Consider the following 57,106-nt stretch of genomic DNA (forward strand, 5'->3'; position numbering starts at 1 on the left):
ACCGGAGGGAGAGCGGGGATTGCACCTCCCGGGTGGTGTTCGCCGATTTCGGGGTCAGCCGGGCGCTGCCCGCCTTTGCCAAGACCACGGTGGAGTTGCCGCCGGGCAGCGCGGGGGAGTACGGCTTCAGCTGCGGGATGAACATGGTGCACGGCCGCCTGATCGTCGAACCCGGCTCTGGCGACGGTCACGATGTCGCCGCGATCACCACACCTACGTTGGCCGAACCGCCTTCGCAGGATGTCGAGGCGACGGAGCGGCGTGCCGAGATCGCCGACCTGTCGCGCCGGGTCCTGGTCGGGGCTGTGCTGACCCTGCCTGTGGCGTTCACCGTCATGGCGCATGAGCTCTTCGGCGCGGGATGGATCCCGGAGTTCCTGCTCAACCACTGGGTGCAGCTCGCGCTGATCGCGCCGGTGATGTTCTATACGGGCTGGCCGATCCACCGCGTGGGCTGGCTCGCTCTGCGGCACCGCTCGGCGGACATGAACAGCCTGATCACGCTGGGTACGAGTGCCGCCTTCTGCTACAGCCTGCTGGCCACGGTCGCGCCAGGCTTGCTGCCGGAGGGGGTTCGTGACGTCTATTACGAGGCCGTCGGGGTCATCCTGACGCTGATCCTGCTCGGCCGTCTGCTGGAGGTGCGGGCCAAGGCAGGCACCGGCGAGGCCATCCGCAAGCTGATCGGCCTGCAGGCCAGGACCGCCCGGGTTCAGCGCGACGGTGCGGAGATCGAGATTCCCATCGCGGACGTCGTGCCGGGCGATGAGGTGGTCGTACGGCCGGGCGAGAAGGTTCCGGTCGACGGGGTCGTCGTGAAGGGGCGTTCGACGCTGGATGAGTCGATGGTGACCGGCGAGTCGATCCCGGTGGACAAGGGCCCGGGCGATGACGTGGTGGGCGCGACGGTCAACCAGACGGGATCGTTCACGTTCAGGGCCGAGAAAGTGGGCGCGGAAACGGCGCTGGCTCAGATCATCCGTCTCGTCCAGGCCGCCCAAGCATCCCGTGCGCCGATCCAGCGGCTGGCCGACCTGGTGTCCGGCTATTTCGTCCCGGCGGTCATCGCCATCGCGATCGTGACTTTCGCCGTGTGGTTCGTCGCCGGACCGGCTCCGGCGTTGACACTGGCATTGGTGGCGGCGGTAGCCGTACTGATCATCGCCTGTCCGTGCGCGCTCGGGCTGGCCACCCCGCTTTCGATCATGGTGGGCACCGGCAAGGGGGCTCAGTCCGGCATCCTGATCCGCGACGCCGAAGCCCTGGAAACCGCGTGCAAGCTCGACACGATCGTCCTGGACAAGACCGGCACCATCACTCGTGGCAAGCCGGCGCTCACGGACGTCGTTCCGTACGGTGACTGGGCGGCCGATGAGGTGCTACGCCTGGCCGCCTGTGCCGAACGTTCCTCCGAGCACCCCCTGGGCCAGGCCGTGGTCGAGGGCGCGACCGGGCGCGGACTGATCCTCACCGAGCCGTCGGAGTTCGAATCGGTCACCGGGCAGGGCATCGCGGCGACCGTCGAGGGGCGTCGTGTGCTGGTCGGCGGTAAGCGTCTGCTCGGCGACACCTCGGCGCTTGAGGAAGAGGCCGATCGCCTGGCCCGGGCGGGCCGTACCCCGATCATGGTCGCCGTGGACGAGGAGCCCGCTGGGGTGATCGCGGTGGCCGACACCGTCAAGGACGACTCTCGCCAGGCCGTCGCGGCTCTGCGGCGGCTGGGACTTCAGGTGGTGATGATCACTGGGGACAACCGGCGGACGGCCGAGGCCATCGCCCGCCAGGTCGGCATCACCCGGGTGCTGGCCGAGGTGTTGCCCGCGCACAAGTCTGCCGAGATCGCCCGCCTGCAGGGAGAAGGGGCGAGGGTCGGCATGGTCGGAGACGGCATCAACGACGCGCCCGCGCTGGCCCAGGCCGATGTCGGCTTCGCCATCGGCACCGGCACCGACGTGGCGATCGAGGCCTCCGACATCACGTTGATCTCCGGCGCGCTCGGCGGAGTGGTCACCGCGGTACGGCTGTCGCGGACCACGATGCGCAACATCCGACAGAACCTGTTCCTGGCGTTCGTCTACAACGTGGTCGGCATCCCGGTCGCGGCGGGGGTGCTCTACCCCTTCCTCGGTATTCGGCTCAGCCCGGTCTTCGCCGCCGCCGCGATGGCACTGTCGTCGCTGTCGGTGGTGGGCAATGCCAACCGGCTGCGCCGCTTTACCCCGCCGGCGTTGCCCCCGGCGCCGCCGGTCCCGCCCGATCAGCACGTCATCGTCGAAACGGGAGCCGAGTTCGCCGCCGTCACCGACCCGGTTTCGCGGGATGGTGGTCGATTCCAGGTCCAACCGAAAGACCGGCAACACCAGGCATGAGTCGATGACCTGAACGCGCGGCTCGGGTGGATCATGTGCCGCTCTCGCCGTGTCCGATCCGGACGATCATCGTGATCGCGGCCGGCACCAGCCACACCGTGAGCGCGGGGTAGAGTGCCGTGGCCAACCACCCTCCGGCCGCGAGCGGCCCACTGCCGGTGACGATGCTCGCCGACAACAGCGCGTGGGCGGCCGCGGCCAACGCTGCCAGCCACCCCAGCCACGAGGGGAAGGCGTGCGTGCGCAACGACACCATGGCGACCGCCGCCAGCATGACCGCCAGCGGGACGTTGGCCAGGATGAACACCGCGTCCATGATCGATATCAGGGCCGGTGGCACCTGGCCGCCATGCGGGGCGCCGGCCAGGCCGACCTGGAAGGCCTGTGCGAGGAGGTTCATCGCCGCTTGGGCGACAGCGGCGCCGAAGGCGAGCGTGGACAAGCGTTGCGTTCCGCCTTCCGCCCTGGCCAGGAAGGCACGCAGGCTGCCTGCGAACCACAGCAGAGCCGCGGCGCCGGCCGTGAACAACAGGCTCTGGGTCAGCTGGGCCTGGCCGTTGCGCAGGTAGAAGTCGGTGATCTCGTTGCCGGGGGCGTTTGGGCGTACGCCGCCCCGTTCGAAGATGAGGGCCGCAGCGCCGACGGCGACGCTGACCAGTCCGCTGGCGGCGCCCCACCGCTCCCATGTCGTATCGCCCACGTGTCAGCCTCCCCGCTCAGGTCAGGCGCTTGGTGGCGAAGGCGAAGATGCGTCGCTCGCCGTCAGCACTCCGCACCGCGACGTCGGGCACGTGCTTCGCCTCGCCCCCGCAGGATGAGCCGCAACGCCCGATCCGGCAAGAGGAGGGTGCCGCCGGGGCGGCATTGGCTCGGAGGGGGATGTCTATGGGGGCGGCGACACAGCGGACGTTATGCCGGAGCGGGAGCGTCCTTGGCGCGCACCACCGTCACCGTGCAACGCGCGTGGTGCAAGACGCCTCGGCTGACCGAGCCAAGAACGATCGATCCGACCGCGCTCCTGCCATGCGAGCCGACGACCAGCAGGTCGGCCCGGTCGCCGGCGGCGGCGAGCGCATTGACGGGGTGGGCACACCGGACGTCCACGATCACCTTGACCCGCGGGTATCTCTCCCGCCACGAGGCGAGTTGTTCCTCGGCGACGTGGTGCTGGGCCTCGCGCAACGCTTCGAAGTCGCAGGAGAAGCCGGCGGCCAGAGCGAACGGCAGCGCCCAGGCGTACACCGCCCGCAAGGTGCTTCCACGCAGTTCGGCCTGCCGGAAGGCATAGGCCAGAGCGGGCTCGCACGTAGGGGAGCCATCGAGGCCGACGACGATCTCACCGTGGGTCACAGCGGCCCTTGGCCGGACGACGACCACCGGAACCGGCACCTGGCCCGCGACGTTCATGCCGATCGAGCCGAGTACAGCCCCGGCGAAGCCACCCAGCCCTCTACTACCGACCACCAGTTCGGTCGCGTCGCCGGCCTGCTCGCGAAGGACAGCCGCCGGTGCTCCCGTCATCACTTCGGTGCTCACCTCGACGGTGGGCTGGCGTTCGCGCGCGATCTCCTCGGCTTGCGCCAGGGCTTTCCGCGCGTTCTCGATCAGCGCGTCGTCCCACTCAGGCGCGGGAATCTGCGGTACCTGGTACGGCCAGGTTTCCACCACACAGATGGTACGCAGCGGCACACGCATCCGAAAGGCGTCGTCGGCCGCCCACGCCACGGCGTCGAATCCGGGCACCGAACCATCGACACCCACCACGATCAGATCAGACATCGCACATTTCCCCTTTTCCATTTCAGCCCCTTGGCGGCTAACCGGGCAGGGCCAGAAGTCCCAAAACTTGGAGATGATCGGCGGGCCGGGAAACCAGCGGCCTAGCCACCGGAAGCCGCTCCGCGGAGCCGGCTTGACGGTGTCGGCAGCCGGCCCGTTGGGGCACTCCCTGGCAGACATTCGCCCATGCGGTGACCGGCTATTGGCCTTCTAAGGGGCATTACCCAAGGTGACGGGCATGACGCGGGGGAGATAGTGATGGCCCGGCTGGGCGACGTCCTGGCACGGTTCCGTCCCTTTGGTGTGCCCGGTGCCGCAGCCGCTCTTGGTGTCCCGGTCGATTACGCGGCTGACCAGGCCGAGGAGTTGGCCCCGGTCTTCTCGGCTCTAGCCGATGTCCAGGCCGACTGCATGAACGAGCGATGGCGCGCCCAGCGCCTGGCGGACCAGGCACAGGAAGGCGCCCGCGTCCGGGCTGCGGCGATCGTCTCGGCGGCCCGTGCGGAGGCGGAGGCGGAGCGCGTACGGTCGTCGGCGGCAGCCCGGCAGCGCGACGATCAGGCGAGTGCCGCCCTCCTGCGTGAGGCCGCGCTCGCCGCCGACGGTGTCCGCAGGCGTTCTGCCCGCACCGCACATCGAGTCGGTAAGGCGTGTCAGCCAGCAGAGCCCGCTACCCAGGAGGCGGTCATGACGGGTCCTCGGCCAGAGACCTGAGAGCCTGGCGGAAGCCCAGTGGGGGTGCTGGCAACTCTGCAGTGGCATCTGCGTGTCCTGGCCGGCTGGCTGCCCCTTGATGGAGGACAGCTGGTGCGCCTGTTGGCCCGCTGGTTCGAGCTCGCCAATGCGGACGAGTTGATGTGTCGACTCGCGGGAGGCGAGGCAGAACCCGAGTTCACTTTGGGGTCTGTCGGGACGGCCTGGTCGCGGTTGCGGTTGTGCGGGTCGCTCTCCGAGATCCGGGCGGTGCTGACCACATCTCCGTGGGGAGACCCGGGCGGCGGCAGCCGTCGCGAGATCCAGTTGGGCATGCGCCTGGCCTGGGCCGAGCGGATGGCTGAGACCGTCGTGCCAGCCAGGCCCTGGGCGCTGGGCGCGACCGCCCTGCTGATCGCGCAGACGCGCTTGGTGGAAGGCCGGCCATTGTCCGGTGGGGCACGGGCTCGCTGTCGGCTGCTCGTCGGAGACGGTGTGCTCGATGCGTCCTCGCGGCGGACGCGCGGCGGGTGCGCGCCGCTCTGGAACTGGCCGCGCGGAGGTGCGACAGCGATGTGCTCACCGGGGGTCTGGTGCCATGACCTGGCGAGAGGCACTACAGCCGGGCGTGTCCAGTAACAGTAAACGGTGTAACTCGATCTTGAATTAGTTCCATCGGGTGGTCGCCGGTCGAGCGCGTCACGATGGGTGCGCAGCAGGTCGATCGCGCGCTTCTCGGCTTGGCCGAGCAGGCTCTCGAAGGGAATGAGATGGACGGGCCTTCGGTGGCGCGGGCGAAACCTTCTGCCCTGGTGCGGCGGAGGTGGGAATGGTCCAGTGATGGTGGTGTGGAATGGGATGACCACATCAGAGCCAACAGTGACCTGCAGGTGTTGTCGCGCCCCGAGTGGCTGGCGACTGTCTCGTTGCGAGGCCACGACTCATCGACCGGCCCACCTCGACCTCGTGCGCGCTGGAGTCGCGGCATGTGGGCGTCGCATCGTCGGGATGGGTAACGCGGTCGGCGCTGGCAGGTGGGGTGACCCGCGGGCTGGTCTGATCAAGGAGCGGCTGTGGGTCGGCTGCTGGTGGTCGGCTATGGCCTGGCGGGCGCCGTCTTGGCTTCGCGTGGCAAGGAGGTGCTTGCGACGGTGAAGCGGCTGGCTCTGCGGTGGATGCGGTGAGCGTGCGGCGGTTCGCGGTGGCGCGCCACCGGTGGGGTGCTGAGGTAGAACCAGTGCTTTCCGAGCTCGATGAGGCCCAGGTAGATGATCACCATGGTGACCAGGGTGAGAAAGAACAGACCGGGCAGGGGCTGGAAGCCGAGGGTGTTGGCGAGCGGGGTGGAGGGCAGCAGGGCGCCGACGCTGACGACGCCGAGGGCGGCCAGCAGCAGGGGGAGGCTGGGGTGGCTGCGGAAGAACGGGATGCGGCGGGTACGGATGGCGAAGATCACCAGGGTTTGGGTGGCCAGGGATTCGACGAACCAGCCGCTGCGGAACAGCGGAGGGCCGGCGTGGAAGACCTGCAGCATGATGGCGAAGGTGGCGAAGTCGAACAGGGAGCTGATCGGGCCGAAGAACAGCATGAAGCGGCGGATCAGCTGGACGTCCCAGCGGGAGGGGCGGGCCAGTTGCTCAGGGTCGGCGTTGTCGGTGGGGATGGCCAGCTGGCTGGTGTCGTACAGCAGGTTGTTGAGCAGGATCTGTGAGGGCAGCATGGGCAGGAAACCCAGCAGGAGTGAGGCGCCCGCCGCGCTGAACATGTTGCCGAAGTTGCTGGAGGTGCCCATGAGGACGTACTTCATGGTGTTGGCGAAGATCCGGCGTCCTTGCACGACGCCGTCGGCGAGGATGGCGAGGTCTTTTTCCAGCAGGAGCACGTCGGCGGCGTCTTTGGCGACGTCGGTGGCCGAGTCGACCGAGATGCCCACGTCGGCGGCGTGCAGGGCGATGGCGTCGTTGACGCCGTCGCCGAGAAAGGCCACGTCCAGGCCGCTTCGGCGCTGCAGGCGCACGATGCGGGCCTTGTGTTCCGGGCTGATCCGGGCGAAGACGGTGGTCTTGTCGATCAGCTCGGCCAGGCGGGTGTCGGCGGCGGCGTCGACGTCGGCTCCGGTGAGGACTCGTGCGGTGGGCAGGCCGAGGTCGGCGCAGACTTTCGCGGCCACGGCCGGGTTGTCGCCGGTGAGAACTTTGACGGTGATGCCGAGCTCGGCAAGGCGTCGCAGGGCATCGCCGGCGCCGGCCTTGGGCGGATCGAGGAACACCAGCAGGCCGCGGAAGGTCAGATCGCGTTCGTCGGCGGGCGTCAGCGTCGCCGCACCGGGGGCCTCTCGGGTGGCCACGGCGACCACCCGGTTGCCGGCGGCGAATTCCGCTTCCAGCGCGGCGGCCGCCTGTGCGGGGACGTCGGCGCACCGGGCCAGGACGGCTTCTGGCGCGCCCTTGCTGATGATCAGGCGGTGGCCGTCGTCACGTTCGACCAGGACCGAGACGGTCCGCCGCTCGTGGTCGAAGGGGACAACGGCCAGCCGACGGTAGCGGCGCAGCTGCTCGTGCAAGGTGGCAGCGGCGGGCGAGTTCCACAGGGCCAGATCCAGGGGGTTGCCGCCGATCACCCGTCCGCCACCGGGGTCGCCGCCGGAGTCGACGATGGCCTCGTCGCACAGCAGGCCGAACTTCAGCGGCTCCTCGCCAACGTGCCCGGCCGCGTCCAGGGCGCGCATGAAGCTGATGCGGCCCTCGGTGAGGGTGCCCGTCTTGTCGGTGAACAGCACCTCCACGTCACCCAGATCCTCGATGCACACCAGGCGCTTGACGAGTACCTTGTGTCGGGCGAGCCGTCGGCTGCCGGCGGCCAGGCTGGTGGAGACGACCGCCGGCAGCAGCTGCGGGGAGATGCCCACCGCGATCGCCAGAGAGAACAGCAGCGCGTCGACGATCGGCCGATGCAAGATCACGTTGATGATGAAGATCGTGGTGGTGAGTACGGCGGCGACCCGCACCAGCAGCATGGAGAAGCGGCGCAGCCCCTTCTGGAACTCGGTTTCGGGATGACGCTCACCAAGAGCGAGTGCGATCTTGCCGAATTCGGCGCGGCCCCCGGTTGCTACCACGAGGCCGGTGCCCGAACCCTCGCGCACAACGGTGCCCATCAGCGCGATGCAGGTCAGCTCGGCGAGGGCGGTGTTCGCGCCGGTCGGCTCCGTGGCCTTGGCCGTCGGCAGAGATTCGCCCGTCAGCGCCGACTCCTCGCATTCCAGGCCGGTCACCGAGATCAACCGCAGGTCGGCCGGTACGATCTCGCCCAGCCGTAGTTCGACGACATCGCCGGGGACCAGCTCGGTCACTGCCACCGAGCTGGGGTGGCCGTCGCGCCGGACCACGCAGCGATGCTCGACCTGGGAGTGCAGCGCTTCGGCGGCCTTTTCCGCGCGGAACTCGTTGACGAAGCCCAGCCCGACCGAGGCCGCCAGGATCGCCCCGATGATCAGCGCGTCTTTCGGCTCACCGAGGAAGAAAGAGGCGACAGCGGTCACGGCCAGCAAGATCAGCAGCGGTGAGCGCAACTGACGGGCCAGCACCGCCGGCCACCGCGCCCGGTGCGAGCGCACCGCGTTGGGCCCCAGCATTGCCAGCCGATCCAGCGCCTGTCCCGTCGTCAGCCCCGCACGCCCGCTGCCCAGCCGAGCCAGCACCTCCTCGGCCGGCAGCGCCGCCGCGTCGGCGACGTCCAGCCAGACCACGTCGCCTGGGCGGGTCGTCGCGACCATCGTCCGCCCCCTTGCTTCCCCGCGGCTGTTCTTCCCATAAATCCTGAGCGGTCACCCGCGGGTGCGTTAGGGGCCAAAGTCCCGAGCGTCGGGACTGCGACCCTGAGCCCTTGACGGCTTTCCGTGTCATCGCAAGCCCACTGCCACACGACGCACACCGATGCGGGTCTGTGGACACCTGGAAGAACCACACAGCTGAGGCGATTCCGCTGACGTGAGCCTTTAGCTCCACCGTCTACGAGCGCTCCGCCGTTCGGCTTCTTCCTGCCGGGCGGGCTTTCGGCCGGAGCGGTCACCTGGCCGGCATTGTCGCCACCCCTCCTGGGCCACCAAAGCGAGCACGACCGTACGGAGCCGATCCGCCGCAGCGAGACCCATAGCCTGCAGCCAGGTACTTCCGCCTGGTCCGGGTTCGGGTCGAATCCGGTGAGCCTAGGCAAGCCCGTCCCGACTACTCCCGGGCTCAGGCTTCCCGGTCCTCGACCAGGCCGACGGCGAAGGGAAACGACTCCAAGAACTCCCGCCTCCCCGAGTTCGGCTCTGCTTCCGCCAGGTCCGTGAGCACTTGTAGAAACCGGCCGCGCTGGTCGGCCGGCAACTGCAGCAGCACCCAGCCCACACTCTCCATCATCTTCACCGCGGAGTCGGGATCCACCTCATCGTCCCCGCAGCCCTCGAGGAACCAGACGACGTCGACGACCAGTCCGGCAAGAACAGGCACCAGCGGGTCCACGTCAGTCATCCGGGCAACCTATCCGAACCCCACGGCAGCAAGAACACCGCCTCGGCCGGCGCAGACTCCTCGCCGACCGCGACCAGGAAAGAGCACGATCTTCATGAATGACGGCCCACCGCGAAGGCCCAACGCTGGGATCCCGCCGAAATCGTGCGGGCCCTGCTGGCCGAGGAAGCCATAGGTCGGGACGCGGCCAACCGCCGCACCCGACGCGCCCGCGCGGCTTTCCCCACCGGCAAGACCTTCCACATCTGGCACGAGGAGGCCTCCTCGATCCCGGTTCCGACGCAGTCCGCCTGCGGACCCTGGAGTGAGTCGGCAGGCGCGAGAATCTCTGCGTGGTCGGCCCCTCGGGCACCGGACCGGCACCCCCACCAACCCTCCCCGCCGCTCCGGGAGCCCTGAAAGAGGCCAGGCATCCGTCCCAGACCGGTAGACCCGACAGACCAAGGTCCTGCCGATAGGGGCCATTTGGCTCTGCTCCGGCAAGATGTCGCCGGGGGACCATGGCTGAGTGAAGCAGACACTTCCGCTGGGCAGAGTGGCAGGCATCCCGCTGCGTGCGCACTGGTCGGCGCTCGGCATCGCGGCGCTCATCGTGCTGCTGCTCGGCACCACCGTGCTGCCGCAGGCTGTGCCGGGATACGGCCAGAGGCAGTACTGGCTGGTAGCCGTGGTTACGGGCATGTTGTTCATGGCTTCGCTGCTGACCCACGAGGCGGCTCACGCGCTGATCGCCCGCTGGCGAGGGCTCAGGGTTGGCTCGGTCACGCTGTGGGTCCTTGGTGGCTACACCGAGTTGGAAGAAGAGGCGAAAAGTCCACAGATCGAGTTGGCGACGGCGACGGCGGGCCCGCTGGCCAGCCTAGGCATCGCCGCTGTGACCTTCCTCGCCTACCTCTTCCTGCCCAGACCGGCTCTGGTCTCGTCCGCCGCCGCGTGGCTGTTCACCATGAACCTAATGCTCGGCCTGTTCAACCTGCTCCCTGGCGCCCCTCTGGACGGCGGGCGCGTGCTGCACGCGCTGCTGTGGCGGCGGTTCGGCGACGCCACCCGAGCGGATCGAGCGGCAGCAGGAGCAGGACAGACCCTCGGTACGACGCTTATCTCGGTCGGTCTCCTCGGTGCGTTCCTCTGGAGCTGGCTGGGCGGCCTGTGGCTCGCCTTCCTTGGCTGGTACATCGCCACAAGCGCACGCCAGGAGCTTGCCATCAAGATCGCCCGTGCGGGGTTGCGCGGCCTGCTGGTGGGTGAGGTGATGACCCCGGCGCCGGACGTGGCGCCTGCCTGGATGAACGTCGAACAACTCGTCGAGAAGGTCGTGTTGAACTCCCGCCAGACGGTCTTCCCAGTGGTGACCTTCACCGGCGCTCCAGCTGGCTTCGTCTCGCTGGACACCCTGGCGGCGGTGCCCCCGGAACACCGGAACTCCACGCGGGTGGAGACGCTCACAACCAGGCAGCCGCCGGTGCGTACCCTCGCGCCGGACGAGGAGGCCACCCTGCTACTGGAGCAGGCCGTGCAAGGGCAGCCGATCGCCGCCCTTGTCGTCGACGGCGACCGCTTGGTCGGCATGGTGACCGGCGCCGACCTGGGCCGAGCCCTGGGACAGGCGCGGCTGCGGACCAGCGCGGACGCGACCAGCTGATTCGTTCGGAGGTCGGTAGCGAGCGTTATCAGACCGGAGCTCCGCAGGGTTGCGGCAACTGGCCCCCGATGTAGAGATCCGGTCGCTGCTGGAAAGGGCCCCTCCCGCGGTGCTGGCGCAGGCCGAGGCCGAACTCGTCGTGCTCGGATCACGAGGACAGGGGCTCCGCGTGTGCGTCTACGCAAACCTGTACCGTTTGAGAACTCGCGCGAATGGGTGACAAGCCTTGATCAAATGAGGGTGAGGTCTTGTAGCCGGCGTCGGTGTCTGAGGCATTCGTCGCCGAAATCGACCTGCCGGGCGTCCAGAAGGACGACATCGATGTCGAGATGAACGACCGGGAACTGGTGGTGACCGGAGAGATCAAGGAAAGGAAACGGCTGGCCGCCAGCACCGCCGCATGCGGCGCAGCGGGCGCTTCGAGCTCCCACGTCATCACGAGCTCCTCCCACCCTCCGTCCCCTGCACCGGAGGTCTTCCTAGAGAGCTTCAAAGGTTGACGTTATGTAGTTGTATCGTCACGGCTGGGGTGACATGTGGGCGGTCGCCGTTCATACCGGAGACATGAGATATCCCGACAGTGGCGGGCTGACCGCGCAGGCGCGGGCCCGCCGGGAGCAGGTGCGGTTCGCGGCCGGGGAGATGTTCGCCGCCGGGGCGAGTGACCGGCAGGTCGCCGAACACTTCCGGGTCAGCCTGATGTCGGCCAACCGCTGGCACCGGGCCTTTGACCAAGGCGGGATGGACGCGCTGGCCTCCAAGGGGCCGGGCGGGGAGAAGTGCAAACTGACCGGCCCACAGGTGGAGGCCTTGGCGGCGGCGCTGGAACAAGGGCCTGCCGCGCACGGCTGGGCCGAGGACCAATGCTGGACCCTGGCCCGGATCGCGGATCTGATCGGTCGGCTGTTCGGGGTGTCCTACACGGTGGGCGGGGTGGACTACCTGCTGCATCGGATGGGGTGGAGTTGGCAGGCGCCCGCCCGCCGGGCCGCCGAACGCGACGAGGACGCGATCGCCGCCTGGCGGGAACATGCCTGGAGCGAGGGAAAAGGACCGCGGCACGATTGGGCGCCTGGTTATGTTTCGAGGACGAGGCTGGCCAGGGGTTGAGGCCGCCCAAGGGCCGTAGCTGGGGACCGCGCGGGACCACCCCGGTGGTGAAGGTGTCGGGCGGCGGCTCGGGCACGGTCATGATCGCTGGCCTGGTGGCCACCAAACCCGGCTGCGCCCCGCGGCTGATCTACCGGATCCGGCTACGCCGCGGACGCAAGGGCGAACGCAAGTCCTTCTCCGAACGCGACTACGCGGCCCTGCTGGACGCCGCCCACCAGCAGCTCGGCGGCCCGATCGTGGTCTGCTGGGACAACCTCAACACCCACATCAGCGTGAAGATGCGCACGCTGATCAACGCCCGCCCATGGCTGACGGTCATCCGACTGCCCACCTACGCACCCGAACTCAACCCGGTCGAGGCGGTCTGGGCCCACTTGAAGCGCTCGCTGGCCAACCTGACCAAGAAGACCCTCGACGAGCTCGCCCGACTGATCAAGACCAGGCTGAAGAAGATGCAGTACCGGCCTCAGCTGATCAGCGGCTTCATCGCCAAGACCCATCTCGACTTCAAACCGCCATAACCACAGCCTTTGAAACTCTCTAGAGATGGGATTAATACCCAAGAGAGCCCATGCTGGACATAGATGCATATATGGACATGTTGAGGCGCCCGAGCGCGCCTTACCCGACCTGTTCGACTGGCCGATGGCCCGATCCAGAGGGACCGCAGAGGACTTCGGCCTCTGGCAATGAAAGGACGTTGGCCTCTAGCCGCCAAGTCCACGCGTAGGTCAACTGGAAGAAGGGAGGTCGGTCATCACTCTGTTCGCGGCCGGGACGGCACGGGCAGGCGGCGACACCGACCAAGGTCGAAGGGGGAGAAGTCATGAAGGCAGCAGTCGGAGACCGGTTGGTGATACAGAGCGCTCACCTGGGGGAGGAGCGCCGCATCGGCGTCATCATCGCTCTGCACCACGAGGACGGCACGCCGCCGTATGACGTCCACTGGCTCGACGAGGAGCACGAAACGCTGGTCTATCCAGGGCCGGATGCTCACGTCGAGCCTCGGGAGACGCGGGCCTGAACGCTCTGGCCGCGTAACGGCACGAGACGGCCGGGGCCGTGGAGAAGAGGTTTCTGGCATGGAAACCAAGGAATGGTCTGTACGGATCGACATCACAGAAGAGGGCGACGGCACCTTTGCCCGAGCGGTCCTGTTCACTCGGGACAGGACCAGTTTGGCCGGGGTCGGGACCGCGCGCCGTAATCCGATCGACCGATCGGTGCCAGAGATAGGTGACGAGCTGGCGGCAGGTCGCGCACTGGCCGACCTGGCACACAAGTTGCTGGTCGTCACAGCCGATGACATCGCCGAACTGGCCGGGCGGCGGCCCGGTTTTGCCGGAGGTACGCCGTCGGGTCGCGCCTGAATTCCTCCGCGCCGACTGGGCCGTCGCTGACGTGGCGGTCCGTGATCGAGTATGGCGCCTTGACCTGGGGAAATACGCACACAGGGCAATCAGGAGGCTGCCTCGCAGGACGAGCCCCGCGTGTCGAGCCAGGTTTCGGCCACGTGGGCGGCAGAGCGCGGAGGCGTCATCGATGAGACCGTGGGCACAGATCAAGGAGACGCATTCCGCAGTGGTGATCCTCTTGGGGGATCAGGCCATCAAGCTGAAGAAACCGGTGAATCTCGGCTTCCTGGACTTCACCACTCGCGAAGCACGGCGAGCCGTGTGCCACGAGGAGGTGGAGCTCAACCAGCGGCTGGCACCCGATGTCTACAAGGGGGTCGCCGACGTCCTCGGCCCCGACGGGGAACTCTGCGAGCATCTCGTCATGATGCGGCGCATGCCCGAGGAGCGCCGCCTCGCCACGATGATCCGCTCCGGGAACCCGGTGGACGAGCACGTTCGCCAGGTCGCCCGAATGGTCTCGAGCATGCACGACCGTTCCCGGCACTGCCCGCAGATCGACAGGCAGGGAGAGGCACAGGCATTGCGGTGCCGCTGGACGGCAAGCTTCGAGCAGGTCCGCGCGCTGCCCGATGCGACTCTCGACCCCCAGGTGATCCAGGAGATCGAACGGCTCGCTCTGCGGTTCATCGACGGCCGTGAACGCCTGTTCTCCACCCGGGTCAGCGAAGGGCACATCGTGGACGGCCACGGCGACCTGCTCGCCGACGACATCTTCTGCCTCGACGACGGGCCACGGATCCTGGACTGCCTGGAGTTCGACGAACGGCTACGCTTTCTCGATCGCTTGGACGATGCCGCCTTCCTGGCCATGGACCTGGAACGGCTGGGCGCCCCCCGGCTGGCCGAGCTGTTCCTCCACTGGTACACCGAGTTTTCCGGTGATCTCGCATCGCCCTCGCTGTGGCATCACTACGTCGCCTACCGGGCCTTCGTCCGAGCCAAGGTCGCCGGCTTCCGATGTCAGCAGGGAGACGCCGGCGCGGCGCGAGAGGGCCGTGAGCTCGCTGAGCTGGCGCTACGCCACCTGCGGGCCGGCGCGGTGACCTTGGTCCTTGTCGGTGGGACTCCGGCCACCGGCAAGACCACCGTCGCCGCCGCCATGGCCGACCGGCTCGGCTACACGCTGCTGAACAGCGACCGCATACGCAAGGAACTCGCCGGCATCGCGCCCGAACAGCCCGCGCGGGCCCCCTTCGGTGAGGGCATCTACCGCCGGGAGTGGACCGAGCGCACGTACCAGGAGCTGCTGTCCCGGGCTGAGAAGCTGCTGCGTCACGGTGAGCCGGTCATCCTCGACGCTTCATGGAGCGATGCCGAGCAGCGGGAGGCCGCCGAGCTCCTCGCGCGGCGCACATTCAGCGAACTGGTGGCCTTGCGCTGCACCGCTCTGCCGCAGCTGATCGCGGAGCGCTTGGCCCACCGTGCGGGTGGGATGTCGGACGCGGACCAGGCGATCGCCACTGCCATGACGGCGAAGGCGGCGCCCTGGCCTGATGCCATCGAGATCGACACCAGTGTGTCCCCGGAGCAGGCGTTCGAGCGGGCTCTGGCGGCGATCCACGCCCGCTGGACGACGGTGCCCTGGCGCTTTCGGCGCCCTGAGCTGGAACCAGGCTGATCGCTTACAGGCTTGGCCAAAACGGGGGTCGGAAGCCCGAGACTTCCGAATGGCCCGTACAAACACCTTCGTCGGATGTCCGCGTACCTAGGCATCACAGACGAACGGACCTGTTCCGAACGCGACGCTCAGTTCTTCAACGGTCGCCAGATCGGAGCGGATCAACGTTTCAGGTGCTGGCCACACCGTAGGCGTGGAATTGGGCGTGCACGCGGTTGAGCAGGTCCTGATCGGGTGGTGCGACGTCGGCCAGCGGAAAGCGCAGGCCGAGCTTGCGGTACTTGGCCGCCGCCATGCGGTGGAAGGGCAGGACGTCGACGTGTTCGACGTTGCCCAGTTCCGCGATGAAGCGGGCCAGACCGTCCACGTTGTCTTCGGCGTCGGTGAGTCCGGGGACGAGAACGAACCGTATCCAGGTCGGGCGGCCGAGTGCGGCGAGCCGGCGGGCGAAGCGCAGGGTCGGCTCCAGCGGACCGCCGGTCACTCTGCGGTAGGTGGCCGGGTCGGAGGACTTGATGTCGAGCAGGATCAGATCGGTGTCGGCGAGCATGGCGTCGCCGGCACGGTCGCCGAGCAGCCCGGAGGTGTCCAGGGCGGTGTGCAGCCCGCTGTCGTGGCAGCGGTGCAGCAGTTCGGCGGTGAAGCCGGGCTGGAGCAGCGGTTCGCCGCCGCTGATCGTGACCCCGCCACCCGCTATCGAGATGAAGCGCCGGTATCTGTCGATTTCGGTCATGACTTCCCGCACCGTGACCTGGTGGCCGTCGCGCATCCGCCAGGTCTCAGGGTTCTGGCAGTACAGGCAGCGCAGCGGGCAGCCGCAGGTGAACACGACGAAGCGGGTGCCGGGGCCGTCCACGCCGATGGACAGATCCCAAGAGCTGATCACGCCGGTGCCCGGCGGGGCCGGCGGGTGACACAGCTCGGTGGCGGCCTGTTCGAGGTCGGCCTGACGGGTGTTCACAGCGATCCGTGGAAGGTGCGGTTGATGACGTCGCGTTGCTGCTCGGGGGTGAGGCGGACGAAGTTGACGGCGTAGCCCGAGACGCGGATGGTGAGTCGCGGATAGCGGTCGGGGTGCTCCATGGCGTCCAGCAGCACCGCCCGCGTCAGGACGTTGACGTTCATGTGGAACCCGGCGGCGTCGAAGTAGCCGTCCAGCACCCCGACCAAGTTGTCCACGCGCTCGGCCGGCGTCCGGCCGAGCCCTTCAGGGGTGGCGGTGTTGGTCAGGGAGATGCCGTCGAGCGCTTGGTCATAGGGGAGTTTGGCCACCGACAGCGCGGAGGCGACCAGGCCGTGGCGGTCGCGGCCGTTGCTCGGGTTGGCGCCGGGAGCGAACGGCTCTCCGGCACGCCGGCCGTCGGGGGTATTGCCGGTGTGCTTGCCGTACACGACGTTGGAGGTGATGGTGAGCACGGACTGGGTGTGTTCGGCTTCGCGGTAGGCGGGGTGGCGGCGGACCTTGGCCATGAATGAGCGGACCAGGTCGACGGCGATGGAGTCGGCGCGGTCGTCGTTGTTGCCGTAGGCGGGGTAGTCGCCGTCGACGGTGTAGTCGATGGCCAGGCCGCTCTCGTCGCGGATCACGTTGACGTGGGCGTGCTTGATGGCCGACAGGCTGTCGGCGGTGACGGACAGTCCGGCGATGCCGCAGGCCAGGGTGCGTTTGACGGGGTAGTCGTGCAGGGCCATCTCGATGCGCTCGTAGGCGTATTTGTCGTGCATGTAGTGGATGATGTTCAGCGCGTTGACGTAGGTGGCGGCCAGCCAGTCCATCATCCGGTCGAACGCCGCGGTGACCTGCTCGTAGTCGAGGTGGTCGCCGGTCAGCGCCGGGTACGCGGGGGCGACCTGTTCGCCGGTGACCTCGTCACGGCCGCCGTTGATCGCGTACAGGAGCGTCTTGGCGAGGTTGACCCGGGCACCGAAGAACTGCATCTGCTTGCCCACCGGTGCGGCCGAGACGCAGCAGGCGATGGCGGTGTCGTCGCCGAAGCGCGGCCGCATCAGGTCGTCGCTCTCGTACTGGATCGAGCTGGTCTCGATGGACAGTGCGGCGCAGAACCGCTTGAACGGCTGCGGAAGGCGCGGTGACCAGAAGACGGTGAGGTTCGGCTCGGGGGCGGGGCCGAGGTTGCGCAGTGTCTGCAGGTAGCGGTAGCTGGTGCGGGTCACCAGCGTGCGGCCGTCGGAGCCCATGCCGCCGATGGACTCGGTGACCCAGGTGGGGTCGCCGGAGAAGAGCTGGTCGTATTCCGGGGTGCGCAGGAAGCGGACGATGCGCAGCTTGATGACGAAGTCGTCGATGAGCTCCTGCGCGCGTTCTTCGGTGATCAGCCCTTCGGCGAGGTCACGCTGGAGGTAGATGTCGACGAAGGTGGAGGTGCGGCCGAGCGACATGGCGGCGCCGTTCTGTTCCTTGATCGCGGCCAGGTAGGCGAAGTACAGCCACTGGATGGCCTCGCGTGCGGTGCGGGCGGGACAGGAGAGGTCGTGGCCGTAGGAGGCGGCCATCTGCTTCAGCTCCTCCAGGGCGCGCCGCTGCTCGGCCAGTTCCTCGCGGTCCCGGATCACCGCGTCGGTGGCGAAGGCGCCCTCCAGCGAGCGCAGCTCGGCCTGCTTGGCCTCGATCAGCCGGTCCACGCCGTACAGCGCGACTCGGCGATAGTCGCCGATGATCCGGCCGCGGCCGTAGGAGTCGGGCAGGCCCGTGATCACGCCCGCCCGGCGGGCGCGCCGGATCTCGGGGGTGTAGGCGTCGAACACGCCGTCGTTGTGCGTCTTGCGGTGCTTGGTGAAGATCTTCCGTACCAGGGGATCGAGGGTGTGGCCGTAGGCGGCGAGGCCGGCTTCCACCATGCGCAGTCCGCCCGCGGGCATGATGGCGCGTTTCAGTGGTGCGTCGGTCTGCAGACCGACGATCAGCTCGCGGCCGGCGTCGATGTAGCCGGGGCGGTGGGAGGTGATGGACGACGGCGTGGTGGTGTCCACGTCATAGATCCCGCGCCGCCGCTCCTCGGGGAACATCGCCGAGACCTTCGCCCACAAGGCCGCGGTGCGGTCCGTCGGGCCCGCGAGGAACTCCTCGCCGCCTTCGTAGGGCCGGTAGTTGGCTTGGATGAAGGCGCGCACGTTCACGGCCGCCCGCCACGCCGTGCCGTTGAAACCGCGCCATGCCGCGAGTTCGGTGGAGCGGTCCGTTGTGGCCGTCATCGGTTCCCCCTCATGTCGAATGCCTGCTTTTCTCTCGTAGCGCGGCTGGACCGGTGTCAACCGCGGGACAGGACGACCTTGAGAGCTCCGGTCGCCACCGGATCGGCGAACGTCTCGTAGGCGGCGTCCATGTCCCGCAGGGCGAAGCGGTGGGTGATGAACCTGGAGGGGTCCAGCCGTCCGGCGGCGATCATGTCCAGGAGGGTCGGCGTGGAGTAGGTGTCGACCAGTCCGGTGGTGATGGTGAGGTTGCGGATCCACAGGTCTTCGAGGTGCAGGGTGGCGGGTGTGCCATGGACGCCGACGTTGGCGACGTGGCCGCCGGGGCGTACCAGGCGGGTGCACAGTTCGAAGGTTTCCGGGAGGCCGACGGCTTCGATGGCGACGTCGGCGCCCAGCCCGCGGGTCAGCTCGGCGATCGCGCCGGCCGGATCGTCGCCCGCGCCTACGATCAGGTCCGCGCCCAGCTGCTTGGCGGCCTCCAGCCGTGAGGGGGCGGGGTCGACGGCGACGATGTGGCTGGGCGTGAACAGCTGTGCGGTGGTGATCGCGGCCAGGCCGATCGGCCCGGCTCCGACGATCACGACCGTGTCGCCTGGCCGTACGTGGCCGTTCAGCACGCCGACCTCGTAGGCCGTGGGCAGGATGTCGGCGAGCATGAGCGCGGCCTCGTCGGTGACGCCGTCGGGCAGCAGGTGGGTGGAGGTGTCGGCGAACGGCACGCGGACGTGTTCGGCTTGGGTGCCGTTGACGCGGTGGCCGAGGATCCAGCCGCCGCCGCCCAGGCATTGGCCGAACATGCCGATGCGGCAGTAGCGGCAGCGCCCGCACGCCGAGATGCACGACACCAGCACCCGGTCTCCCGGCTTGGCGGTGCCGACCGAGTTTCCGGTCGCCATGACGGTGCCGACCGCTTCGTGGCCGAGGATCGTGCCCGGCTCGACAGTGGGCACGTCGCCCTTGAGGATGTGCAGGTCGGTGCCGCAGATGGTGACCGCGTTCACGCGGACGATGGCGTCGGTGGGCTCGATCAGCTGCGGATCGGGAGTCTCCTCCCAGGACCGCCGGCCGGGACCGTGGTAGATGAGCGCCTTCATCATGCCTCCTGGTTGTCTTCACCTTTCACGTTGGCCGGGACAGGTCAGCCTGAATAGGGACGAAGGTCCCGTTCCATCGCTGCCTTTCGGCCGCGCCTGCAGCCCGATCAAGGTCCTGCGTGCTGGCTCGCTCCGGGACCAATGGCGCGCGGATTCGGGACTTCGTCCTCCGGCGGCCAGCCGCCTGTTTCGCGAGGCTGGAGTGGTTCGAGCTCTGGAAAGAGATGCGTGGCGGCGTTCGCCTCGGTGGCACTCGGGTCGGTCGGTCACGGTGTCCTGCACTGGGCCTGCTGCCCGGTGGCCGCGGTACAGACTCCTTGGAGGCAGTCATGAGCGTCATCGTCGCCCCGCCGTACATGACCGAGACCGCCTGCCACGACTGGGACCTCCTTCAGGCGCAGACCAAGGGCGCCCAGGAGTTCGACCCCGCACAAGCCGGCCACCTGCCCGAACCGGCGCGCCGCTGGGTGCTGCACGCCATCGCTGCGGGGACCCCCCTGCTGCGTGCGGTGGTGCTGGACATGCGCGGCTCCATCCGGCTCAACACCTGGCGCGACTTCCGCGCCCAGCAGGTACTCCTGCCGATGGAGGGCTTCGTCTGGTCGGCCACCGCCTACCTGGGGCTGCTACCCGTGCACGGGTTCGATCGGTATCGCGCCGGTCAGGGGGAGATGCGCTGGCGGCTGCTGGACCTCATCCCTGTGATGTCGGGTGCCGGTCCGGACATCACCAGAAGCGCCGCTGGACGGCTGGCGTGTGAGTTCGTCATGGCGCCCGCCGCCGCACTCGACCCGAGGGTACGGTGGAAGTCGATCGACGACCGCCAAGCGATCGCCAGCCTTCCGGTGGGGTCCGAGGACCACGACGTGACCCTGACCGTCGCGCCCAGCGGCGCACTGGAGCGCGTCACGATGTCCCGCTGGGGTGATCCCGGGGAGGGTCGCTACCGCGAGCACGTGTTCGGGGTGGAGTGCGGGCGCGAGATCGAATTCGACGGGTTCACCGTTCCGGCCTACCTGGCGGGCGGCTGGTGGCCCGGAACCGATCGGTGGGCCGAGGGCGAGTTCATCCGCTTCACCATCGACGACGCCCTGTTCCGGTAGCGCTGAAAGTCTTGCTGCCGACTGGCTCGTCCGGGGTGGTTCGATCAGAACGGGAGGGGTCGCCCGGACGGAGTGCGGCGGTCGATCTCCGGCCGAGGCCGTGCCGGCTTCGGGCGCATGGTGATCTGGGTGGTCCGCATCTCAGTCAGCTCCTCTGACACGTCGTTGGTGTGATGCCAACTCTGCCGCGCTGCCCGGCGCCCGAGCAGATGCGCAGGTCCTTTCCGCAGGGGACTGGAGGACCCTTGAAGACAGGTTGTTCTACACCTCTGGGAAGGGACGTTCGCCCCTGGAGCATGGCTGTCAGAGGTGGTGGATGCGGCAGCCCGGTCCGCCGCCCACTGTCCGACGCGCTGAAGTGAGAGCCGAGCGCTCATCGACTCGCGGGAGATGGTCATGGGCGCGTCGCGGTGTAAAACTGATCTCTATGACGGAAGGCGAGCGTCGCCCGTTGATGCCGAACATGCGGCTGGATGAGTTGCTGGCCGAGCTGCAGGTGCGGCTGAATGCCGTGCTGGCCACCCGTGACCGGGTGCACGCGCTGCTGGAAGCCGTCGTGTCGGTGGGCAGCGACCTGGATCTGGAGACGGTGCTGCGCCGGATCGTGGAGACCGCCACCCAGTTGGTGGACGCCAGTTACGGTGCGCTGGGCGTGGTCGGGCAGGAGAACACGCTCCTGCAGTTCATCCCGGTCGGGTTGAGCGAGGAGGAGATCGCCCGCATCGAGCACTGGCCGCACGGGCTCGGCCTGCTCGGGCTGCTGATCAAGGATGCCCGGCCGTTGCGCCTCGGCCGTATCTCCGATCATTCCGAGTCCCACGGCTTCCCTCCCGGGCACCCGCCGATGGGCACCTTTCTCGGCGTGCCCGTACGGGTGCGCGATGAGGTGTTCGGCAACCTGTATCTGACCGAGAAGCGCGGCGGCGGCGAGTTCGATGAGGAGGATGAGGCGATCGTCATCGCGCTGGCCACCGCCGCCGGTGTCGCGGTGGAGAACGCCCGGCTGTTTGAGGAGACCCGGCGGCGCGAGACCTGGCTGCAGGCATCCTCCGAGGTCACCACCAGCCTGCTGTCCGGGGCTGACCCGCGCGAGGTGCTCACGATACTGGCGACCCGCGCCCGCCAGATGAGCGACGCCGACCTGGTGAAGATCCTGATACCGGGAAAGAGCGGACGGTCGCTGGTGGTGGAGTACGTCGATGGCGAGCACACCGAGCAGGTGGCGGGCCTGACCTTCGATCTGACGGCCACCGCGGCGGGCCAGGTCTACACCCATGGCGAGGCCGTCTCAGTGCAGGACCTGCACAAGACGAACTCGCCATTGCGTCATCTGGGCTTCGGCCCCGAACTGCTGACGCCTCTGGGCATGGGGGAGAAGGTACGCGGCGTGGTCGCAGTGGCGAAACGGTCGGGCCGGCTGCCGTTCAGCGCCGCGGACCTACGCATGCTGGGGGCGTTCGCCGGGCAGGCCGCCATCGCGCTCGAACTGGCCGAAGCCCGCCGGGACGCCGAACGTCTCGGCATGCTCGAAGATCGCGACCGTATCGCCAAGGATCTGCACGATGTGGTCATCCAGCGGCTGTTCGCGATCGCGATGACACTGATGAGCACCGTCCGGCTGGTGGACAAACCTGAGGCGTCGAGCCGGATGCGGCATGCGATCGACGAACTGGACGAGACCATCCGGCAGATCCGTTCGACCATCTTCGCCCTGCAGGGGGCGCGCGAGACGGCCGGGCCGAGCCTGCGCGCGCAGATCGTGGAGTTGGTGGAATCCGCTCGTGGCCATCTCGGCTTCATGCCGGGCCTGCTGATGGAGGGCCGCCTCGACAACCGCGTGCCCGAACCCGTAGCCGAGCACCTGCTGGCCGTCCTGCGCGAAGCGCTGTCCAACGTGGTCCGCCACGCCAAGGCCTCCAAAGCTGATATTTCCGTCGAAGCGGCAGATGACGTTCTCACACTGGCCGTTCAGGACAACGGCGTCGGACTGCCCGCCGACGGCAGGCGAAGCGGCCTGCGCAACCTTCAGGAGCGTGCCACCACGCTCGGCGGCTCCTTCGACGTCGCCTCTCCGGAAGCAGGGGGGACCGCTCTTCGCTGGAGCGTCCCTCTCTGACGCGCTCAGGTTCGCCGTCGCACTCAGGACGAGGACCGGTCATCCCCACGGCGGCCCGTTCCAAGCCGGCCGCCGCTATCGGTCGGCCCCCGGCAGGGGCGGCCTGACGCGCGTCGCCTGGCGTGAGGCCACCGAGATCATCGCCGCGTCGCTCCCTGGTGGTTCGGGCGGAAGGGCCGAAGGCCCTCGTTCATCGCTTTGGAGCATCAGGGCGGGACGCGGCGCCTACGGGATCGGGACAGGCTGGAGGGATCAGGACGAGCTGGAGAAAGAGTCGACGGCACGTTTGGAGTCGTCGTACCTCCAGATCAGCTTGTCGATGATGTCGACGACGCCGCTGACGCGGTGGGCCATGCGTGTGGCGAGCATGGTTTCGCTGCGTCGGTCCATCCAGCCGTTCAGTGTCACCACACCCCGGTCGACGTGTACGGCGATGCCTGAGCTCTCCATGCGCAGCGAGCCCTCCAGAACCTCCTCGCGGATCTCGCGGGCGATGTCGGAGTCGGCTCGTACGAACGTCTTGAGCAGATCGCCTCTGCTGACGATTCCTTCGAGGTAGCCATCTTCGGCGACGATCAGGCGCTTGACGCCGTGCTTGTTCATGAGACGGGCGGCCGTGACGGTCGAGGAGCGGGGCGAGACCGTGATCGCGGGCGATGTCATGAGCTCGGCGGCCGTGTCACCCACCGCCTTCCGCCGGAGGCCGCCTCCTTCCTGCGCCATCAGGTGGCGTAGCCGTGCGCGCAGCGGCGGTTGGTAGGCGTCGCCGTAATACTGTTCGCGGAACTCCTCCTTGCACAGCAGGTCCGCCTCGGACACGACGCCGAGGACGTAGTTGCTCTCGTGAACCACCGGCACGGCGCTGACGCCGTGCGTTATGAGCGCCTCAGCGATGTCCTTGAACGGCGTTCTGCTGTTGACCGAGACGACCTGCGCGGTCATGACGTCTTGCACCGTGGTCCGCATGGTGGACCCTCCTTCGAATGTCGCCTTGATCCCACCGCCCTGCGCTCCGGACCGATAGGGGCGGAAGTCCTGGGGCGCCCCGTCCTTGGTCCACATGGGCGATGCGGTGACGGTGCGGAGCCCCGAGACCGGCGTCGCCGTGCGAAGTGCCGAAGGTCCCACCATGGCGGGCCGTACGGCACTGCCCGCCGGTCACTGGAGACGGTGTGATCGAGGCGTGAGAAGAGCAGCCATTCCGTACTGAAAGGGGGCCGTCATGGCCACCACACGTTCAACCCCCATGAACGTCGAGCCAAGGGACAGCGCCACTCGCCCGGTCGATTATGGCTGGGCGATCGCCCGGATCTCGATCGGCTGGATCTTCCTGTGGGCGTTTCTGGACAAGACCTTCGGCTGGGGCTTCGCCACCCCGGCCAACCGCGCCTGGACCTCCGGCGGCAGCCCCACCACCGGCTTCCTCAAGGGCACCGGCGAGAACGCGCTTGGCGGCTTCTTCAGCTCCCTGGCCGGACAGCCGTGGGTGGACTGGCTGTTCATGCTCGGCCTGCTCGGCATCGGCGCCGCACTCATCCTCGGCGTCGGCCTGCGGATCGCCGCCATCACCGGCAGCCTCATGCTGGTCCTCATGTGGGCCGCCGAACTACCCCTGGCCAACAATCCCTTCATGGACGAACACCTCATCTACGCCATCGTCCTGGTCGGCCTCGCCCTGGCAGGCGCCGGCACCACGCTCGGCCTCGGCAAGCTACCCATCGTCCAGCACAACCCCTACCTCAAGTAGCGGATGCGTCGATGCCCACCCTTCAGCCCGAGGGCGGGCATCGCACTGTGCCGGCACATACCCGCTCACGGATCGGGCACAACGGCGGGCTGCCCGGGGACCTTGTGCCCTGGCCGCCGCCCCGGCACGGGATGACGCTGGGGCACATCGACACGTACAGAGGTGGAGACGGTCATGGCCGATCACATGAGCCCGCTGGACGCGGCATTCCTGGATCTCGAAGACGAGGAACCCGAGGTGTCCATGGCGACCGCATCGATTGCCGTCTTCGAAGGACCCGCGCCCGCCACGGAGGAGTTCCTCACGGCCATGGGAGCCAGGCTTCGGCTGATGCCGCGCTATCGGCAGAAGGCCCGCCAGGTGCCGTTCGACCTCGGCTCGCCGGTCTGGGTGGACGACCCCGCTTTCGATCTGACCTATCACGTCCGGCGCGTGGCTCTCGCCCCACCGGGCGACGACCCGGTGCTCCACGAGCGGATCGGCGACATCATGTCCCAGCGACTCGATCGCGCCCGGCCCCTGTGGGAGTACTGGGTGATCGAAGGCTTGTCCCGCGGTCGGTGGGCGCTGTTGTCGAAGCTGCACCCTTGCATGGTCGGCGGGTTGTCTGGCACGCGCCTCAACCGGGCGACCTTCGACGAGTCGCCCGCAGGCCGGGCGGAGCCGCCGGAGGAGGTGTGGACTCCGGCTCCCGAGCCGTCCACTCTGAGCCTGGCCGCGGGCGCGCTGCGCGACCTGCTCCTCAATCCGGTCGAACAGGCGCACATGATCGGCAGGGCGCTGGCCGCGCCGCGTGCCACCATCCGGTGCGTCGCGGACACCGTGCGTGGTCTGATCGCTCTGACCGGCACGCTGCGGCCCGCGAGCGTCTCCACCCTGACCGGCCCGCTCGGTGGATACCGGCGATACGCCGTGGCCCGCGGGTCGCTGACCGACGTCGAGGAGATCGCTCACCGGGCGGACGTCACCCTCAACGACGTGGTGCTGTCCGCGATCAGCGGTGGTTTCCGCCACCTGCTGCTCCAGCGCGGTGAGGAGCCGCACCCGCGCGCGGTGCGCTCGCTGGTCCCGGTATCGGTGCGTGCCCGCGGTGAGGGGGGCGGGCGCGAGAACCGGGTGTCGCTGATGCCGGCGTTCCTGCCGGTGCACGTAGTCGATCCGGTCGAGCGGTTGCGCGTTGTGCACGAGCACCTCGCCGAGTTGGAGGCGAGCGGGGAGGCGCAGGCGGGGGAGGCGATGACCGCGCTGGCCGGCCACGAGCCGTTCCTGCCGATCTCCTGGGGGTTGCGGCTGGCCGCGCACCTGCCGCAGCGCCACCTCGTCACGGTCACCACCAACGTGCCCTGGCCGCGCGAGCCGCTGGATCTGCTCGGCCGGCGGCTGCTGGAGATCCTCCCGTACGTTCCGATCGCCTTGCGGTTGCGTACCGGCGTGTCGATCTGCACGTACGGTGACCAGGTCACTATCGGCGTCACCGGCGACTACGACAGTGCGCCCGAGGTCGGGCCGCTCGCCCGCACCATCGAGAACGAACTTCAAGCGCTGAGCCTCGCCTACCGCCCAACCCCCGCCCTTTCGGTGGTGACGCCGCTGCGTCCCAAGAGTGCCCGGCCACGAAGGGTGGCCAAGCGTCCATCGACCGGCACGAAGGCGAAGGCGGCGGACGGGCGGCCGAGGTAGCGAGTGGGGACCACGGTTCCCCGCCCTACCTGGTCCGCCGGCTGGACCAGGGCGAGCGCGGCGGCAGTCTGTTCCTGGCGGCCTTCTCCGCAGGGATCACGGTGGCCACCCTTGGCGCGCGCCGGCGCGCGCCGTTCGAGCACTTCGGGGAGATGCTCGCGGAGCTGTTCAAGCTGGCCGCGCCACCCACCAGGCGATGCCCGATCATGCCGCGCACCTGCGTGCGGAGCTCGATGCGCTCACGGCTCCAGCGACTGCGGGATGGAGTCCGACGGCCCAGCCGGGTGCTCGGTCTGCCCCGCCGAGTCGTAGATCTTGACCCACTTGATCATCGGGAACTGCTTGAGCGTCGGCCTGATCTGGTCGGCGATGGTGAAGGTGGATCCTCCGCTGGTGACGCGGCCGGTCAGGTACACCCGGGCGACACCGTTCTTGACGGTCAGCTTGCTGAAGCCGGTGGCCTTGGAGCTGACGAGGCGCAACCCCTGCGCGCGCTCGGCCTGGGTGGGGCCGGCGAACAGCCGCTGCAGCGCGCCAAAGGCCGCCGCCGGAGGGATCACCGGACGCTGCACGGCCGTCGTGTGCGGCCTGCGGCCGGTGTTGAGGAAGTAAGCGCGGATGGGCACGGTCCGGTACGGCGTGGCGATGTCCACGACGACGCGGCTCGGCGCGGTGAGTGTGTAGACCCGGTACGGCGAGTGCCTGGCCAGCCCTGCCCCGAAGGTGAGCGTGCCCTCGAAGTCACCGGCGTTGACGACTTGGATGACACCGGGCAACGCGTATGTCCTACGGACTGGCCCGTAGGTGGCCTTGCCGTGGCGGTCGTGGCCGTCGGCCTGGTCGAAGCGGACCTGCAGCAGCGCGCCGCCGACCGCGTTGACCGTCTCCCCGGAGCCGTCGGCGATCAGCTTGGACACGTAGCGGACGTCACGCTGAGCCGGTAAGCGGCCGCGGAATTCGAAGACGAGCCGGTCCAGGCCGACCTGGTGCGCGGCCCGGATGGCTACCAGCATGGGTGGGACGGCCTGCTGAGTGGCCTGCGCCGGTACGGCCGGCAGCCCAGTGGCACTGACCACCATCGCGGTGGCGATGAGAGGGCGGATCGGGAGCATGACCATCATCTCTTTCCCCGTGAACGCTTCGGATCTCAGCTTGATGCCTGCCGTCGCCGGACACCACCGGCGAACGTCCCCAACCCTGCGGCCTTCGGTCATATTGGGGACAACGAGGTAATCCGCACCCTTCCAGAGATCATCACCGGCTTCGAGCCGGCCCCGGCCGCTGCCTCGGACGAGATGTTCACACGCGATCCCAGGTGACAGGCAGTCCCAGGATGTCGTCCTCCTGCCAGGTGAGGGCTCTCCGCACATCGACGATCCCGTCCAGTCCTTCGGCCGTGCGGACGGCGGCGGCCGCCTCGCTGCGCTTGCCCGTATGGCCGGACAGCGTGACGATGCCGTTGTGGACCTCCACGATGATCCCGTCGCGGTCGTTCCACCGGGCATGCGAGGGGATGCCCTCGACGACGCGCCGCCTGATCTCGTCATCGTCGCGCAGGTACATCCTGAGCAGATCCCGTCTGCTGACGATGCCTTGCAGCCTGCCCTCGGCATCGACCACGATCAGCCGCTTGACGCCGCACTCGTCCATGATGCGTGCGGCCTTTGCGGTGGAGGCGGATGGGGCGACGGTCACCGCGGGGGTGGTCATCAGGTCGGCTGCGGTATCCCCGGCAGCCTTCCTTCTCCCGCTCTCGGCCTGGCCGGTCATCTGTCGGCGCAACCGGGCGCGCAGCGGCGGTCGGTAGCTTTCGCCGCAGTACTGCTCCCGGAACTCCTCCTTGCGCATCAGGTCTCCCTCGGACACCACGCCAAGGACGTGCTCATCGCCGTCCACCACGGGCACGGCGCTGATGCCGTTCGCCACCAAGATCTCGGCGACGTCCTTGAACAAGGTGTCCGCCATGACCGAGGTGACCTGGGCGGTCATGACATCCCTCACTGTGGTCCGCATCGTGGACCCTCCCTCCGATTCTCCCTTCCATGAGATCGCCATCCGAGGGCGCCATCGTAGGGGCGAAAGGCCTCGGCCCTTTCTCCGTTGGAAACGCCGAAAGTCCCAAGTCGGCGCACGGCCGGTGCCTCTGCTGCCGGTCGACCCACGAGGCCGGGGGAGGACGCGGCCGCGCCGGCGAATCCCTCTGTGAGGTTGGACCCATCAGACCATGACCAAGGTCCCTAGGCCGCGGACGCGGCTCCGGAAACCATCGGAGAGGAGGGTCGCCCGGCTCTTGCGACCCGCGGGCGATGCCACCGCCACCGGCCGCTTCACAGGAGGGTTCGATGAGGGAGACGAGACTCCGGGACGTGATGCCGGCCCAAGCCGATGTGGACCGCGCCGGCGCCGGCGACCTGTTCAACCTCGCGGTCGACATCGGTCCCGTTCCTATGCAGGTCGGCGCGTGCCTGGTCCTCGATACCGGACCCCGCTTCGACCTGAAGCGGGCGCGGCGGCTCATCGCCGAGCGCGTCGGCGCGGTGCCTCGGCTGCGGCAACGGCTGGTGCCGGCCCCGCCAGGGTGTGGCCGGCCGCTTTGGATCGACGATCCGGCTTTCGACATCGACCACCACCTCCACGTCGTGGCATGCCCGCCGCCCGGCGACGATGACGCTCTGCTCGACCTCGCTGCCGCGGTGATCGGCCTGCCGCTCGCGCCGGCCAAGTCCTTGTGGTCGGTGACTCTGGTGACCGGACTGGCCGGCCATCGGCTCGGTATGATCGCCTGCTTCCACCATGTGCTCGCCGACGGCCTCGGTGGTCTGGCCGTGCTCGGCTGTCTCATGGACGGGGCCCCCACGGCGGTATCGCGGGCGTTCCCCCTCCCAGCACCGTCACTTCGCCGGATCGCCGCCGACGCGTGGACCGCCCGGTTACGCGCGCTCGCCCGTCTGCCTCACGCCGGACGCGCCATCAGGCGCGCCGCCGCCGAGTTCGGAGCTCCGCGGCGGGTGGCGCGTTCCTCGCTGAACGAGCCCGTCGGTGCGGAACAGCGCATCGCGACGGTCACCGCGCGACTCGACGACGTCCGCCGGTTCGCACACGCCCACGGCGGCACCGTCAACGACGCCATGCTGTCCGTGATCACCGGCGCCGTGCGTACGCTGCTGGACGGCCGCGGTGAGAGCATCCCCGACCTGGTGGTCTCCGTGCCGGTGTCGGCACGGGGAACCGCCACGACCGCCCGGCTCGGCAACCAGATCGGGGTCATGCCCGTCCGCCTGCCCACCGAGGGCGACCTCGGACAACGGCTCGAACGGATCGCGACGATCACCCGGGCCAGAAAGTCGACAGCCCCGGGAGCCTCGGCCGAACCGCTCGCCAACGCGGGCCGTCTGCTCGCCCGCCTGCACCTGGTGGGCCGGCTGTTCGAGCATCAGCGCCTCATTCACACCGCGGTGACGAACCTGCGGGGGCCACAGGAGCCGCTGTCCTTCGGTGGCGCGGACGTTCTCACGATCATCCCGATCTCCCTCGCCCGGGGAAACGTGACCGTGGCCTTCAGCGTGCTCTCCTACGTGGGCACGCTGGTCATCACGATTGTGGCCGACGCCGCCCGGACACCTGACCTGCCCGTCCTCACCGGCGCGCTGCATGAGGAACTGACGGCGATGAGTCGCACCGGTCCCGGAGCGGATAGGGACCAAGGTCCTGGCTCATCAGTGGCTTAAGCCTCGGTACCTGAACCGCTGGTGCTGGTGTGCTGATGGTGATCGTATGAGAGGAAGATCACCATGTCCGTCACACCATTACCGCGACGCCGCAAGCTGGGTCCGTGGATGGCGACCGCGCTGGTCGTCGGCAACATGATCGGCTCGGGCGTATTCCTCCTGCCCGCCTCCCTGGCCGCTTTCGGCAGCGCGAGCCTGCTGGCCTGGGCGCTCACCGCCGCCGGCGCGTTGCTGCTCGCTCTGGTCTTCGCGAGACTCGGCCGCGCCTACCCCCGAAGCGGCGGCCCCTACGCTTACGCCCGCCGTGCCTTTGGCGACTTCATCGGATTCCAGACGGCCTGGGGATACTGGATCGCGGTCTGGGTGGGCAATGCCGCCATCGCGGTGGCGTTCGTCAGCTACCTCGGCTACTTCTGGCCCGCGCTGACCGATACCGCGCTGACCGCCTCGGTGCTGGCACTGGCGGCCGTCTGGTCGCTGACCGTGGTCAACATCCGGGGCGTGCGGCAGGGCGGCTGGGTACAGCTCGTCACCACCGTCGCCAAGCTACTGCCACTGATCGGCTTGGCCGTGGCCGCGCCGTTCTTCGTCGACAGCGGCGACTTCACCCCGTTCAACCCCAGCGACCAGGGCACCTTCGGGGCCGTCACGGCCGCTGCGGCGCTGACTCTGTGGGCGTTCATCGGCATCGAGTCGGCCACCGTGCCCGCCGAGGACGTCGAGAACCCCGAGCGGACGATCCCGCGGGCCACCGTGATCGGCACCATCGTCTCCGCCGCCGTCTACATCCTGGGTACCGTCGCGGTGTTCGCCGCCGTGCCCCGCACCCTGCTCGCCCAGTCCACGGCGCCGTTCGCGGACGCCGCCGAGGCGATGTTCGGCGGCTGGGCCGGCACCGCGGTCGCGATCGGCGCGATTGTCAGCGCGTTCGGCGCGCTCAACGGCTGGATCATGCTGCAGGGGCAGGTGCCGCTGGCGGCCGCCCGCGACGGGCTGTTCCCGCAGGTGTTCGCCAAGCTGTCGCGCTGGGGCACCCCGGCCGTCGGGCTGATCGTCTCCAGCGTCCTGGTCACCGCCCTGATGGTGCTCAACTACAACGCCGGCCTGGTTGAGCAGTTCGACTTCGTGATCCTGCTGGCCACCCTCACGACCTTGATCCCGTACGCGTACGCGGCGGCCGCGCAGCTCATGCTGGCGCTCACCGACCGCGAGCGCTTCTCCGGCGGGCGGCTGGCGGCCGACCTCACGATCGCGGGCCTGGCCTTCGCCTACGCGCTGTGGACGATCGCCGGATCGGGCTACGAGGTGGTCTACAAGGGGACGTTGCTGCTGCTCGCCGGTATCCCGGTCTACGTGTGGCTCAAACACCGTGCCCACGACACCACGGTCCAGATCAATAGGAAGGCGGCATGACGGTGTTCCATGTCGACAGCGAGGTAGACCGGTTACGGCAGGTCATCTTGCACCGGCCCGGGTTGGAACTGAAGCGGCTGACCCCCACCAACTGCGATGAGCTGCTCTTCGACGATGTGCTGTGGGTTACGCGCGCCCGCCAGGAACACGACGCGTTCGCCGACACCCTGCGCGAGCGCGGCGTCATCGTCCACCTGTTCGACGAACTGCTGGCCGAGACGCTCAAGCTGGATCAGGCCCGCGCGTGGGTGTTGGACCGCGTCGTCACCGAGGCCGCCTTCGGCCCCACCCTGGCGCCGCCGCTGCGTGAGGCACTGGAGGAGATGCCATCCGACGCTCTCGTACGACACCTCATCGGCGGGCTCACCAGGCGCGAACTCGGCCTGCGCATCGACAGTCTGCGCCTGGCGGGGCTCGGCGAGGATGACTTCGTCCTGCCGCCGCTGCCCAACCACCTGTTCACCCGAGACGCCTCCGCCTGGATCTACGGCGGCGTGTCCCTGCACCCGATGGCCAAGCCGGCTCGCCGCCGGGAGACCACGCATGTGGCCGCCGTGTACGCCTTCCATCCGTTGTTCGCCGGGAGGGCGCCGATCTGGTATCCGGCCGAGGCAGAGCAGCCGGCCACCATCGAGGGCGGCGACATCCATGTCGTCGGAGACGGTGCCGTCCTGGTCGGGATGAGCGAGCGCACCACGCCGCAGGCGATCGAGCTGCTGGCCCGGCGCCTGTTCCAGGCGGAGGCCGCCGAACGTGTCATCGTCGCCGCCCTGCCGAGGAAGCGGGCGTTCATGCACCTGGACACCGTGATGACCATGGTCGATCGCGGCGTCTTCGTGGCTTACCCGGAGCTGGCGCCGCTGCGCTCGTTCACACTCACTCCCGGCATGCGGGTACGCGAGAACGACGACCTGTTCGAGGCACTTGGCACGGTCAGTGTGTTGCGCGCGGAGCAGGACGTCTGGGCCGCCGAGCGCGAGCAGTGGGACGACGGCACCAATGTCCTGGCCATCGCCCCAGGCGTGGTCGTCGCCTACGAGCGCAACGTCACCACCAACACCATGCTGCGCAAGCACGGCATCGAGGTCATCACCATTCCCGGCGCCGAGCTGGGCCGCGGCCGGGGCGGTCCCCGGTGCATGAGCTGCCCCATCGAAAGGAGCCCGCTGTGAAGGACTTGCTGCGTGTCGCCGACCTGTCCCCGGACGACCTCGCCCACCTGCTCGACCGTGCCGAACGCTTCGCCCGCCGGCCCCTCGGCGCACGCGAACTGCTCAGCGGCCGAACCGTGCTGCTGTACTTCGCCAAGCCGTCCACCCGCACCCGCATCTCCTCCGAGACCGCCGTGGTCCGCCTCGGCGGGACGCCGCTCACCGTCGGACCGGCCGAGCTCCAGCTCGGCCGCGGTGAGACCATCGGCGACACCGCCCATGTCGTCAGCTCCTACGCCTCCGCCGTCGTCATCCGGACCTTCGACGACGACGAGGTGAGAGCCTTCGCCCGCTCGGCGCACGTCCCGGTGATCAACGCTCTCACCGACGGCCACCACCCGCTGCAGGCGCTCGCCGACCTCATGACGCTGCGCGAGTACGTCGGTGATCTGCGCGGACGCAAGATCGCCTATGTCGGTGCCGCCACCAACGTCACGCACAGCCTCATGGAGGCCGCCGCCCTGGCCGGGCTGTCCATGGCCGTCGCAACCCCCGCCGGGTACGCGCCCGACCCGGCCGTCGAAGCCGTGGCCAGGAAACTGTCCACCGGCGGGGAACTGCTTCTGACCGACGATCCCCGCGAGGCGGTCGCGGGCGCGGACGCCATCTACACCGACGTGTGGCTGTCCATGGGCGATGCGGCGGAGGAGAAGACGGCGCGCGTCGCCGCGCTGACCCCGTACCAGGTCACCGCCGGCCTGATGGCCGTCGCCCGCCCCGGCGCGATTTTCCTGCACTGCCTGCCCGCTCACCGCGGTGAGGAGGTCACGGCGGAGGTGATCGACGGCCCCGCGTCCCAGGTGTTTCACCAGGCGGCCAACCGGCTGCCCACGGCGCAGGCCGTACTCGAAGCACTGTACAACCGCGACCTGGCAGGGGCGCTGTGAGGATCGTCATCGCGCTCGGTGGGAACGCGCTGCTGCACCGTGGCGAACGCGCCGACGCCGCGACGCAGATCCGCAACGTCGCGACCGCCGCCGAGCAGATAGCGCGCGTGGCCGCGCGCCACCAGGTCCTCATCGTGCACGGCAACGGCCCCCAGGTGGGGCTGCTGGCCGAGGAGAGCGAGCGCGACCCCACTCTGGACCGCGGCTATCCCCTGGACACCCTGGTGGCAGAGACGCAGGGCATGATCGGCTACTGGCTGGCGCGCGGCGTCGGCCGCCGCCTGCCCGACACTCATGTGGCCGCGCTCATCACCCAGGTACGCGTGGACGCCGCCGATCCGGCCTTTGACCGTCCCGAGAAGCCTATTGGACCGTACTATCCGGCGGCCGAGGCCGAGCGGTTGGCAGGACAGCGCGGCTGGACCTTTACCCGGGACCGGCACGGCATGCGGCGCGTCGTCCCCTCGCCACGGCCCATCGGGATCATCGAGTTGCCGATCATCCGGCGCCTGCTGGACGACGGCTGCCTGGTGATCGCGGGTGGGGGAGGTGGGGCGCCCGTCACGGCCGGCCAGACGGGAGTGGAAGGCGTCGTGGACAAGGACCTGGTCGCCGCGCTCCTCGCCGAGCAGGTCGGGGCCGATCTACTGGCCGTCCTCACCGACGTGCCCTACGTGTACGCCGAGTACGGAACGCCTCGCGAGCATCCCATCCTGCACGCCGCGCCTGGCGAACTGGACGCCGGATCGTTCGCGGCCGGCTCCATGCGGCCGAAGATCAATGCTGTCTGCGCGTTCAGCGGCGCCACCGGACGACCTTCGGTCATCGGCGCCCTCGACGAACTGGAGGCGGTCGTGACCGGCGCTCGCGGCACCCGGATCCAGCCAGGACCAAAGTCCCCCTGAAGACGAGAGGAACGCCCCACGCGGCACGGCCTGTCCAGTGGAGTGGCTTTGGTCCTCAATGCGAGAGCCGAACGATCAGTACGCGGGCGCCTGCCAAGTCCCGATACCATCGCAGATGGTCATGAAGTCGGCGCCGGCTGCCTGCGTTCGGGGGTGGGGGCCGCGGCCAGGCGGACACCGATGAGGATCAGTGTGGCGCCGGCGAGCAGGAGGACCGCGGTGGCGATGAACAGCCCTGCGGTGAGTCCGGCCAGCCAGGGCAGAGTGGCGGCCAGTTTGAGATCGGCGGTTACCGGGGAGGTGCCGTCGGCGTTCATGATCACGACTGTCCAGTCGCCCGGCTGGACGTCCCACTCCACATTCCCTGAGCCGCGGGCCGCCCAGAAGGTCTGCGAGCCGGGCAAGGTGTCCGGTCTGCCGCCGGGGTGGTGCTGGTAGCCGATGTCGCCGCCGGTGCCGCGGGTGATCTGGTCGTGGGCCACACCGTTCAGATAGGAGACGGTGTCGGCTCGGCGGGCGATGCCCACGAATAGCGGCGCGCTGGTGCCGGTGGCCTCGACGCGGACCTGGCCCACCAGGTCACGCAGGAACTCCACGCCCTGGCCGCTGACGGCGATCTGCTCGGTGGTCAACGCGTACGTCGTGGTGGTGACCCGTCCGGCGTTCGTGGCGATGAAACCATCGCTGCCACGAGCTCGGTCCAGGAGACCCGAAGCGGTGCCCGTAACGGTGGTGCCGATCGCGCCGAAGGCCAGCAGGGCGCCCATGGTGATGGCCACGATCGAGCCCGCGCTGTGTCGTACCGGAACATGGGCGGATGGAGGCGTGGTTTCGAGCCTGGGCAGTTCATGCCCGCCCTGCTCCAGGCGGAAGGGTGGGTAGGCGTCGGTCATGAGGCAGGCGTAGGCGGCCACGCGCAGTGCCCACCGGTTCATGCCGAGTACAAGGTCGAAGATGCCGTGTGGGTAGCGGCCGGTGAACAGCAGGAAGGCGGCGGCGATGAGGACGAGCAGCCCGATCAGGCCGCCCCAGTCCAGGGTGTAGAGCACGCCGCCCGCGTCGGGTAGGCCGCTCCGCCAGGAGATGACGCTGCCGCTGGTGAACAGGCCCACGATCAAGTAGTGCGGGATGGCCAGCAGCCACCATTTGACCAGCACCAGCCCCCGCGAGAGCCGCTCGGGGTAGTCGATCTCCAGCGTGGCAGGGTAGTCCGGGGCCAGGCCGAGGGTGAACGGCGGGTAGCGATCGGTTCCTAAGGCGCCGTAGCTATAGTAGGCCACCCGCCAGGTCCAGCGCAGCACGCCGAGGTTGAAGTCGAACAGCGCGCGTGGATAGCGGCCGGTGAACAGGATCGCGAAGAACGCGACGACGGTGAGCACGCCGAAGGCGATCCACAGGAAGCCGAGCACGATGTAGTGGGGAATCGCCAGGATCCACTTGACGATCCACAGGGCCCGGTTGAGCGGTTCTTCCAACCTGGCCTCGACACGCATGGGATAAGGGTTCATCCATCCAGCCCATCAGCCGGGGCACCAGGTGGCAGCAGCCGAAAGTCCTCAGTACGAGCGCTATTGGGCCTTTGCCGCAGCGGCTCACGGAGCCCGTGTCCTGCCCGCGACCCGCGCCAGATCCGGCAGGCGCTGTCTGAACGTCCCTTGGAAACACGACCCCGTCGTCACGGTGCCTGACCTGGCGGGCGGGGCTCGACCTCCCACTCGTGGCGATCGAACCCCTGCTCGCTACGTTCACCGGCGTCTCGCTGTTCGCTCCATCCCGGCCGGTCGGCCGGAAAGGCCGAAAGCCTCCTTGAGTAGGGACTTTCGCCGCTGTCGGCGGGGTGTGTTCCGTTGCGACCATGACCTTGAGTCGAGGTTTCGCTCAAGGAGGGTGACATGGGAGTCATGAATCCCCCCGCCGGCCCTTGGGACGGATGGGGCCACATGTGGGGCAATGGATTGGGATTGTTGGGGGGTGGCTTCATGATGCTGTTCTGGATCGGCCTCATCGCCCTGGTGGGATGGCTGGTCGCCCGGACGGTCGCGGGCCAGGGCTTCAGCTCGCCGCCCGAACGCTCTGGTCTCGAGCGGGCGCGTGAGGTGCTCGCTGAGCGGTACGCCAGAGGCGCGATCTCCACCGAGGAATACCGGGACAAACTCGATCATCTCAGCCGCACGGAATAGCCGGTTCAGCGTCGAGGACGCTGAGTTTCGATAGGGGTCGAAGGTCCCGTACCGTGGGGACCGTTGCCTCTGAACGCCGAGGCCGGACCGCCGGACGATGGCGGCATGAGAATCGGAATCAATGGGTTCGGCAGGATCGGCCGGGCCGTCCTGCGCCGCGCGCTCCGCACTGACCTGGAGATCGTCGCCATCAACGACATCACCGACGCGGCCGCACTGGCCCACCTGCTCAAGCACGACTCCACCTATGGCGCGCTCGACCTTCCCGTCGCCGCCTCCAGCGACGCTCTGACCGTCAACGGTATGAGCATCGCGGTCAGCGCTCACGCCGACCCCGCCGAGATCGACTGGCGTGCCCACGGCGTGGAGCTGGTCATCGACGCCACCGGCCGCTTCCGGACCAGGGACGCGCTGGCCGGCCATCTGAAGGCGGGTGCTCGCAGGGTGCTGTTGTCGGCTCCCGGCAGGGGCCTGGACGTCACCATGGTGCCCGGCGTCAACGACGCTGTTTACGATCCGGCCCGGCACGAGATCGTCTCGCTGGCCTCGTGCACCACCAACTGCGTCGCTCCCATGGTCAAGGTGCTGCACCAGAGCTTCGGCCTGGTGCGCGGGTTCATGACCACCATCCACGCCTACACCGGTGACCAGATGCTGCTGGACGGGCCGCACAAGGACCCGCGCAGAGCGCGTTCGGCCGCGGTGAACATCGTGCCGACCACCACCGGCGCGGCCCGCATGGTCGGCCAGGTGCTGCCCGAGCTGGACGGCAGGTTGGACGGCATCGCCATCAGGGTTCCCGTCGAAGACGGCTCGATCACCGACCTGAGCGCGCGGCTCTCCCGCCCGGTCACCGCGCAGGAGGTCAATGACGCCTTCGCCGCCGCTGCCGCCGGCGAGCTGCATGGCATCCTGCGCTACAGCACCGATCCGCTTGTCTCCCGCGACATCATCGGTGACGCGGCCTCATGCGTGTTCGATTCCGGGCTCACCCAGGCCGGCGGCGATCTGATCAAGGTGTTCGGCTGGTACGACAACGAGTGGGGTTATGCCAACCGCCTGGTCGAGATGGCCCAGCGAATGGCATGACGCCGCAGGCGCCTTCTGGTTCGGGACATTCGTCCCTTCGGCTCACCGGCCGTGGATGCGGCGGCCGGTGATCTGGAGCGGGATGATGCGGATGTAGAGCCGCCGGTCGCCACCGGCCCACGGGGTGACGTCGGAATCGGTGACCTTGGCCAGCTCATCCTGCGGCACGTGGTGGGCAGGGCCCTGAATGAGGACGCTCCATCCCTCACGCTGGGCCTCGTCCAACCTGTCGACCTCGAACCCGATTTTGATCTCCACGCCTTCCAGGCCGGTGCGCAGGTCCTGGTCCATCGGGCCGCCCGGCGCGGTGCGGAACACGATGGCGCCGTCATGGAGCTTGTAGTTGACGGGCAGAATCGTCGGCCCATGCGAGCCGTTGAACGCCACTCGGCCGACACCGCCGGGCGCGATCAGGCGCAGGCATTCCGCGGGCTCAAGCACTTCCAGGACCGGGTCGGCCGAGGCGGGGCCGCCACCCGGCGGACGATCTTGACCGCCACCCAGCAGGTCTTGAACGGTGGTCTCCAGCGCGGTGGCCAGGCGCGCCAGCGCCTCGATGTTCGGGGGGCTCAGGTGCCCTTCGAGGTACTGGACATACCCGGTGGACATCTCCGCGCGGTCGGCGACCTGCTCGTGGGTGAGGCCCAGCCGTTCGCGATGGTGAATCATGCGACGTCCGAAGTCGCCGGTGCCTGTCATGAACGTCTCCTTGTCATCAGTGGTGAAGGTGCGGCCGGTGCCGCTTGGCAGGGTGACGCCGTCAATGCGGGTTCTGTCGTGATCAACGTCGATGTCCAGTTGATGGTCGGGGTAGCCGGTGAACTGGCTGATCACGCCGTCGTGGAAGTCCCTCGTAGGCGAGGGTCCAGGGATTCATCGCCGTACGGCAGGGACGCGGCCGGTGACGGCCAGCTCGGCCAGGTCCGTCACCACGGCGTCCGCTCCGGCGCGGCGCATCGCGGCGCTTCCGGAACCCGTCCGGTCCACCCCGACGACCAGGGCGAAGGCGCCCCTGCGTCCGGCTACGACACCGGGCAGCGCGTCCTCCACGATCGCCACCTCGCCCGCCGCAAGCTCCAGCCGCTGGGCGGCCTCCAGGAACAGCGCCGGGTCAGGCTTGCCGGGCAAGCCCAGCCGGGCGGCCTCGGTGCCGTCGACCAGCACGTCGAACAGGTGCGTCAGCCCTGCGGACGAGATCACCGCGCGGCAGTTCCTGCTCGCCGACACCACAGCGGTACGGCATCCGCGCCGCCGCAACTCGTGCAGCAAGTCCACGGTCGAGGGGAAGGCGGCCACTCCATGCTCGGTGATCTCCTGGACGAACAGTGCGTCCTTGGCCAGCCCGAGGCCGTACACGGTCAATGCGCCCGGCTTGTCCTGTGGCCCGCCTTCGGGCAGGGCGATGCCACGGGAGGCCAGGAACGTGCGGACCCCGTCCAGACGCGACCGCCCGTCGACATAGCGCAGGTAGTCGGCACGGATGTCGAACGGGGTGGAACGGCCGCGCAGGAAACCGTCGAACACGTGCTTCCACGCCGCCGCGTGCACCCTGGCGGTGTCGGTGACCACACCGTCGGTGTCGAAGACGACGCCACGGAGCCGCGTCAGATCGATGGCTGCCATGCCCATGACGCTACGCACCCGTCACTGGGGCGAACAGGGTCCTTCGGGGCCTGTCCGACGGACTTCCGGCCCTATGACGACGCTCTGTGAGCGGGTCGGATGGAGAGGTGACGAAGGAGGGCGGATCATGATCATCGTAGGTGTGGATGGTTCGATGACCGCGCGGGCCGCGGTGGAGTGGGCGGTCAACGACGCTTTGTGGATGGGGGAGCCGTTGCGGATCGTGCATGCGGTGGACCGCTCGCCGTATCAGATCGGCAGGTTCCCTAACGCGGCGTTGCCTGATGTGCTGCTGCGTGAGGGGCATCGGATCTTGCGTGAGGCGTTGGCTCTGGCTCGTGAGCGTCAGCCCGATGTCGAGGTTATGACGCGGGACGTCGAGGGTGCGCCGGCTGAGGTGCTGCGTGAGCAGGCTCGGGAGGCGAGTGAGATCGTGCTCGGCAGTCGGGGGCTCGGTGGGTTCGCCGGTGCGTTGCTGGGTTCGGTCAGTACGCATGTGGCGGGTCAGGTGGGGTGTCCCGTTGTGGTCGTGCGTGGTGATCATCGGCCGGTGCGTGGGGAGGTCGTGGTCGGTGTGGACGACTCGCCGGCGTGTGAGGCCGCGCTGGCTTATGCCTTCCGGCAGGCCGAGCTGCGGGGGGCCGCGCTGAGGGTGGTGCATGCCTGGCAGTTGCCGGTGCATGCGTATGCGCCTGGGGTGCCGTACGAGATGGACGAGGTCCGCATCGCGCAGCACCAGATCGTCCGCGACCGGGTGGGAACCTTCAAGAGGGGCTATCCGCGGGTGCGGGTGGTTGAGGATGTTCAGCCGGCGCAGCCGGTGGAAGCGCTGACCGACGCCTCGGCGGGAGCCGACCTGCTGGTGGTGGGCTCGCACGGCCACGGCACGGTGGGCGCGATGCTGCTCGGCTCGGTCAGCCGCGGCGTCCTGCACCACACCCGTTGCCCGGTGGCGGTGGTACGCGCATAGAGGCCCTCCGCCGACAGGGAAGTCGCGGACGAGGTACGGGGACATAAGAAGTTGTGGTGGCTGGGCATCTTCGTCCAGCCGATCGGACCCATCGCTTACCTGATGTGCGGGCGCCAGACCGGCTGGTCGACCCGATCGTCGCATGGGTACCCGCGGACCCCGTTGCACGACCTGCTGTCGCGGTGGGTGGTGCTCGCGGAGATCATCGGCCGCAGGAGCGGCGCGAGGCCGCTCGTGCCGGTCCAGAACAGCCAGAAGGGGGCCACGCTCTCGGTGATCGGCCGCGGCTCCCGACCGTGGTGACGCAATCCGGAGAGCGGCGCGCCGTCGCAGGTCACCTGGCGCGATGCGACGTATGCGGGCCATGCGACGGTCAGTCGCGGCCCGGTGAAGGTGGAAGCCGCGGCGCGCGCGATCGGTGACATCACTGGCCGTTGCGAAACAGGGCCGATCGCCCCTGACGGGACGCGACTTCGGTCTCTGGAGGCGAGGCGCGGGTGACGCGGCATCGGCCGGGGTTCGAGAACAGCCCACTTCCGGGCACGGCCGGGCGTCACCGGCAGTGCCGGACGGCTCGTGGGCTGGTGCCGAAAGTCCCTGCCCAACGCAGAGGGCCGCGACAAGAGTGGAGGGCATGACCATCCTGTCCCAACCCCGAAGCGGGCTGACCGCCGTCGAAGCGGCGGAGCGGCTGGCCGCCGATGGCCCGAACGCGCTGCCTGCGGCTCGCCGTGTCTCTCCCGTGGCGTTGCTGCTGCGCCAGATGGTGCATTTCTTCGCCCTGCTGCTGTGGGGAGCGGCCGCGCTCGCCCTGTTGGCCGGGATGCCGCAGCTGGCCGTGGCGATCACGGTGGTCGTGCTGCTCAACGGGGGCTTCGCCTTCGCCCAGGAGTACCGCGCCGATCGGGCCACGCAGCGGTTGCGGGAGCTGATCCCGGCCAACGTGGTGGTCAGGCGGGACGGCAGGCGCACGCTGATCGGCGCGGCTGATCTGGTGGTCGGAGACGTCGTGCTGCTGGAGGCGGGAGATCGGATCTCGGCCGACCTGGAATTGGCCGAGGTGCACGGGCTGGCCGTCAACGAATCCATGCTGACCGGGGAGAGCCGTCCCGCCCGGCCGCGAGCGGGTGACGCGGTCTACGCGGGCACGTTCGTGGTAGAGGGGGAGGCCGAGGCCGTCGTGGCGGCCACCGGGGCGCGTACCCGGCTGGCCGCTATCGCCAAGCTGACCAGGGAGGCGATCAGGCCGCCCAGCCCGCTGGCCGTCCAGCTCGGCAAGGTCGTCAAGGTCGTCGCCGGGATCGCGGTGGCCGTCGGCACGGCGTTCTTCGGGCTGGCCGTGCTGCTCGGGATGGAGCCGGGGCAGGGTTTCCTGTTCGCCATCGGCGTCACGGTCGCGCTGGTACCCGAAGGGCTGCTGCCCACCGTCACACTGTCCCTGGCCCGCGCCGCCCAGCGGATGGCCGCCCGCAACGCCCTGGTACGCCACCTGGAAGCGGTGGAGACGCTCGGCTCGGCCACGTTCATCTGTACCGACAAGACCGGCACGCTGACCCGCAACGAGATGACCGTGGCCGAGATCTGGGCGCCGTCGAGCTCACCCGCCGAGGTCATGCGCACGGCGGTGCTGAGCTCCACCGGCCGCCTCAGCGGCGGCAAGCCCGTGGGCGACCCCATGGAGGTGGCCCTGCACGTCGAAGCGCTGCGCCTCGGAGCCGACGTGGAAGGGCAGGTCACCCGGCGCTTCCCCTTCGACCCGGCACGGCGCCGCGCTTCCGTCGTGGTGGACGGCCGGCTGCACCTGAAAGGCGCACCGGATGCCGTGCTGCCGCTGTGCCGGGCCGCACCTGGGGCCGATGACGAGCTGGCCCGGATGAGCGATCACGGCCTGCGAGTGCTCGCCGTCGCACGCGGTGACACGGCTGAGGAGTCAGAGCTGGAACTTCTTGGCCTGGTCGGGCTGTACGACCCGCCGCGCGAGGATGTGGCCGAGGCGATCTGGAAGTGCCGGCTCGCCGGGATCAAGCTGGCCATGCTCACCGGTGACCATCCGCGCACCGCCCGCGCCATCGCCGCCGAGGTCGGGCTGCTCGGCCCGGACGAGCTGGTGGTCACCGGCGCCGAGTTGCCCGCCGACGACGCCGCGCTGGGCGAGCTGCTCGACCACGACGGCGTGGTGATCGCCCGCGTGACGCCGGAGGACAAGCTGCGCATCGCCCGGGCCTTGCGCGGGCGCGGGCACGTGGTGGCGATGACCGGTGACGGCGTCAACGACGCGCCGGCGCTGCGCGAGGCCGATATCGGCATCGCCATGGGCAAGTCGGGCACCGACGTCGCCCGCGAGGCCGCCGACCTGGTGCTGCTGGATGACCACTTCGCCACCATCGTCGGCGCGGTCGAGCTGGGCCGGGCGACCTACGCCAACGTGCGCCGCTTCCTTACTTACCACCTGACCGACAACGTCGCCGAACTCACCCCGTTCGCCATCTGGGCGCTGTCTCTGGGCACCTTCCCTCTCGCCCTGACCGTGCTGCAGGTTCTCGCCCTCGATATCGGCACCGACCTGCTGCCCGCCCTCGCCCTGGGCGCCGAACCGGCCAACCCGCGCACCATGCAGGGCCCGGCCCGCACCGGCAACCTCATCGACCGCCGCCTGCTCGTCCGCGTCTTCGGCGTGCTGGGGCCCGCCCAGGCCATGGCCGAGATGGGCGCGTTCGTCGGCGTCCTGCTGCTCGGCGGCTGGCACTTCGGCACTGCCCCGAGTCCCGGCCTGCTCGCCGCCGCCTCGGGTACGGCCTTCGCCGCCGTCGTGCTCGGCCAGCTCGCCAACGCCTTCGCCTGCCGCAGCGAATCCCGCTGGGTCGGGCGCATCCGCTTGCGCACCAACCCCCTGCTGCTCGGCGCGATCGCCTTCGAAGCCGTGCTGCTGCTGGCCTTCCTCGGCCTGCCACCCGTCTCGAACCTGCTCGGCGGCGCCTTCCCAAGCGCCGCGGGATGGGCACTGGCCGCGCTGGCGATTCCCGTCATGATCCTGGCGGACACCGCGCACAAGGCATGGCGAGCCAAGCGCGCACGTGAAGACGCGGGCTCTCGACCGGATACGACCGGATCAGTATCTGTTATGGCGGCACCTCCACCTGGTAGTGGGCAACTGCCATGAACCACATCGGCTCGGACTTCTCCGCGCAGCCGCTGGACGAGGCTGAACCCGGTGATCGTCGTACGGGACCCGGCCAGCTGCCCGCACGAGAATCATGCCGTCTACCTGGGTGTTTATGCAGGATCCTCGTGGTGGACAGGTAGTTCGTGACGTCGAGATCGGCGCTGAGAAGAATCACGCGGGGTTGTCTCGCTCACCGGAACAGGCCCGTTGAATGAAACAGGACATTGGCCTGATTATCACCCAATGTCCCTTATCTACCCGTCGTCTCGCCTCCCCGCCCCCGATGCCGACGGTGAACCCCAGCCGGTGGCGATCGCCTACCCGGCCGAGCCCGACGGGTCGGCGAACAGCGTGCTGGGCAAGGTACGGCTGATCCTCGAGGCGTTCGGCCCGGATGACGAGAGCCTGGGCCTGTCCGAGATCGTCCGCCGCACCGGAGTCGCCAAGGCGTCGGTCCACCGGCTGGCCCAGGAACTGCTGCAATGGGGCCTGCTGGAGCGGCGCGGCTCCGAGTACTGGCTGGGCATGCGCCTGTTCGAGATCGGGCAGCGCGTCCCGCGCCAGCGGATCCTGCGCGACGCGGCGCGGCCGTTCATGGAGGACCTCTACCAGGCGACGGGCGAGACCATCCATCTGGCGGTGCTGGACGGGCTGGAAGTGATCTACCTGGAGAAGGTGTCGGGCCACGGTCAGGTGTCCAGGCCGTCGCGCATCGCCGGGCGCATGCCGCTGCACTGCACGGCGACCGGCAAGGCCCTGATCGCCTTCGGCCCGGGGGCGCTCTTCGGCGACGTGGTGGCCACCTCCCTGGCGCGCGTGACCCCCCGTACGATCACCGCGCCCAAGCTGCTCGCCCAGGAGATCCAGCAGGCCCGCAAGACCGGGTACGCCATCGAGCGGGAGCAGACCCGCGTCGGCTACCTCAGCGTCGCCATCCCGCTCACCGGCGCCACCGGAACGGTGGTCGCGGCGCTGTCGGTGACGGCGCCGACCTTCCGTGCCGATGTCAACAAGTACGTGGGGCTGTTGAGCATGGTGAGCAGGCGCATCACGAAGTCGATCATGGTCGCCGACGGCGGCAGAAGCTGACACCGGCAACGAGGCGCCAGGACCTGCCTGCCCGGCGGGGACGTCGGCCAGGACGGGCCTGTCCGTCGGGAGCGTCGGCTATGAGGCGCCCTCGAGTGGCGTGCCTGTCAGGAATGTCGTCACGATCCCTGCCACCTCCGCTGCCTTGTGCTCCATGAGCGGGATCATGCCGCCCTCGACCACGGCCGACGTCACGCTCAGCGCCCCGGTGAGGTTCTCCCGGAGCGGCGCCATGGCCGGCAGCGCGAACGGGTCCGCCGCTGCGCCCAGCAGCAGCACCGACGTCTTGACCGAGCCGATCTTGTCCTCCATGTAGTACCGCGCGCACGCCCGATGCCCCTCCGCGGGATCGACCCCGGGCGCCAGGGCGTCGTGGACGAACCGGTCGAGCAGGCCCGTGGCCGGGTCGGGATAGTACGGCTGCCGCAGCCGCCACAGCGTCAGCAGGTGGTCGCCACCGGGGGAGTGCACGGCCTCGTCCACCCCCGGACCGTCCGCGTGGGACCGGCGGAATCGGGAGTCGGTCCACGGAGTCGACGACAGGACGAGCAGCCCGACCCGCTCCGGCGCGGACGCCGCCAGTTCGACCGCCACCACGCCGCCGGTGTGGTGGCCCAGGACGTCGGCGCACTCGATGTCCAGGGCGTCCAGCAGCGCCAGCGCGCCGGCCGCGAAGAGCTCGATCGTGTGGGGTGCCGGGGCCTTCGCGCTGGCCCCGAAACCGACCATGTCCATGGCGATGACGCGCCGGTGCGGCGCCAGGAGGGGGATCAGCTCCCGGAACTCGTCCCATGATCTCGGGGTCTGATGCAGCAGCAGGAGAGGGCGGCCCGCGCCCTGCTCGGCGTAGTGCAGCTGGCCGAACGGCGAGTCGGCGTACCCGAATCGAAGGGGCGGCGTAATGTCCAAAACATCCTCTTATGTCGGGCGGAGGTAAGGTGGCTTTCCCATCCGGAGTCTTGCCGGGCGCATCGGCGATCACTACCGGAGGGGACCGGTGACCGGACCGGCGTGAAGGAGTCCCGATGTCGTCACAGATGTTCGCTGCGGCGTCCGGCTCCGGCGATGACGCGGACTACCCCAACTCGGTGCTCGGCAAGGCCCAGCTCCTGCTCGGCGCCTTCGAGTCGGGGGCCTTCGAGCTCCGGCTCAGCGAGCTCAGCCGGCGCTCAGGGGTGCCGAAGGCGTCGGCGTACCGGCTCGCGCAGGAGCTGGTGCAATGGGGGCTGCTCGAACGCAGGGGGGACGTCTACCAGCTCGGCATGCGGATGTTCGAGCTGGGGCAGCGGGTGCCGGTGGCGGCGGTGCTGCGTCGGGTGGCCCGGCCCCTGCTCATCGACCTGTTCGCCGCCACCCGGGCGACCATCCACCTGGCGGTCCTCGACGGCGGCCATGTGCTGTACGTGGAGAAGGTCGCGGGTGAGGCGAACGTCCATACGCACTCCCTGGTCGGCGGGCGGCTGCCCGCGTCGTGCACGGCGACGGGGAAGGTCCTGCTCGCGACGTCCCCCGACAGGGAGGAGCGGCTCCGCCGCCTCGCGCTGACCGGCTGGCCGTCCCTGACGCCACGGACGGTCGGGTCCGTCGAAGACCTGCGCCGCCAGCTTGAGGTGGTCAGGGAACGTGGTTACGCCGTTGAGACGGAGGAGATCCTTCTGGGGTTCGGCAGCATGGCGGTGCCCGTCGTGCGCGCTGACGGAACGGTCGTCGCGTCGGTGTCGGCCGCGGCACCGCTGGCGCGCCTGGTGACCAGGCGGCTGCTGCCCGAACTCCGCTCGACCGCCGCGGGCATCGCCCTGGCCATCGACCGCCGGACATGACCTGGCCGAGGCAGCGGACCGCCTCGGCCTCGGAGGCTCAGGCGACGCGGTTCCGGTCGGCGGCGAGTTGGAGGGCCACGTCGATGATCATGTCCTCTTGCCCGCCGACATACCCCGCCTCGCCGACCCGCTGCAGGATCTCGTGCGCGGGCACGTCGTACCTCAGCGCGGCCCGCTCGGCGTGCAGCAGGAAGCTGGAGTACACCCCGGCGTACCCCTGGGTGATCGCGGAGCGGTCGGCGAACGGCAGGCGCGGCAGGAACGGCTTGACCACGTCCTCGGCGGCGGCGAGTGCGCCTTGGACGTCCACGCCGGTCGGGACGCCGAGCCGTTCGAAGGTGGCGACCAGCACCTCGGTGGGCGCGTTGCCCGCCCCGGCGCCGAGCGCGCAGAGCGCGCCGTCGATCTGGCGGGCGCCGTTCTGGGCGGCCAGGACCGAATTGGCCACGCCGAGGGACAGGTTCTGGTGGCCGTGGAAGCCCACCTGCGCCTCATGGCCGATCTCGGCGACGAGCGCGCTGACGCGCGCCTGCGCCTCGCCGAGCACGAGGGCGCCGGCGGAGTCCACCACGTAGACGCACTGGGCGCCGCCGTCCACCATGATCCGTGCCTGCCGGGCCAGCTCGGCCGGGCCGATGCGGTGCGACAGCATGAGGAAGCCGACGGTCTCCATGCCCAGCTCGCGCGCGGCGGCGAAGTGCTGGAGGGAGACGTCCGCCTCGGTGCAGTGGGTGGCGATCCTGGCCACCGACGCGCCCGCGCCGTGCGCCTGCTTGAGGTCCTCCACCGTGCCGAGGCCCGGAAGCAGCAGTACGGCGATCTCGGCGGAGACCGCCTCGTCCACCGCGGCGGCGACCAACTTGATGTCGTCCTCGAGAGAGAACCCGTAGTTGAAGGACGAGCCGCCGAGACCGTCACCGTGCGTGACCTCGATCACCTCAACCCCGGCCTGGTCCAGGGCGTGGACGACACCACGTACCTGCTCCTCGGTGAAGCGGTGGGCCATGGCGTGGCTGCCGTCACGCAGTGTGGAGTCGGTAAGCCTGATCTTCTCGGTCACGCGGAGACCTTTCCGAGCGCGAGCTGCTCGCCCACGCGGGCGGCCGCGGCGGTCATGATGTCGAGGTTGCCGGCCCACGGCGGCAGGTAGTCGCCGTTGCCGCGCACCTCCAGGAACACGGCCACGCGGGCATGACCGTTCCAGACCTCGCGCGGGCCGTCGAACTGGGGATCGGCGCGCAGGGCGTAGCCGGGCACGTACGCGGCGACGTCGGCCACCATCGCGTGGATCGAGGCGGCGATGGCGTCGGTGTCGGCGTCGGCGGGGATCGCGCAGAACACGGTGTCCCGCATGATCATCGGCGGGTCGACCGGGTTGAGGATGATGATCGCCTTACCCCGGTCCGCGCCGCCGACCTGTTCGATGGCGCGGGCGGTGGTCTGGGTGAACTCGTCGATGTTGGCCCGGGTGCCCGGTCCGGCCGAGCGTGAGGCGATCGAGGCGACGATCTCGGCGTACGGCACCGGCACCACGCTGGAGACCGCGTGCACGATCGGGATCGTCGCCTGCCCGCCGCACGTGATCATGTTGAGGTTGGGCACGTCCGACAGATCGGCCAGGTTCACCGGAGGGCACACGAACGGTCCGGCGGCGGCGGGCGTCAGGTCGATGGCCTTGATCCCGGCCTCGGCGTAGCGCGGGGCGTTGGCCAGGTGCGCCTTGGCCGAGGTGGCCTCGAAGACCAGGTCCGGCAGCCGGTCCTGGGCCAGGAGCCAGTCCACGCCGCCCGCGGACGCCTCGACGCCTAGGGCGCGGGCACGGGCCAGGCCGTCGGAGGCCGGGTCCACCCCGACCATGGAGTGCACGTCGATCGCTTCGCTGCGCAGCAGCTTGACCAGCAGGTCGGTGCCGATGTTCCCGGGGCCGACGATGGCGGCGCTCAGCCTGGTCAAGCGATCTCCTCCTGGAAACGGGCGGTCACGGTGCCGATCCCGGCGAAGGTGGCGCTGACGATGTCCCCGGCGGTGACCGGGATGGCCACGGTGACCGAGCCGGGCAGGACGACGTGTCCCGCCTCCAGGGCGACACCCTGCTCGCCGAGGGTGTTGGCCAGCCAGACCAGCGCGTTGAGCGGGGAACCGAGTACGGCGCCGCCCGCCCCCGTCTGGACCAGGTCGCCGTTGCGGTGCAGCAGGCAGCCGGCCAGCGCCAGGTCCACGGTCTCCAGCCGGATCGGGCGGGTGCCGAGCACCACGCCGCCGCTGGAGGCGTTGTCGGCGATGGTGTCGGCCAGGGTGATCCGCCAGTCCGCGATCCGGGAGTCGATGATCTCCAGCGCGGGCAGCAGGAAGTCCACCGCCGCGGCGGCCTCGGCCGTGGTCACGCCGGGCCCGGACAGGGGGCGCTTGAGCACGAAGGCGATCTCCGGCTCGATCCGCGGCTGCAGGAAGCGGCCGGTGTCGATCGGGGCGCCGTCCAGGTGGAACATGGAGTCCAGCAGGTGTCCGTAGTCGGGCTGGTCCACGCCGAGCTGGCGGCGCATCGCCGCCGAGGTCAGGCCGACCTTGTGACCTTTGACGACCGCGCCGTCCGCGACCAGTGCGTCGATCTGGTGGCGCTGGATGGCGTACGCGTCCGCCACCGACAGCTCCGGATAGGTGGTGGTAAGTGGCTGGATCGGGTCGCCGGTACGGTACGCCGCCAGCAGATCGGCGGCGGCCTTCTCCACGGAGCCTGGCTCCACAATCGCTCCTCTCGCAGTTCTTGACATGGGTCGTTCATAAGTGCCGACGCGGCCGGAAGGGGGCCGCGTCGGCGCTGGGTCTACGAGGGGAACGTGCTGTGCATCCAGCGGGCCGACACCTGCGCGCTCTCGTAAGGGTCGGCGATGTCGGGACGGTCCACCTCGACCATCAGCCAGCCGTCGAAGTTGCCGGGCAGGTTGGCGATGATGCCGGGCAGGTCGAGCTCACCCCGGCCGGGTTCGACCCACAGCCCGGCGAGGACGGTCTGCTGGTAGCCCCAGTCCTTCTCGCGCCCTTCGGCGGCGACGCTGAGCCGGCAGTCCTTCACGTGCACGAACGGGATCCGCTCGGCGTAGTCCTTGACGAACCGGCCGACGTCGGCGCCGGCCCACGCCAGGTGCCCCGTGTCGGGCAGGAAGCCGAGCCGGGAGGCCGGAATGGCGTCGAGCACCGCCCGGCCCTCCTCCTCGGTCTCGATCCAGGTGCCGACGTGCGGGTGCAGCGACGGCCGGACGCCCTCGGCGACCATGGCGTCGGCGATCCGCCCGATCAGCGCCGTCACCGCCTCGACGCGGGAGTCGTCGGCGTCGTACGCCTGCGCGGGGTGCGCCACCCGCGGCTTGTCCTTGCCCATGCCCATGCCCAGACCGATCTCGGTCATGCCCAGCCGGGCATGCTGGCGGGCGGTCTCGGCGGCGCCGGCCACGACGTCGTCCTCGGTGCCGTCCCTGCCATCGGAGCGGCAGACGAAGTAGCCGGGCGCGAGCGTCAGGCCGGTCTCCTCCAGGAGCGCCTGGTACTGCTCCACGGTCCAGCCGGCCGGGACCTCCGCCATGACGGAGTCGAATCCGGCCTGCTTGATCAGGGACAGCCGCTGCTTCGGCTCGGGCGCGAGGGACGGGTCCAGCCATCCGTCGGCGCTGGCCATCCATTGGATCGGGTTGAGCGCGATCTTCGGGGTGCCGGACATATGGCTTCCTTTCAATAGATGGGGGGTCAGGATTTGGGGGCGAGCTCGCCGGCGAAATGGCAGGCGGCCCGCTGGCCGGTGGCCGTGAGGGTGAGCTGGGGGTCGACCTCGGTACAGATCGTCCGCTCCGGGTTGGCCAGCGGGCCGATCGGGCACCTGGTACGGAACCGGCAGCCGGAGGGCGGGTTCGCCGGACTGGGCAGATCACCGGGCAGCACGATGCGCTCGCGCGAGCGCGCCGAGACCGCGGGGACGGGCGACGACGACAGCAGGGCGGCGGTGTAGGGGTGCTGCGGGTTGCCGTAGACGTCGGCGGCGTCGCCGTGCTCCACGATCCGGCCGAGGTACATCACGGCGACGGTGTCGCTGAGGTGACGCACGACCGACAGGTCGTGGGCGATGAACAGGTAGCCGAGCCCGAGTTCGTTCTGCAGCTTCTCCAGCAGGTTGATGATCTGCGCCTGGATCGACATGTCCAGCGCGGAGACCGGCTCGTCGAGGATGAGCGCGCGCGGCTGCCGGGCCAGCGCGCGGGCGATCCCGATCCGCTGGCGCTGGCCGCCGGAGAACGCGTGGGGGTAGCGGTCGAGGTACTCGGGGCGGAGCCCGACCTGCGTCATCAGGGATCGCGCCTCGTCCTCGCGCTCGCGCCGGCCGATGCCTCTGAAGGCGAGCGCCTCGGCCAGCGACTGCCGGATGGTGCGGCGCGGGTTCAGTGACGCGTACGGATCCTGGAAGAGGTACTGCACCGAGGAGCGGACCCGGCCCAGATCCTCCTCGCCCAGCGCGCTCACGTCGGCGCCGTCGATGAGGATCGATCCGTCGGCGACCTGGTTGATGCCGACGATGCTGCGCGACAGCGTCGACTTGCCGCAGCCGCTCTCGCCCACCAGCCCGAGCGTTCGGCCCTGATGCACGGTCAGGCTCACCGAGTCGACGGCGTATACGGGTGGCTCGCGGTGGAACAAGCCGCGCCGCCGGGATCCGACGTCGACCCTCAGATCGCGGACCTCCAGCACGGCCGTGGCCGCCGGGGGAGCGGCCTGCTCGTTCCGGGTGGTGACGGCGGGCCCGTCCGACGCGGGGGCGGCGGGTTCGTCGGGCGCGGAGCCGGTGCGGCCGGGGTCGTCGACGGAGACGTCGACGGCACGCTGGGCGACGAAGCAGGCCGCCGCCTGCCCCGCGTCACCGATCCGCAGCAACGCCGGTGGCTCCTGCTCGCAGGCTTCCTCGGTGAAACGGCACCGAGGGGCGAACGGGCAGCCGGGTGGCGGCGCGGCGGGGTCGGGCGGCGCTCCCGGGATCGCGGGCAGCGGCTGGCCGATCCGGTCGTCGTCCAGGCGCGGCATGGCGGCCAGCAACGCCGCGGTGTAGGGATGGCGCGGACGCTCGAAGACCTGCTCGACGGTCCCCTTCTCGACCGTGCGACCGCCGTACATGACGACGACGTCCGTGCAGAGCTCGGCCACCACACCCATGTCGTGGGTGATGATCGCGATGGCGATGCCCAGCTCGGTGCGGAGCCTGGCCAGCAGGCGCAGGATCTGCGCCTGGATGGTGACGTCCAGAGCCGTGGTCGGCTCGTCCGCCACCAGCAGCGCGGGGTCGTTGGCCAGGGCGATCGCGATGACGACGCGCTGGCGCATACCGCCGGAGAACTGGTGCGGATAGTGGTCGATCTTCGTCTGCACGTCGGGGATGCCGACCTGCTCCAGGAGCTCGATCGCGCGCTCGCGCGCCGCCCGCTTGTCGACGCCGTGCACCGTCATGGCCTCGACGATCTGGTCGCCCACCTTCATGACGGGGTTGAGCGCGGACTGCGGGTCCTGGAAGACCATCGCCACCTTGCTGCCGCGCCGCCGCCGCATCTCGCGTTCGGGCAGCGTGAGCAGGTCCTCGCCGTCGAAGCGGATGGAGCCGGCGACGACCTCGCCCGGCGGGCGCAGCATGCGCATGATGGATCGGGCCGTCACCGACTTGCCCGAGCCGGACTCGCCGACGATGCCCAGCACGTCGCCCGGATAGATGTCGAAGCTGACGTCGTTGACGGCCTTGACGCCGCCCTTCTTCAGGCGGAACTCCGTACGCAGGCCCTCGACACGCAGGAGCGGCACACCCTTGCCCGTCTTCGGTAGTGGTGACTCGGTGGCGTTGGGGGAGGTCATCGGCGGTTCACCGCCTCGTTGAGCGCGTCCGACAGCAGGCTGAAGCCGATCGCGAGCAGGAGAAGGAGCAGGGCGGGGCCGATGATGTACGTCGGCGCCTGGGTGACGAAGCGCAGGCCGTTGTTCAGCAGCACGCCGAGCGAGGGCGTCGGCGGCTGCACGCCGAGGCCGACGATGCTCAGTCCGGCCTCGATGTAGACGCCGACGACCATCCAGACGGCGCCGTTGACGACGATCGCGTCCATCGCGTTCGGCAGGACGTGGCGGACGAGCAGCTGCCATCGCGAGACGCCGATCACCCGGGCGGCCAGGACGTACTCCCTGCTCTGCTGACTCAGCCACGCGCCGCGGGCCAGGCGCCCGGCGGTGGGCAGGCCGCTGATCAGGATCGTCAGGAAGAGCGCCGGCCAGCCCGGCTGGAGGATGGCGACCAGGCAGATCCCCAGGATCAGGCCGGGGAAGCCGATGATCACGTCGAGCAGTCGCTGCACGGCGGCGCCCAGGCGTTCGGAGATCGCGCCGGTCAGACCGAGCAGCGTGCCGATCGCCATGCTGAGGGGGACCGCGGTGAGGATGAGGCTCAGGTCGATGCGCAGGCCGTAGACGCTGCGGACGAAGATGTCCCGGCCGAACTCGTCGACGCCGAAGATGTGCGCGCCCGACATGCCGGTCAGCGACTGCGGGCCCTGCTGGTCGTAGCCTCCCGGGAACAGCACGGGCGCCAACAGGGCGGCCAGTCCCAGGAGGAGGAGCATCGACAGCCCGACCACGCCCTTCGGCGTACGGAAGGCGGACAGGTAGCGAGCCAGGGTCGGGTTCACACGTCGGCGGGCCTGTGGCGGCGCCGCGTCGGAGGTTGCCAAGGGGCCAGATGTCAGGGGAAGGTCTGCCATCCCTACTCTCCCAGTTTGATGCGCGGGTCGAGGGCCGCCAGGACGACCTCGGTGAGGATCTGACAGATCACCGCCACGAAGACGATGGCGAGGATCAGTACCTGCAGCACGGTGAAGTCGCGGGTCTGCACGCTGGAGACGGCCAGCTGGCCGAGGCCGTTGCGATTGAAGATCGCCTCGATGATGACCGCGCCGGCCAGCAGGTTGCCCACCTGGAGCCCGACGGCGACGACCGCCGTGCCCACGCTGTTGCGCAGCACGTGCCGGACGGTGATCCGCGCGGCCGACGCGCCCTTGCTCAGCGCCAGGTCGACGTAGTCCTCGTTCTTGGCGGCGAGCATCTCCGCCTGCAACAGGCGGGCGACGACCGCCGCCGAGGGCAGGGCCAGCGCGATCGCCGGCAGGATCAGGAACTGGAAGCCGATCACCGGATCGTCGACGAAGCTGACCTCGCCGCTGACGGGCAGCCAGCGGTTCAGCACGCCGAAGACGAGGATCAGCGCCAGCCCGGTGAGGAACGACGGGATGGCGACGAAGAAACTGTTGATCAGGTCGAGGCCGGCCCGCGCCCAGCGGCGTCTGGCCGAGCCGACCGCGACCCCCAGGAGCGTTCCACCCAGGATGACCAGCAGCGTCGCGAACACCGACAGCTCGACGGTGCTCTTGAGCCGGTCGCCGATCAGGCTCGCGACGCTGCGGTGCAGGAGGTAGGACTCTCCGAGGTTCCCCTGGAGGAGCCCGGCGATCCAGTCCCAGTACTGGAGCACGAGGGGCCGGTCCAGCCCCAGCTGCTCCCGGATCGCGGCGATGGTGGCCGCGGTCGGATCCGTGCCGGCGAGGGTGACGGCGACATCCCCCGGTGCCAGGCGAGGCAGGGCGAAGGCGACGATCGAGCTCGCGAAGAGCACGAACACCAGCGATGGGATCTTGCGTATCAGGAACCGGACCATCGTCTCGATACCGCCAGTCGGTCTAGAGGTCGATTACTTGGACAGCCAGGCCCGGCTGATGTCGAGGAAGCCCATCTGGGTCGGCGCGAGGCCGTTCAGGGCGTTGGAGCGCACCGTGAGGGTGGGGCGCGTGATCAGCGGGAGCACGAACGCCTGGTCGGCGAAGTAGGCGCTGTAGTCGTGGAGCGCCTTCTGCTGGTCGGGCGTGGTGCTGGCGGTGGTGACCGCCTTCACGAGCTTGGTGTACTCGGGGCTCTTGAAGTGCGAGACGTTCTCGTCCGCCAGCAGCTCCGGACGGCTCACGACGGCGCTGGCCGGCGAGAGGCCGTTGCTGTTCATCATCAGGAAGGCGGGCGTGCCCATGTCCTTGGCCGCGACCTTGGCGTCATAGTCGGCCGTGGCGATGACCGGCTTGGCCTCCAGCCCGACGGCGGCCAGGTTGTTCTTGACGATCTGGAAGACCCCGGTGGCCTCGGGCGTGTTCAGCATGGTCACCTCGAACGAGGTGCCCGCCTTCACCCCCGCCGCGGCCAGCATCTGCTTGGCCTTGTCCGGCTGGTAGGTGTACTGCTTGGTCTGCGCGGCGTCATAGCCGATCGTGGAGGGCCGCCACGGCAGGTTGGTCGCCTGGGCCTGCCCGCCTTCGACCTGCTGCACGATGCGGTCGCGGTCGATCGCGTAGTGGATCGCCTGGCGCACGGCCTTGTTGTCGAAGGGCGGCTCGGTCACGTCGAACCCGAGCGGGATCGCCGCGCCGCCGGAGGACACGAGGGAGAAGCCCGGCTGCTGGCTCAGGCTTCTCGCGTCCAGCCCGGCCAGGCCGACGCCGTACTGGACCCGGCCGCTGCGGATGGCCGCGACCATCGCCGTCGGGTCCTTGATGAGGTTGACCTCGATGCTGTCCAGGCGGGTGTTCTGGACATCGCGGTACTTGGCGTACTTGGTGAGCTGGAGCTTGCCGCCCGGGGTCCACGACTTCCACTCGAAGCGCCCGGTGCCGTCCACCTTCGTACCGGCCGCGTAGTCGGCGTAGGCGTCCTTGTTCGGGATCGGCATCGTCTCGAAGAGGTCGAAGATGTTCGGCAGCGGCTGCTTGAAGGTGAGCGTCAGCTCGTAGTCGCCCTTGGCCTTCATCTCGGAGATCTGCGCGGCGATCGACTGGTTGGCCGCCCCGGTCTTCGGGTCCTGGACCTTCTCGATGGCGAAGGTGACGTCGGCCGCGGTCAGCTTGCGGCCGCTGTGGAAGGTCACGTCGTCACGGAGCTTGATGTCCATGCTCTTGCCGTCGGGGGCCAGGGTCCACGACTTGGCCAGGACGCCGTTGGGCTGCCCGGTCTTGGTGTCGATGAGGGTCAGCGTCTCGAAGACGGCGTACTCCCACAGGATGTTGCCGAAGGAGGTCTTGAGGAAGGAGCCCGGCTCGGCTTCGGTCGTCTGTCCGACGACCAGGTTGCCGCCCTGGCTCACCGGGCCGGCGGACGCGGAATTCCCCGGGGCGCCCTGGGTGGCGGCGCTGCACGCGGCGGACGCGAGCATCGCCGCGCCGGCGGCGCTTGCTGTGAGCCGGCGGCGCCAATTCGTCACTGACATCGATACTCCTCGAGACGTTCTGGGGGGTGTGTATGCCGGGGTGTCGGGAATTGTACAGTCGGCCCGATTTGTCCCCTGGCGAGGAGCATGGTTCGCGACTCAGACAGGCACAACCCGCCGCTTTTAGTTTTGTTCCCGTCATAAAGGGAGCGTTTTCGGTACGGCCACGCCATCCGTAGCCGAGGACGGCCGAGATGATCACCGGGTGCCGAACGGGTTCGGCAGCGTGATCGCCAGGCATTCGCACCGTCGCGTCACCGTCCTTCAGGTGGTGGCCTCACACCCTAGGACCGGAGGATTCCGACGTACCCCCGCGCCGGTTCGCTCACCGGAACGGCCCGTTCGTGGTCCCCGGCCTGGCCCGCCGGTTCACTGACCGAGACGGAGGGCCGCGCCGGTCGGCCGGAGCCGGGTAGCCTCCGGGATCATGCCCCTGACATACGCGTTCATCGAGTACGGCGGTCCGGACGTCCAGCGTTTCCTGGACGTTCCCGCGCCCGAGCCGGGTGAGGGCGAGGTGCTCGTCGAGGTGCGCGCGGCCGGCGTCAACCCGGTGGACTGGAAGGTCCGTGAGGGAATGCATCGTGCCTTTCTGCCGCTGCGGCTGCCCGCGACCCTCGGCCGCGAGGTCGCGGGCACCGTGGTGCGGACCGGCACCGGAGTGGTCGGCCTCGCCGCCGGTGACCGGGTCTTCGGCAGTACGGTCGGCGGCAGCGGCGGGTACGCCGAGTTCGCGCTGCTGCCGGCCGCCAAGGCGGCGCGCATGCCGGACGGACTGTCCTTCACCGACGCGGCGGCGCTGCCGATCGCGGCGGGCACCGCCTACGAGAGTCTCGCCGAGCTCGGCCTGACTCCGGGGCAGAGGCTGCTGATCCTGGGCGCCGGTGGGGGAGTGGGCACGATAGCGGTCCAGCTCGCGGCCATGGACGGAGTCGCCGTCGTGGGCACCGCGAGCGCGGCGAAGCGCGAGTTTCTCCAGTCTCTCGGCGCCACGGCGATGGCCTACGACCGCGACGACGTCGCCGACCGGCTCCGGGACCTGCTTCCGGCGGGCGCCGACGCCGTGCTCGACCTGGTCGGCGGTGACGCGCTGCCCGGCGTGGCCGGCGTGATCACCGAAGGGACGCGGGTGACGACCGTGGCCGACGAGAAGATCGCCGCCCGCTTCGGCGCGCGCCCGCTGAAGCGGACAGGGGGTACGGGGACGCTGCCGGCCTTGGCCGAGCTCGTCGCCGCCGGGAAGCTGGATCCGTGCGTCGGCCGGGTGTTTCCGCTGGCCGAAGCGGCGCAGGCGCTGGCGCTGGTGGAGTCCGGTCACGTGTCCGGCAAGGTCGTGCTCGACGTCGCCGGACGTCGCTGAGCCTCACTTACGCTTTCGCCGGCAGCTCGATGAAAGTCGTGCTCACCACTCCGCGCAGAGCCGTTCGGTCGCGCGGAAGGCCAGGGCCATGATCGTCAGGACCGGGTTGACGCCGCCGTTGGTGACGTGCACCGAGGCGTCCACGACGTAGAGGTTGTCATGGCCGTGGACCCGGCCCCAGCGGTCGACGACCGACGTCCGCTCGTCGTCGCCCATCCGGCACGTACCCGACTGGTGCTGTCCGCCGTGC

The 57,106-nt window shown here is 69.3% G+C and carries 49 protein-coding genes (2 of these 49 cut by a window edge); 25 read left to right on the top strand and 24 right to left on the bottom strand.

Annotated elements, in window-relative coordinates; all coding sequences use genetic code 11:
- Window positions 1-2,369: the 3' portion of a heavy metal translocating P-type ATPase gene (locus ACQP2T_RS26530; protein WP_433518743.1), read on the top strand. 199 nt of this gene lie to the left of the window's left edge; 2,369 of the gene's 2,568 nt are visible here — the last part of the coding sequence; the start codon falls outside the window, past its left edge; the stop codon is at window positions 2,367-2,369.
- 31 nt (window positions 2,370-2,400) lie between these two features.
- Here ACQP2T_RS26530 and ACQP2T_RS26535 read toward each other — a convergent pair whose 3' ends face one another.
- Both ACQP2T_RS26535 and ACQP2T_RS26540 read right to left on the bottom strand, forming a co-directional pair.
- The gene (locus ACQP2T_RS26535; protein ID WP_433518744.1) at window positions 2,401-3,069 is read right to left on the bottom strand and encodes a hypothetical protein; all 669 of its coding nucleotides are present in this window, start codon (window positions 3,067-3,069) and stop codon (window positions 2,401-2,403) included.
- Window positions 3,070-3,278: 209 nt separating this feature from the next.
- Window positions 3,279-4,148: a universal stress protein gene (locus ACQP2T_RS26540; protein WP_433518745.1), complete on the bottom strand. Its 870-nt coding sequence runs from the start codon at window positions 4,146-4,148 to the stop codon at window positions 3,279-3,281.
- 258 nt (window positions 4,149-4,406) lie between these two features.
- Between ACQP2T_RS26540 and ACQP2T_RS26545 the strand changes: the two genes are divergently transcribed.
- The gene (locus ACQP2T_RS26545) at window positions 4,407-4,862 is read left to right on the top strand and encodes a hypothetical protein (protein WP_433518746.1); all 456 of its coding nucleotides are present in this window, start codon (window positions 4,407-4,409) and stop codon (window positions 4,860-4,862) included.
- Between the two features lie 1,075 nt (window positions 4,863-5,937).
- On the opposite strand, the gene mgtA is transcribed toward ACQP2T_RS26545, so the two are convergent.
- On the bottom strand, window positions 5,938-8,616 hold the full coding sequence (mgtA, locus tag ACQP2T_RS26550) for a magnesium-translocating P-type ATPase (RefSeq protein ID WP_433518747.1): 2,679 nt from the start codon (window positions 8,614-8,616) through the stop codon (window positions 5,938-5,940).
- Between the two features lie 463 nt (window positions 8,617-9,079).
- Window positions 9,080-9,358 (bottom strand): hypothetical protein, encoded by a 279-nt coding sequence (locus ACQP2T_RS26555; RefSeq protein ID WP_433518748.1) that lies wholly within the window; start codon window positions 9,356-9,358, stop codon window positions 9,080-9,082.
- Window positions 9,359-9,866: 508 nt separating this feature from the next.
- Between ACQP2T_RS26555 and ACQP2T_RS26560 the strand changes: the two genes are divergently transcribed.
- The 7 genes from ACQP2T_RS26560 to ACQP2T_RS26590 all read left to right on the top strand — a co-directional run bounded on the left by ACQP2T_RS26560 (window position 9,867) and on the right by ACQP2T_RS26590 (window position 15,149).
- Window positions 9,867-11,000, top strand: coding sequence for a site-2 protease family protein (locus tag ACQP2T_RS26560; RefSeq protein WP_433518749.1), 1,134 nt, complete (start codon window positions 9,867-9,869; stop codon window positions 10,998-11,000).
- A 263-nt stretch (window positions 11,001-11,263) separates the two neighbouring features.
- Window positions 11,264-11,500 (top strand): Hsp20/alpha crystallin family protein, encoded by a 237-nt coding sequence (locus ACQP2T_RS26565; RefSeq protein WP_433518750.1) that lies wholly within the window; start codon window positions 11,264-11,266, stop codon window positions 11,498-11,500.
- Between the two features lie 64 nt (window positions 11,501-11,564).
- On the top strand, window positions 11,565-12,110 hold the full coding sequence (locus tag ACQP2T_RS26570; RefSeq protein WP_433509576.1) for a winged helix-turn-helix domain-containing protein: 546 nt from the start codon (window positions 11,565-11,567) through the stop codon (window positions 12,108-12,110).
- Entirely contained in the window at window positions 12,107-12,634 is a 528-nt protein-coding gene (locus tag ACQP2T_RS26575; RefSeq protein ID WP_433518751.1) for a transposase, read from the top strand. Before ACQP2T_RS26570 ends, ACQP2T_RS26575 begins: the two co-directional genes overlap by 4 nt.
- A 305-nt stretch (window positions 12,635-12,939) precedes the next feature.
- A complete protein-coding gene (locus ACQP2T_RS26580; protein WP_433518752.1) occupies window positions 12,940-13,137 on the top strand; it encodes a DUF1918 domain-containing protein in 198 nt (65 codons plus the stop codon).
- A 58-nt stretch (window positions 13,138-13,195) separates the two neighbouring features.
- On the top strand, window positions 13,196-13,483 hold the full coding sequence (locus tag ACQP2T_RS26585; RefSeq protein WP_433518753.1) for a DUF1876 domain-containing protein: 288 nt from the start codon (window positions 13,196-13,198) through the stop codon (window positions 13,481-13,483).
- Window positions 13,484-13,655: 172 nt separating this feature from the next.
- On the top strand, window positions 13,656-15,149 hold the full coding sequence (locus tag ACQP2T_RS26590; protein ID WP_433518754.1) for an AAA family ATPase: 1,494 nt from the start codon (window positions 13,656-13,658) through the stop codon (window positions 15,147-15,149).
- Window positions 15,150-15,318: 169 nt separating this feature from the next.
- Here the strand turns inward: ACQP2T_RS26590 and pflA are convergent, their stop codons facing one another.
- The 3 genes from pflA to ACQP2T_RS26605 are packed head-to-tail and all read right to left on the bottom strand — an operon-like array spanning window position 15,319 to window position 19,462.
- The gene (pflA, locus tag ACQP2T_RS26595) at window positions 15,319-16,110 is read right to left on the bottom strand and encodes a pyruvate formate-lyase-activating protein (protein WP_433518755.1); all 792 of its coding nucleotides are present in this window, start codon (window positions 16,108-16,110) and stop codon (window positions 15,319-15,321) included.
- Window positions 16,107-18,362 (bottom strand): formate C-acetyltransferase, encoded by a 2,256-nt coding sequence (gene pflB / locus ACQP2T_RS26600; RefSeq protein WP_433518756.1) that lies wholly within the window; start codon window positions 18,360-18,362, stop codon window positions 16,107-16,109. The genes pflA and pflB overlap by 4 nt, the downstream gene beginning before the upstream one ends.
- A 56-nt stretch (window positions 18,363-18,418) precedes the next feature.
- Complete coding sequence (locus ACQP2T_RS26605) at window positions 18,419-19,462, bottom strand: zinc-dependent alcohol dehydrogenase family protein (RefSeq protein ID WP_433518757.1); 1,044 nt, start codon at window positions 19,460-19,462, stop codon at window positions 18,419-18,421.
- A gap of 326 nt (window positions 19,463-19,788) precedes the next feature.
- Here ACQP2T_RS26605 and ACQP2T_RS26610 point away from each other — a divergent pair, with 326 nt between their 5' ends.
- Together ACQP2T_RS26610 and ACQP2T_RS26615 are read left to right on the top strand one after the other, a co-directional pair.
- Window positions 19,789-20,562 carry a DUF6544 family protein gene (locus tag ACQP2T_RS26610; RefSeq protein WP_433518758.1) on the top strand — a complete coding sequence of 258 codons (774 nt, stop codon included), beginning with the start codon at window positions 19,789-19,791 and terminating at the stop codon, window positions 20,560-20,562.
- Window positions 20,563-20,989: 427 nt separating this feature from the next.
- Complete coding sequence (locus ACQP2T_RS26615; RefSeq protein WP_433518759.1) at window positions 20,990-22,678, top strand: sensor histidine kinase; 1,689 nt, start codon at window positions 20,990-20,992, stop codon at window positions 22,676-22,678.
- 252 nt (window positions 22,679-22,930) lie between these two features.
- Here the strand turns inward: ACQP2T_RS26615 and ACQP2T_RS26620 are convergent, their stop codons facing one another.
- A complete protein-coding gene (locus tag ACQP2T_RS26620; RefSeq protein ID WP_433518760.1) occupies window positions 22,931-23,644 on the bottom strand; it encodes a CBS domain-containing protein in 714 nt (237 codons plus the stop codon).
- A gap of 256 nt (window positions 23,645-23,900) precedes the next feature.
- On the opposite strand from ACQP2T_RS26620, the gene ACQP2T_RS26625 reads away from it, so the two are divergent.
- A complete protein-coding gene (locus ACQP2T_RS26625; protein WP_433518761.1) occupies window positions 23,901-24,425 on the top strand; it encodes a hypothetical protein in 525 nt (174 codons plus the stop codon).
- Window positions 24,426-24,599: 174 nt separating this feature from the next.
- Complete coding sequence (locus tag ACQP2T_RS26630; protein WP_433518762.1) at window positions 24,600-26,105, top strand: wax ester/triacylglycerol synthase family O-acyltransferase; 1,506 nt, start codon at window positions 24,600-24,602, stop codon at window positions 26,103-26,105.
- 239 nt (window positions 26,106-26,344) lie between these two features.
- Here ACQP2T_RS26630 and ACQP2T_RS26635 read toward each other — a convergent pair whose 3' ends face one another.
- Window positions 26,345-27,217, bottom strand: a complete 873-nt coding sequence (locus ACQP2T_RS26635; protein WP_433518763.1) for a GerMN domain-containing protein — start codon at window positions 27,215-27,217, stop codon at window positions 26,345-26,347.
- A 187-nt stretch (window positions 27,218-27,404) separates the two neighbouring features.
- Complete coding sequence (locus ACQP2T_RS26640; protein WP_433518764.1) at window positions 27,405-28,118, bottom strand: CBS domain-containing protein; 714 nt, start codon at window positions 28,116-28,118, stop codon at window positions 27,405-27,407.
- Window positions 28,119-28,447: 329 nt separating this feature from the next.
- Here ACQP2T_RS26640 and ACQP2T_RS26645 point away from each other — a divergent pair, with 329 nt between their 5' ends.
- The 5 genes from ACQP2T_RS26645 (at window position 28,448) to ACQP2T_RS26665 (ending at window position 34,249) form a co-directional block, all read left to right on the top strand.
- A complete protein-coding gene (locus tag ACQP2T_RS26645; protein ID WP_433518765.1) occupies window positions 28,448-29,833 on the top strand; it encodes a wax ester/triacylglycerol synthase domain-containing protein in 1,386 nt (461 codons plus the stop codon).
- 63 nt (window positions 29,834-29,896) lie between these two features.
- Window positions 29,897-31,246 carry an amino acid permease gene (locus ACQP2T_RS26650; protein WP_433518766.1) on the top strand — a complete coding sequence of 450 codons (1,350 nt, stop codon included), beginning with the start codon at window positions 29,897-29,899 and terminating at the stop codon, window positions 31,244-31,246.
- The gene (locus tag ACQP2T_RS26655) at window positions 31,243-32,418 is read left to right on the top strand and encodes an arginine deiminase (RefSeq protein WP_433518767.1); all 1,176 of its coding nucleotides are present in this window, start codon (window positions 31,243-31,245) and stop codon (window positions 32,416-32,418) included. The genes ACQP2T_RS26650 and ACQP2T_RS26655 overlap by 4 nt, the downstream gene beginning before the upstream one ends.
- Window positions 32,415-33,344, top strand: a complete 930-nt coding sequence (gene argF, locus ACQP2T_RS26660) for an ornithine carbamoyltransferase (protein WP_433518768.1) — start codon at window positions 32,415-32,417, stop codon at window positions 33,342-33,344. The genes ACQP2T_RS26655 and argF overlap by 4 nt, the downstream gene beginning before the upstream one ends.
- Window positions 33,341-34,249 carry a carbamate kinase gene (locus ACQP2T_RS26665; protein ID WP_433518769.1) on the top strand — a complete coding sequence of 303 codons (909 nt, stop codon included), beginning with the start codon at window positions 33,341-33,343 and terminating at the stop codon, window positions 34,247-34,249. The genes argF and ACQP2T_RS26665 overlap by 4 nt, the downstream gene beginning before the upstream one ends.
- 119 nt (window positions 34,250-34,368) lie before the next feature.
- Here ACQP2T_RS26665 and ACQP2T_RS26670 read toward each other — a convergent pair whose 3' ends face one another.
- Window positions 34,369-35,742 carry a DUF4389 domain-containing protein gene (locus ACQP2T_RS26670; RefSeq protein WP_433518770.1) on the bottom strand — a complete coding sequence of 458 codons (1,374 nt, stop codon included), beginning with the start codon at window positions 35,740-35,742 and terminating at the stop codon, window positions 34,369-34,371.
- A 486-nt stretch (window positions 35,743-36,228) separates the two neighbouring features.
- On the opposite strand from ACQP2T_RS26670, the gene ACQP2T_RS26675 reads away from it, so the two are divergent.
- Together ACQP2T_RS26675 and gap are read left to right on the top strand one after the other, a co-directional pair.
- A complete protein-coding gene (locus tag ACQP2T_RS26675; RefSeq protein WP_433518771.1) occupies window positions 36,229-36,429 on the top strand; it encodes an SHOCT domain-containing protein in 201 nt (66 codons plus the stop codon).
- 105 nt (window positions 36,430-36,534) lie between these two features.
- Window positions 36,535-37,518: a type I glyceraldehyde-3-phosphate dehydrogenase gene (gene gap, locus ACQP2T_RS26680; protein WP_433518772.1), complete on the top strand. Its 984-nt coding sequence runs from the start codon at window positions 36,535-36,537 to the stop codon at window positions 37,516-37,518.
- A 42-nt stretch (window positions 37,519-37,560) separates the two neighbouring features.
- Here the strand turns inward: gap and ACQP2T_RS26685 are convergent, their stop codons facing one another.
- Both ACQP2T_RS26685 and ACQP2T_RS26690 read right to left on the bottom strand, forming a co-directional pair.
- Window positions 37,561-38,352 carry a helix-turn-helix domain-containing protein gene (locus ACQP2T_RS26685; protein WP_433518773.1) on the bottom strand — a complete coding sequence of 264 codons (792 nt, stop codon included), beginning with the start codon at window positions 38,350-38,352 and terminating at the stop codon, window positions 37,561-37,563.
- Between the two features lie 39 nt (window positions 38,353-38,391).
- Complete coding sequence (locus ACQP2T_RS26690) at window positions 38,392-39,141, bottom strand: HAD family hydrolase (protein ID WP_433518774.1); 750 nt, start codon at window positions 39,139-39,141, stop codon at window positions 38,392-38,394.
- Between the two features lie 127 nt (window positions 39,142-39,268).
- Between ACQP2T_RS26690 and ACQP2T_RS26695 the strand changes: the two genes are divergently transcribed.
- Window positions 39,269-40,111 carry a universal stress protein gene (locus tag ACQP2T_RS26695; RefSeq protein WP_433518775.1) on the top strand — a complete coding sequence of 281 codons (843 nt, stop codon included), beginning with the start codon at window positions 39,269-39,271 and terminating at the stop codon, window positions 40,109-40,111.
- Window positions 40,112-40,206: 95 nt separating this feature from the next.
- Here ACQP2T_RS26695 and ACQP2T_RS26700 read toward each other — a convergent pair whose 3' ends face one another.
- A complete protein-coding gene (locus tag ACQP2T_RS26700; protein ID WP_433518776.1) occupies window positions 40,207-40,536 on the bottom strand; it encodes a hypothetical protein in 330 nt (109 codons plus the stop codon).
- 209 nt (window positions 40,537-40,745) lie between these two features.
- Between ACQP2T_RS26700 and ACQP2T_RS26705 the strand changes: the two genes are divergently transcribed.
- Window positions 40,746-43,271, top strand: a complete 2,526-nt coding sequence (locus ACQP2T_RS26705; protein ID WP_433518777.1) for a cation-translocating P-type ATPase — start codon at window positions 40,746-40,748, stop codon at window positions 43,269-43,271.
- Between the two features lie 246 nt (window positions 43,272-43,517).
- Complete coding sequence (locus ACQP2T_RS26710; protein WP_433518778.1) at window positions 43,518-44,363, top strand: IclR family transcriptional regulator; 846 nt, start codon at window positions 43,518-43,520, stop codon at window positions 44,361-44,363.
- Window positions 44,364-44,441: 78 nt separating this feature from the next.
- On the opposite strand, the gene ACQP2T_RS26715 is transcribed toward ACQP2T_RS26710, so the two are convergent.
- Window positions 44,442-45,272 (bottom strand): alpha/beta fold hydrolase, encoded by an 831-nt coding sequence (locus ACQP2T_RS26715; protein ID WP_433518779.1) that lies wholly within the window; start codon window positions 45,270-45,272, stop codon window positions 44,442-44,444.
- A gap of 116 nt (window positions 45,273-45,388) precedes the next feature.
- Here ACQP2T_RS26715 and ACQP2T_RS26720 point away from each other — a divergent pair, with 116 nt between their 5' ends.
- On the top strand, window positions 45,389-46,183 hold the full coding sequence (locus tag ACQP2T_RS26720; RefSeq protein ID WP_433518780.1) for an IclR family transcriptional regulator: 795 nt from the start codon (window positions 45,389-45,391) through the stop codon (window positions 46,181-46,183).
- Window positions 46,184-46,220: 37 nt separating this feature from the next.
- Here ACQP2T_RS26720 and dmpG read toward each other — a convergent pair whose 3' ends face one another.
- From dmpG to ACQP2T_RS26760, 8 genes are all read right to left on the bottom strand, one after another.
- A complete protein-coding gene (dmpG, locus tag ACQP2T_RS26725; RefSeq protein ID WP_433518781.1) occupies window positions 46,221-47,243 on the bottom strand; it encodes a 4-hydroxy-2-oxovalerate aldolase in 1,023 nt (340 codons plus the stop codon).
- Complete coding sequence (locus tag ACQP2T_RS26730) at window positions 47,240-48,136, bottom strand: acetaldehyde dehydrogenase (acetylating) (protein ID WP_433518782.1); 897 nt, start codon at window positions 48,134-48,136, stop codon at window positions 47,240-47,242. The genes dmpG and ACQP2T_RS26730 overlap by 4 nt, the downstream gene beginning before the upstream one ends.
- Complete coding sequence (locus ACQP2T_RS26735; protein ID WP_433518783.1) at window positions 48,133-48,927, bottom strand: 2-keto-4-pentenoate hydratase; 795 nt, start codon at window positions 48,925-48,927, stop codon at window positions 48,133-48,135. Before ACQP2T_RS26735 ends, ACQP2T_RS26730 begins: the two co-directional genes overlap by 4 nt.
- A gap of 80 nt (window positions 48,928-49,007) precedes the next feature.
- A complete protein-coding gene (locus ACQP2T_RS26740; RefSeq protein ID WP_433518784.1) occupies window positions 49,008-49,898 on the bottom strand; it encodes a sugar phosphate isomerase/epimerase family protein in 891 nt (296 codons plus the stop codon).
- A gap of 26 nt (window positions 49,899-49,924) precedes the next feature.
- Window positions 49,925-52,063 carry an ABC transporter ATP-binding protein gene (locus tag ACQP2T_RS26745; RefSeq protein WP_433518785.1) on the bottom strand — a complete coding sequence of 713 codons (2,139 nt, stop codon included), beginning with the start codon at window positions 52,061-52,063 and terminating at the stop codon, window positions 49,925-49,927.
- A complete protein-coding gene (locus ACQP2T_RS26750; protein WP_433518786.1) occupies window positions 52,060-52,926 on the bottom strand; it encodes an ABC transporter permease in 867 nt (288 codons plus the stop codon). The genes ACQP2T_RS26745 and ACQP2T_RS26750 overlap by 4 nt, the downstream gene beginning before the upstream one ends.
- 32 nt (window positions 52,927-52,958) lie before the next feature.
- A complete protein-coding gene (locus ACQP2T_RS26755; RefSeq protein ID WP_433518787.1) occupies window positions 52,959-53,906 on the bottom strand; it encodes an ABC transporter permease in 948 nt (315 codons plus the stop codon).
- Window positions 53,907-53,939: 33 nt separating this feature from the next.
- Complete coding sequence (locus ACQP2T_RS26760) at window positions 53,940-55,496, bottom strand: ABC transporter substrate-binding protein (protein WP_433518788.1); 1,557 nt, start codon at window positions 55,494-55,496, stop codon at window positions 53,940-53,942.
- Window positions 55,497-55,923: 427 nt separating this feature from the next.
- On the opposite strand from ACQP2T_RS26760, the gene ACQP2T_RS26765 reads away from it, so the two are divergent.
- Entirely contained in the window at window positions 55,924-56,856 is a 933-nt protein-coding gene (locus ACQP2T_RS26765) for an NADP-dependent oxidoreductase (protein WP_433518789.1), read from the top strand.
- Window positions 56,857-56,898: 42 nt separating this feature from the next.
- Here ACQP2T_RS26765 and ACQP2T_RS26770 read toward each other — a convergent pair whose 3' ends face one another.
- Window positions 56,899-57,106: the end of a GMC oxidoreductase gene (locus ACQP2T_RS26770; protein WP_433518790.1), read on the bottom strand. 1,445 nt of this gene lie beyond the right edge of the window; only the last 208 of its 1,653 coding nucleotides appear in the window; its start codon lies off the right edge, out of view; its stop codon occupies window positions 56,899-56,901.

Origin of the sequence: Nonomuraea sp. CA-143628, from assembly GCF_050942315.1 — a bacterium.
In the GTDB taxonomy this organism is placed as follows: Bacteria; Actinomycetota; Actinomycetes; order Streptosporangiales; family Streptosporangiaceae; genus Nonomuraea.

Coding starts and splice junctions, on each gene's coding strand:
- ACQP2T_RS26605 (WP_433518757.1), bottom strand. CDS start 19,462: ATGATGAAGGCGCTCATCTACCACGGTCCCGGCCGGCGGTCCTGGGAG.
- ACQP2T_RS26545 (WP_433518746.1), top strand. CDS start 4,407: ATGGCCCGGCTGGGCGACGTCCTGGCACGGTTCCGTCCCTTTGGTGTG.
- ACQP2T_RS26585 (WP_433518753.1), top strand. CDS start 13,196: ATGGAAACCAAGGAATGGTCTGTACGGATCGACATCACAGAAGAGGGC.
- ACQP2T_RS26610 (WP_433518758.1), top strand. CDS start 19,789: ATGAGCGTCATCGTCGCCCCGCCGTACATGACCGAGACCGCCTGCCAC.
- ACQP2T_RS26765 (WP_433518789.1), top strand. CDS start 55,924: ATGCCCCTGACATACGCGTTCATCGAGTACGGCGGTCCGGACGTCCAG.
- ACQP2T_RS26540 (WP_433518745.1), bottom strand. CDS start 4,148: ATGTCTGATCTGATCGTGGTGGGTGTCGATGGTTCGGTGCCCGGATTC.
- ACQP2T_RS26720 (WP_433518780.1), top strand. CDS start 45,389: ATGTCGTCACAGATGTTCGCTGCGGCGTCCGGCTCCGGCGATGACGCG.
- ACQP2T_RS26650 (WP_433518766.1), top strand. CDS start 29,897: ATGTCCGTCACACCATTACCGCGACGCCGCAAGCTGGGTCCGTGGATG.
- ACQP2T_RS26580 (WP_433518752.1), top strand. CDS start 12,940: ATGAAGGCAGCAGTCGGAGACCGGTTGGTGATACAGAGCGCTCACCTG.
- ACQP2T_RS26690 (WP_433518774.1), bottom strand. CDS start 39,141: ATGGCAGCCATCGATCTGACGCGGCTCCGTGGCGTCGTCTTCGACACC.
- ACQP2T_RS26710 (WP_433518778.1), top strand. CDS start 43,518: ATGTCCCTTATCTACCCGTCGTCTCGCCTCCCCGCCCCCGATGCCGAC.
- ACQP2T_RS26745 (WP_433518785.1), bottom strand. CDS start 52,063: ATGACCTCCCCCAACGCCACCGAGTCACCACTACCGAAGACGGGCAAG.
- ACQP2T_RS26760 (WP_433518788.1), bottom strand. CDS start 55,496: ATGTCAGTGACGAATTGGCGCCGCCGGCTCACAGCAAGCGCCGCCGGC.
- ACQP2T_RS26705 (WP_433518777.1), top strand. CDS start 40,746: ATGACCATCCTGTCCCAACCCCGAAGCGGGCTGACCGCCGTCGAAGCG.
- ACQP2T_RS26625 (WP_433518761.1), top strand. CDS start 23,901: ATGGCCACCACACGTTCAACCCCCATGAACGTCGAGCCAAGGGACAGC.
- ACQP2T_RS26615 (WP_433518759.1), top strand. CDS start 20,990: ATGACGGAAGGCGAGCGTCGCCCGTTGATGCCGAACATGCGGCTGGAT.
- ACQP2T_RS26675 (WP_433518771.1), top strand. CDS start 36,229: ATGATGCTGTTCTGGATCGGCCTCATCGCCCTGGTGGGATGGCTGGTC.
- ACQP2T_RS26755 (WP_433518787.1), bottom strand. CDS start 53,906: ATGGTCCGGTTCCTGATACGCAAGATCCCATCGCTGGTGTTCGTGCTC.
- ACQP2T_RS26590 (WP_433518754.1), top strand. CDS start 13,656: ATGAGACCGTGGGCACAGATCAAGGAGACGCATTCCGCAGTGGTGATC.
- ACQP2T_RS26655 (WP_433518767.1), top strand. CDS start 31,243: ATGACGGTGTTCCATGTCGACAGCGAGGTAGACCGGTTACGGCAGGTC.
- ACQP2T_RS26640 (WP_433518764.1), bottom strand. CDS start 28,118: ATGCGGACCACAGTGAGGGATGTCATGACCGCCCAGGTCACCTCGGTC.
- ACQP2T_RS26645 (WP_433518765.1), top strand. CDS start 28,448: ATGAGGGAGACGAGACTCCGGGACGTGATGCCGGCCCAAGCCGATGTG.
- ACQP2T_RS26695 (WP_433518775.1), top strand. CDS start 39,269: ATGATCATCGTAGGTGTGGATGGTTCGATGACCGCGCGGGCCGCGGTG.
- gap (WP_433518772.1), top strand. CDS start 36,535: ATGAGAATCGGAATCAATGGGTTCGGCAGGATCGGCCGGGCCGTCCTG.
- ACQP2T_RS26570 (WP_433509576.1), top strand. CDS start 11,565: ATGAGATATCCCGACAGTGGCGGGCTGACCGCGCAGGCGCGGGCCCGC.
- ACQP2T_RS26635 (WP_433518763.1), bottom strand. CDS start 27,217: ATGCTCCCGATCCGCCCTCTCATCGCCACCGCGATGGTGGTCAGTGCC.
- ACQP2T_RS26740 (WP_433518784.1), bottom strand. CDS start 49,898: ATGTCCGGCACCCCGAAGATCGCGCTCAACCCGATCCAATGGATGGCC.
- mgtA (WP_433518747.1), bottom strand. CDS start 8,616: ATGGTCGCGACGACCCGCCCAGGCGACGTGGTCTGGCTGGACGTCGCC.
- ACQP2T_RS26670 (WP_433518770.1), bottom strand. CDS start 35,742: ATGCGTGTCGAGGCCAGGTTGGAAGAACCGCTCAACCGGGCCCTGTGG.
- ACQP2T_RS26630 (WP_433518762.1), top strand. CDS start 24,600: ATGGCCGATCACATGAGCCCGCTGGACGCGGCATTCCTGGATCTCGAA.
- ACQP2T_RS26620 (WP_433518760.1), bottom strand. CDS start 23,644: ATGCGGACCACGGTGCAAGACGTCATGACCGCGCAGGTCGTCTCGGTC.
- ACQP2T_RS26700 (WP_433518776.1), bottom strand. CDS start 40,536: ATGTCACCGATCGCGCGCGCCGCGGCTTCCACCTTCACCGGGCCGCGA.
- ACQP2T_RS26555 (WP_433518748.1), bottom strand. CDS start 9,358: ATGACTGACGTGGACCCGCTGGTGCCTGTTCTTGCCGGACTGGTCGTC.
- pflB (WP_433518756.1), bottom strand. CDS start 18,362: ATGACGGCCACAACGGACCGCTCCACCGAACTCGCGGCATGGCGCGGT.